The organism is uncultured Wocania sp., from assembly GCF_964021735.1.
Taxonomy (GTDB): Bacteria; Bacteroidota; Bacteroidia; order Flavobacteriales; family Flavobacteriaceae; genus Wocania_A.
Window position 1 is genome coordinate 1 of sequence record NZ_CAXIBN010000002.1, and the last position, 53,467, is coordinate 53,467.

Genomic DNA, 53,467 nt, shown 5'->3' on the forward strand with positions numbered 1-53,467 from the left:
GGCATTGGTTTTTGCTGGTATTCTTTTATAATAAACGCACGTCCCATTTCTATAGACTGGCTCATCATCTTGTACAACTCGGGTTCAAATCGAAATAAGTCTTGTAAATAAAAACCATCAATTCCATAACGCTCAAAGATTTGAGAACCCAATCCCATTCTATAGGCACCGGCTATTAAATTGTTTTCGTTATCCCATAAAAACATGTGGTGGTAATAGGTGTCAAAACCATCTAAATCGATAGATTCATTGGTGCCCTCACCCACTTCTCGAAAGGTGATTTCTCGTAAACGCCCAATTTCTCTTAATATGTTAGGTATACTTTTAGCAGGCGCTAAATACACTTCGTAATTTTTACTTGTAAGTAGCTTACAATCTTCTTTTTTTAGTATTTCAATCTCAGAAATCATAATTTCTGAATTAACAGGAGTTACAATTTTTTTAGGTGCTTTTGGGACTTTAAGTGTTGACGAAATATTATCTAATATTTTTGATTTATCCTCAAAAGCATTAGATAGCATATAGGTTTTTCGTCTTAAAAAATCCGTAAATTCATTAAGTGTTGTGTGTTCTTTTTGATCGTTTACAGAAATAGGTTTTCCTATTCTAACTTTAATAACACGTCTTTTCTGTGTTAAAACTTCCGATGGTAATTTAGCGGTTCTAAACGTATCGCTAATTTTAGAAAGCTTATAAAATAACTTGCTGTTTTTGGCATGAAAATAAATGGGAACTACAGGGACTTCAGCTTTTTTAATAAGTTTCATAGCAGCTTCTTCCCAAGGTTTATCAACCACTAATTTGCCGTCTCGATAAGTTGAAACCTCTCCTGCAGGAAACACCCCAAGCGGATGCCCATCTCTTAAATGAAGAATAGAATTTTTAAAACCAGCAATACTAGATTTTGCATCTTTCCTATCTTCAAAAGGATTTACAGGCATAATGTATGGTTTCATCGGCTCAATTCGATGTAGTAAAAAGTTGGCTATAATTTTAAAATCTTTGCGTTGCTCTAGCATCAATTTTAAAAGTAAAATTCCATCAATACCTCCAAGCGGGTGATTAGAAATTGTGATATAAGCACCATCTTTTGGAAGTCGTTTTAAGTCTTCTTCTGGGATTTCAAACTTTATTTGAAATTCATCTAATATGCTATCCAAAAACTCGATGTCTTTTAGGTGCTTATTTCTATTGTAAAATTTATTAAGTGTAGATATTTTAAGAACTTTCATTAAAAGCCAACCAATAAAAGTGCCTATAAAACCATATTTGTCTAATTGTATGGCTTTGGCTACTTCTTTTGCGGTTACAAGTCCTGTATCTTGTTGTTTGGTCATGAGTGTAAATGTACTAAATAAACTATTTAGTTACTACTTGAACTGTTTCTTGTGTTAATTGTTTTAATAACACGGTTTTACCAGTTTCAATTTGTTTAATGGCATTTTTATTATAATGTCTAATAGTATAAAGAGAAACATTTTCGGTACATGTTACTTTAAATTTTGCTTTTAAATGATGCAATAATTTATTGAGGTTGTTATAAATATTATCAACACAAACTGAAAAACTTATAGCTGAATTTTGAATAACATCTACCTTCATTTTATATTGGTGTAATAACTTAAAAATGGTACTAATATTGTCTTCTACGATATATGAAAAATCTAAAGATGATAAAGAAATAAGGACTTGGTTTTTCTTAACAATAAAGCAAGGAATCATAGGTTCTAAAGTTGTGTTTTTACCAACCATTGTACCTATTTTATCAGGATTTAAAAAGGATTTAACATAAAGCGGAATTTCTTTTCCTTGTAGAGGTTGTAATGTTTTTGGGTGAATTACAGAAGCACCGTAAAAAGCCAGTTCTATAGCCTCTCGATACGATATTTTATTAAGTAATTGTGCATTTTCAAAATAACGTGGATCTGCATTTAAAACCCCCGGAACATCTTTCCAAATGGTAACGCTTTCGGCATTTAAACAATAAGCATAAATGGCTGCAGTATAATCGCTCCCTTCTCTCCCAAGTGTGGTTGTAAAGTTATTAGAATCACTACCTAAAAAACCTTGTGTAATATTTAAAACATTTTTGTTGAATTGTGAGGTTATTAAGCGTTGTGTGTCGTCCCAATTCACATTCGCTCGTCTGTAATAATTATCTGTTTTTATTTGATTGCGTACATCTATCCAATTGTTTTTTATGCCAATTGTGTTTAAGTATTCGCTTATAATAGTGGTCGAAATGAGTTCGCCAAAACCAATGGTTTGATCGTAAACAAAGTTGTAATCAGGTGATTTATTGGTTTTAAAAAAACTAGTTAATTCACCAAAAAGTGTTGTTATTTTTTTAAAGACTGGATGATTTTCATTATCAAATAAATCTAATAAAATTTCATTATGAAATTTTTTAACCTCCTGTAGCGAACTTTGTAATTCAGCTTTATTTTCAAAATAATTTTTTAAAACAAGCTCGATAGCGTTGGTGGTTTTTCCCATTGCCGAAACTACAATTAAAGTATTTTTATACCCCACTTTTTGTAACACCGTCGCTAAGTTTTTTACACCATTTGCGTCCTTAACCGATGCACCGCCAAATTTGAATACTTGCATATTATAGGTTTGCTACATAATTTTTAATCCCCATTTCATTTAAATGCACCACATCCCAATCGCGTTTTACATCAGCACCTTTTTTTTCGTAGAGAGTAATGGCTGGTTCGTTCCAATCTAACACTTCCCAATTAATACGTTTTACACCCAAATGGTACCCATATTTAACAACTTCATCTAAAAGAGCAGTACCTATGCCAGCACCTCTCATTTTTTTGCTTACCACTAAATCTTCAAGGTGTAAAACCCTTCCCTTCCATGTGGAGTAGCGGTTGTATACTAAAGCAATGCCTTCTATTTTTGAATCTACTTCTGCAACAAAGCAATGAAATCTGGGATTTTCTCCATAACCATCTCTTTGTAAATCTTCAACAGTAACTTCAACAGCATCAGCTTCTTTTTCGAAATGAGCTAGTTCTTTTATTAATTCAAGAACTTGTGCCATATCATTCTTGTTAGCGTTTCTTATATTATATTTCATATTTTTAAAATAATATCAAATATAGTTTAAAGTTAAATATTTAAACACATTAATCTTTTACGAAAACGTTGTAGTTAGTTAAAAATTAACAGATATTTGCACAAACAAAAAAACGTTTTCATGTCTAGAAAAAATCAAACTTTAGGTGAGTTTATTATTGAAAATCAAACGTCGTTTAAGTATAGTTCGGGCGAATTATCTCGACTTATTAATTCTATTCGATTGGCAGCAAAGGTTGTAAACCATGAAGTTAATAAAGCAGGATTGGTTGATATAATTGGTGCTGCAGGCGATACAAATATTCAAGGTGAAGATCAACAAAAACTAGATGTTTATGCGAATGAAAAATTTATACAAACACTAACTAAAAGAAATATTGTTTGTGGGATTGCAAGTGAGGAGGAAGATGACTTTATTTCGATTAATAGTCAAGATGAAAATAATCAGAATAAATATATTGTTTTAATTGACCCATTAGATGGATCGTCGAATATCGATGTTAATGTTTCTGTAGGAACTATCTTTTCTGTTTATAGACGGGTAACTCCAGTTGGAACTCCAGTTACTTTAGCAGATTTCCTTCAAAAAGGAAGCCAACAAGTAGCAGCAGGTTATGTGGTTTATGGGACATCTACGATGCTTGTTTATACCACTGGTGACGGTGTAAATGGATTTACATTAAACCCAGCTATAGGATCATTTTATTTATCACATCCGGATATGCAATTTCCCGAAGATGGCAATATTTATTCTGTAAATGAAGGGAACTATATTCACTTCCCTCAGGGTATAAAAAATTATATTAAATATTGTCAACAAGAAGAAGAAGACAGACCGTATACATCGAGATATATAGGATCTTTGGTTTCTGATTTTCACAGAAATATGATTAAAGGCGGTATTTATTTATATCCACAAAGCTCAAAAAATCCTAATGGAAAACTACGTTTGTTATATGAATGTAATCCTATGGCTTTTTTAGCAGAGCAAGCTAATGGAAAATCTAGTGATGGGTTTACACGAACTATGGATGTGGTGCCAACCGAGTTGCACCAACGTGTACCATTTGTTTGTGGCAGTAAAAACATGGTAGAAAAATGTGAGGAGTTTATGCGTAAGGCGGAACAGTAATTTTTTATATTATTGAATACTGGTAGTCATTCACGTTTTTTTAAATTGGAATAATAAACCCCTTGATGATTCATAAAAGCACCATCTTTTTTATTTAAATCTAATAGTTCACCTTTAAAGTTTGTTGCCAGTAACCCCAGTTCGTGGTAAATACAAGCTGTGGCTGCAAAGTCCCAAATACTGCCTCCTCCTAGGTCATCTTTAGGTAGTTTTAAAAAACATGCAGGCCCGTTTTCTAAAACTAAAATGGCATTTAGTACTGCTCCTGCTCCTGAAATTTCTTTAATGTCTTTTAATTCTAAATTGGTTTTATGTGTGTTAAGTATGCTTTGTATTTTAGAAGACTTAGGAGTGTCTTTTAATTTTTTATCGGTCACGTAAGTTAAATAGTCATTCGTGTTTTTAATATGCCAAGGACTTCTATTTTTATAAGCGCCCTTTCCTTTTATAGCATGATATAGTGTTTCAGTGCTAGGATTAAGCACAACGCCAATTACAGGCGTTCCATCTTTAGCAACTAAAGCAATAGATACAGAAAATCCAGGTTGTTTATTAATAAATGCTAGTGTACCATCTAAAGGGTCTATACACCAAAAGAAATTTTTTTCAAATCGGCTTTTATCATCTTCTGTTTCTTCTGATAATAAGCTTATATCATACACTTTACAAGTGGGTATTAAATGCGATAAAATAATATGTTCACATTCACGATCTACTTTTGTGACTACCTGAGAAGCATAATTAGAACCACCTTCTTTTTGCTCTACAATAAGGTTATCATTTAGGTACTTCTGAATAATTTTTCCAGCAGAAAGGGCTGCTTCAATGGCTATATTTGCTAAATGATTTAAATCCATTACTACAGGTTTTTAATGACTTTAGCCGTTATGCGTTCGCTATAACTATTAATTTTCCAATGCCCAGGGCTCCAGCCTTTTAAAAACCGATGAAAATCTGCCCAAGCCACATAATATAAAGATCGCCATTCTTTTTCAAGTGCTTCATTTTTTTTGCCAAGGGCTTTTTCTAAGTGTGTAAAATAGGTGTCTAATAGTTTTGATTCTAAACGTTCACAATCACTTTCATTAAGGCAACTTCCAATAAAATAGGCAACATCTTTTATGCCACAGCCACCGCCTACATATTGAAAATCTACGCCGGCAACTTGTCCGTTTTCAGAAAAACAAAAGTTTGCCAATTTTGCATCGCCATGTACAAAGGTTTTAAAGCTACAATGGTTCAGTTTGTTGTTAATGGCAGCAGCAGCGTTTTTTAATTGAGTGTCTTCTAAAGCTTCTAGTTCTTGAGGTCTAGTTTCCAAATGCCAATAGGTGCCAACCTCCCAAAGTCCGTAAGGAACTTTTTTCAAATAACTCGCATGAAATTTTGCCAACCACTCTAAACAAGTACTTATATCGTTCCAATCTACATTTTGTTTTCGCAATGAAAAACCAGCTTTATTTAAATCTTCGAGTACTATAAGTGTTTCATCATCTTTATTTTCAATAGCAAAACATTTTGGTAAACGTGCCATACTATGTTTGCTATATTTTTCATACCACGTAGTTTCTACTTGATACGATTTTAATTTTCTTTGATGCCCAATATCTGTATTCCATCCTCTTGGGTGATTATGGTTTCTAGGCAATTGCACATGTTTAACAACAACACTTTCTGTAGGAGTGTTTTCTAATGCAACACGAATAATTTTACCATAGCCACTCCATAATTCCTGAATGACTTCTTTTTCAGATAAAGATGATGCGTCAGTGCTTTGTAGAATTCTTGATTTGAAATGGTTGTTCATAAGGTGGCAAAGGTAGGGAAATGTGGTTTTTATTTTTTAATCTTAATTATCTCGAAGAAAATATCACCTCCACATGAGCATTCTTTAATCAGACCATCTTCATGAAAATTGATTTTGAAGATTAAAAGATAGAGTTTAGTTTTTTCTAACATTCAAAAAAATAATGCATTAGCTTTTGCAGTTTAAGAAGACGAATGATTCAAAAATTAAATAAGTCAATTAAAATTTATTCTCAAATAAAAGCTAAAAATCCCTTTGCAATATTACTGCAAAGGGATTTTTAATATAAATACACTACTATTACTTTAAACCCCAACCAAATCTCCATCTGCATTTTTAGTAGGTAAATCAGATTTTCCCATTAAATAAATATCAACTTGTCGAGCAGCTTCTCTACCTTCAGAAATAGCCCAAACAATTAAGGATTGTCCTCGACGCATATCACCAGCAGTAAATATGTTTGGTATATTTGTTTGGTATTTTCCGTATTCTGCTTTGTAATTAGAACGCGCATCAGTCTTAATTCCAAGCTTATCAGCTAAAGTGCTTTCTGGTCCTGTAAAACCTAAGGCTAGTAATGCTAAATCACATGGCCATGTTTTTTCTGTGCCTTCAATTTCTATTAATTTAGGGCGTTCTCCTGGAGTCATTTCCCATTCTACATTAACAGTTTTTAGAGCAGTAAGTTTTCCGTTTTTATCTGTCAAAAATTCTTTGGTGTTTATTAACCAGTTACGCTCTACACCTTCTTTATGAGAAGACGATGTTTTTAACTGTAATGGCCAATAAGGCCAAGGTGTAGTTGGTGAACGATGCCCTGGAGGTTTTGGCATAATCTCGAAATTTACTACCGATTTTGCACCTTGACGATTTGATGTTCCAACACAATCTGATCCTGTATCTCCACCACCTATAACAATCACATGTTTATCGGTTGCTAAAACTTGATTTTCAACTTTTTTGCCAAAAACCACTTTAGTTTGTTGGGTTAAAAAATCCATGGCTTGCACTACACCATCGGCATCAATACCTGGAGTAGGTAAGCTACGTCTTTCAGTAGCACCACCACAAAGTACAACGGCATCAAAGGCTTTTAGTTCGTCCACATCATAGTTAACACCAACATTTACATTGGTTTTAAATGTGATGCCTTCGGCTTCTAAAATGGCAAGACGACGATCGATAATTTCTTTTTCCATTTTAAAATTAGGGATGCCGTAACGCAATAATCCACCTATTTCATCGTCACGTTCAAAAACAGTAACGGTGTGTCCTGCTCTATTTAGTTGCTGTGCGGTTGCTAATCCTGCAGGACCAGAGCCTACAACAGCAATAGTTTTTCCTGTTCTCGTTTTTGGTGGTTGTGGTTTAATCCAGCCTTCTTTAAAAGCACGCTCTACAATATTTTTTTCGATATTTTCTATAGAAATAGGGTCTTCTATAATACCTAAAACACAAGCTTGTTCGCATGGTGCAGGACATAAGCGACCTGTGAATTCTGGAAAATTATTTGTTGAATGCAATATCCAAGAAGCTTTTTGCCATTCACCTTGGTGCACCATGTGGTTAAAATCTGGGATTAAATTCCCTAATGGGCAACCACTATGGCAAAAAGGAATCCCACAATCCATACAGCGAGAACCTTGTTTTCTCTGTTCATCTTCAGAAAGTGGCACTGTAAATTCTTTATAATGTTTTACACGGTCTTTTACAGGCGTGTATGCTTCATCTTGTCTTTCAAACTCTTTAAAACCTGTTACTTTTCCCATTGTATTATGCTATTTCTAATTCTTCAACAATAACTTCTCCTTTTGCTAAACGCTCTAATGCTTTCTTATATTCTGTAGGCATTACACGAACAAAATCGTTTAAGCTGCTATCCCAATTGGCTAATAATTTCTTACCAAGTTGACTTTCTGTATACAACACATGTTTTTCAATAATACTTTTTAAATCTTTAGCATCTTCATCTAAAATATTTTCAAATTCAATCGTTTCGGTATTGCATAATCCATTTGTAAATTTGTTTTCAGGATCGTAAACATACGCAATTCCACCACTCATTCCTGCCGCAAAATTTCTTCCTGTTTTACCTAAAACAATTACTTTTCCACCTGTCATATACTCACAACAATGGTCTCCAACACCTTCAACTACGGCAGTTGCACCAGAGTTACGTACTGCAAAACGTTCACCAGCAATACCATTGATGTAGGCTTGACCTTCGACAGCTCCAAACAAACAAACATTACCAACAATGATGTTGTTTTCTGCAATAAAATCTGCTTTCGCAGGTTTCTTAACAATAAGTTTAGCTCCAGAAAGCCCTTTTCCTAAATAATCGTTAGTATTTCCTTCTAATTTAAAAGTTAATCCGTGTGCTCCAAAAGCTCCGAAACTTTGTCCTGCGGAACCATTAAAATTGATATTTAATGTATCTTCAGGTAACCCAAGGTGTCCGTATTTTTTAGAAATTTCGTTACTAACTATAGCGCCAACCGTTCTATTAGTATTATTGATTGGGTAGGCTAATGTCATTTTTTCTTTTCTGTAAAGCGCACGATGAGAATCTTTCAAAATTTGAAAATCCATAACGCAATTTATACCGTGATCTTGTTTTTCTGAGTTTTTAACTTCCATTTCACTATAAATCGCAGGTCTGTGTAAGATTGAAGATAAATCTAAGCCTTTTGCTTTATAATGTGTTATGGCTTTATTGGCATTTATTTTATGTGTTTGACCAATCATTTCGTCCATAGTTCTAAACCCTAATTGAGCCATGATACCACGTAATTCTTCAGCGATATAATAGAAGAAATTAATAACGTGTTCTGGCGTACCTTTAAAGTTTTTACGCAACTCTTTATCTTGAGTAGCGATACCAACAGGACAGGTATTTAAGTGGCATTTACGCATCATAATACAACCTGATGCTACTAATGGTGCTGTGGCAAAACCAAATTCTTCGGCGCCTAATAATGTTGCAATAGCAACATCGCGTCCGGTTTTTAATTGTCCGTCACATTCTACAACAATTCTGCTTCTTAGTTTATTTAAAACTAGTGTTTGTTGGGCTTCGGCTAAACCAAGTTCCCAAGGAAGGCCTGCATGTTTTAAAGAGGTAAGTGGTGATGCTCCAGTGCCACCATCGTAACCAGCTATTAAAACCACATCTGCTTTTGCTTTTGCAACACCTGCTGCAATAGTACCAACTCCAACTTCCGACACTAACTTTACATTAATTCGTGCTTCGCGATTGGCATTTTTTAAATCGTAAATTAATTGCGCTAAATCTTCAATGGAATAAATATCGTGGTGTGGTGGTGGAGAAATTAACCCTACAAATGGTGTTGAGTTACGTGCTGCGGCAATCCATGGTAATACTTTTTCTCCAGGTAATTGACCACCTTCTCCAGGTTTTGCACCTTGAGCCATTTTAATTTGAATCTCTTTAGCATTGGTTAAGTAATGCGAAGTCACTCCAAAACGACCAGAGGCGACTTGCTTTATTGCAGAGTTTCGGCTATCACCATTTACATCTGGTTGAAAACGTTTCCTATCTTCGCCACCTTCGCCAGAATTAGATTTGCCTCCAATACGATTCATGGCAATGGCTAAATTTTCGTGTGCCTCTCTAGAAATAGACCCGTAAGACATGGCTCCTGTTTTAAATCGTTTTACGATTTCTGTCCAAGGTTCAACTTCATCTAAAGGAATCGGATCTAAATTATCAAATTCAAATAAACCACGAATGGTCATTAAATTTTCAGACTGCTCATTGATGGCTTTTGCGTAAACATTATAACTTGCTTGATCGCTCAGCCTCACCGCTTGTTGCAGTTTTGCAACGGTTGTTGGGTTAAACATGTGGCGTTCGCCATTGCGTCTCCATCTATAATCGCCACCTATATTTAAGCCTAAACGCTTATCTATTAATTTATCTGGATAGGCGTATTTGTAGCGTTCGTTAATTTCTTTTTCAATTTCATATAAACCAATGCCTTCAATTCTTGAAGCAGTGTAAGGGAAATATTTTTCAACAAATTGAGAATTGAAACCTACAATTTCAAAAATTTGAGAACCTCTGTACGAATGCAGTGTTGAGATTCCTATTTTGTTCATTATTTTTAAGATGCCTTTTCCAATGGCTTTGTTGAAATTATCAACGGCTTTTTGCTCGTCCATACCTTCAATAAAACCTTCTTTTACTTGCATTCTAATAATTTCGTTCACCATATATGGATTAATAGCACTTGCGCCATAACCAAATAAAGTGGCAAAATGATGAGGTTCGCGAGGTTCTGCCGATTCGATAATGATATCGAAATAAGAACGTTTACGTAAACGATTCATTTGATGGTTTACATACGAACATGCTAGTAAACATGGAATAGGAGCTAACTCTTTATTAACACCTCTATCTGATAAAATGATAATATTTGTTTTTCTGTCGAGTGCCTTTTCAATTTGAACGATAATATTATCTAAAGCATCCTCAAGTCCGTTAAGCCCTTTTGCTTTTGGATATAGCATTTCTATGGTTTCGGCTTTAAAACTTTCAACCGAAATGCATCTTATCTTTTCTAAATCGGCATTAGAAATTACAGGATTTTGAATTTTTAACTTTCTACATTGTCTTTCGGTAATGCTGAATATGTTTCGGTCTTTACCAAGAGATAAACTTATGTCTGTTACAATTTCTTCGCGAATACCATCTAAAGGCGGATTGGTAACTTGTGCAAATAGTTGCTTGAAATAATTTGAAATAAGCTGAGGTTTATCTGATAAAACCGCTAAAGGAGTATCTATACCCATAGACCCTAAAGCTTCTTTACCAGCAATGGCCATTGGCGTAATAACTTCTTGAATATCTTCAAATGTATAGTTAAATAAACGCTGTCTTGTTTTAATGTCTATGGTTTCTATCGGACATGTTTCATTGTTATATGGAATGTCTTTTAAGTGTAATCTGGTTTTATCTAACCAATCTTGATATGGTCTTTCTGAAACAATTTTGCTTTTAATTTCTTCATCGTTAATAATGCGTCCTTCGTTCATGTCAACCAAAAACATTTTTCCAGGTTCTAAACGGCCGTGGCTTTCAACGTCTTCTGGAGCAATATCAACTACGCCAATTTCAGACGACATGATAAGTTTTCCGCTTTTAGTAACGGTGTACCTTGAAGGTCTCAAGCCGTTTCTATCTAATAAGGCGCCAATGTAATTACCATCTGTAAATGGTACCGATGCGGGACCATCCCAAGGCTCCATAATACAAGCATTATACTCGTAAAATGCTTTACGTTCAGGCGACATGGTTTTGTGTTTTTCCCAAGCTTCAGGAATCATCATCATCATCACTTCTGGTAAAGATCTACCTGTATGTGTTAATAATTCAACTACCATATCCATGGATGCAGAATCTGATTTCCCTGGTAAAATAATTGGAAATAATTTATCAATTTGAGGGCCAAAAACCTCACTTTTCATGATTTCTTCGCGAACACGCATTCTACTCACATTACCACGAAGTGTATTTATTTCTCCATTTTGACACATAAACCTAAAAGGTTGTGCTAATTCCCATGTTGGCATGGTATTAGTAGAAAAACGCTGGTGTACTAATGCAAGTCGTGTTACTAAATCTGTTTCTTGTAAATCCTTATAATATGGACCAATATCTTCAGGCATAATAATGCCCTTGTAAATTAACGTGGTTGTTGATAAACTTGATACGTAGAAATAAGAAACTTGAGACATTTTAGAGCCTGCAATAGTATGTTCGGTTATTTTACGTGCTGCATATAGTTTTGCTTTGAAAACATCTTCAGAAACATCATCTGTTTTTTCAACAAAAAGTTGCTCAATGTTAGGTTCTGATGCTAATGCGATTTCGCCTAAATGAGAAGAATCTACAGGAACTTCTCTCCAGCCTAAAACTGAAAGCCCTTGTGCAACTATTTCTTTTTCGAAAGTATCTTTACAAAATTTATATTGGTTGACGTTTTTTGGTAAAAATACCATGCCTACTGCATATTTTCCTTGAACTGGTATTTTAAAATCGCAAACTCTTTGAAAATAGGCGTGCGGTATATCAATTAAAAGTCCAGCGCCGTCACCTGTTTTTCCATCGGCACTTACACCACCTCTGTGCTCTAGTTTTACTAGAATTTCTAGAGCATCGTGTATAATTTGATTGGTTTTTTCTCCTTTAAGATTGCATATAAAACCTGCGCCACAATTTTCATGTTCAAATTCAGGTAAATAGAGTCCTTGTTTCTTCAGCATAATCAGCAAATTTTAAGTTAAAAAACGTGAGTTAATAAGCTAAGATATGCACTAGAGTTTGAATAACAATATAGGGTGAATCATTATTCCGATTTTGAAAATTTAGCCAATGGAAAACTAACTATATATCAATCAAACAAAAATATTTTATTAAATATTCAATCCATAATATTTAATAATAAATATAGACGTATGAATTAATGATAATAAATTTTCATTTTAACAAAAATAAAATCAATTAAAAATGAAAAAAGCTAATAATAACTCAAAAAATAGATTATGAAAATATTAAAAATATAGTTTAAAAACATAATACCCATAAAAAAATAGGGTTAAAATATAAAAATAAACAAAAATGATATAATTAACCCTATTTTTTATAGGGTTAAAATATTTTTTATATAGTTTTGAATTGTTCTAAGATAAAAAATAAGGGACTAATAACTAAAAATTGAACATTATGAAAAAAATTACAACACTTTCAATGCTTTTTTTTGCAACTGTATTATTTGCTCAAGAAGAAGCTAATAAAAAGAAGTTTGACTTTAGTGGTAGTGTAGATGCGTTTTATAGCGCAAATTTAAATGCTCCTAATGATGATAATTATGTGCCTCCAGGAACATCGTTTGCAGATTCTCCAGGGTTTTCATTAGGTATGGCAAATCTTATTGCTTCTTATGAGGGGAAAAAAGTTGGTTTTGTTGCCGATTTAGTTTTTGGCCCACGAGGTGAGGCAGCAAGTGCAACAGTGCTTAATCAAATTTATGCTTATTTGAATTTAAGTGAGTCTGTAAAATTAACCATGGGTAAGTTTAATACTTTTTTAGGTTACGAAGTTATTGCGCCTGCTGTAAATTTTAACTACAGCACGTCGTATCTATTTTCTAATGGTCCTTTTTCGCATACAGGAATTAAAGTAGATTTTACATTTAGCGATGATATTAGCTTAATGTTAGGATTAATGAATCAAACCGATGTTACTGAATTTAATCCTGATGGTAGTTACGCTGTTGGGGCGCAATTAGGAGTTTCAGGTCAGTTTCTTAATTTATTATATGACAAGGCTGGATTAGGTTTTGAGATAGATTATACAGGAGGTCTAAATTTTTCAGAGTCATTTTTTGTAGGTCTTAATGGTGCTTATGCTAGTAACGATGGTAATGGGTTTTATGGCGCTGCTCTCTATCCACAATTAACAACTTCTGATGATTTCTCTATTGGTTTAAGAGGCGAGTATTTTAATTGGTTGAATGACGGTGTTTCGGTTAATGAGCCTAGCGTTTTTGCTGTAACACTTACAGGTAGCTATACCGTTGAAGATTTAATAATTAAGCCTGAATTAAGATTAGACGACCATTCTGATGATGTGTATTGGAACACAGATTTAGAATCTACTAGCAGTTTAGCGTCATTTACAGTAGCAGCTATCTATACATTTTAATATAATAAATAATATGAGATTTCCTCCTACGAGGAAATGAAAAAAGCAAATATTTAATCATGAAAAAAATTGAAGCAATTATTAGAAAATCCAAATATAGTGCAGTTAGAGATGCATTGCACGAAGTTGGTGTGAATTTTTTCTCTTACTGGGATGTAACGGGGTTAGGGAATGAAAAAGAAGGGCATGTGTACAGAGGCGTGTCTTATAGTACAAGTGATATACAACGAAGGCATTTAGCGATTGTTGTAAATGATGATTTTGAAGAAATAACCATCCAAACCATTTTAAAAGCCGCAAGAACCGGTGATGTTGGAGACGGAAAAATATTTGTTTCCGATATCAAGGAATGTTACAGAATACGAACAGGAGAAAAAGGTGGAGACACTTTAAGATAATCATCATCATTTAAACATTAATAAAATATTATGGAATTACTTACAATAAATAATGTATGGATGATGATCTGTACAGCACTCGTTTTCTTTATGCATTTAGGTTTTGCATTTTTAGAAATTGGGTTAACAAGACAAAAAAACACTTTAAATATACTTTTTAAAAATATTTTTATCATTACTGTTGGGTTACTATTATACTGTTTAGTTGGATTTAACTTAATGTATCCAGGGTTTGAATCTGGCGATATTGGAATATTTGGTTTTGCAGGATTAGGGTTAGATTCTCCTCTCACTGCAGAAGGCACTTTAGATTTAGCATATAATGAAGGTTATACTTATTGGACAGACTTTTTGTTTCAAGGTATGTTTGCAGCAACAGCAGCAACCATAGTTTCTGGAGCAGTAGCAGAGCGCATGAAAATTGTACCATTCATGATTTTTACAATCGTATACGTTGGTTTTATTTACCCAATTGCTGGGTCATGGAAATGGGGCGGTGGTTTTTTACAAACATTAGAGACACCGTTTTACGATTTTGCAGGATCTACATTAGTGCACTCTGTTGGTGGTTGGGCAGCATTAGTGGCTGTTTGGTTGTTAGGTTCTAGAATTGGTAAATTTAAAAACGGAAAACCACAAGCTATACCAGGACATAATATTCCTTTAGCAACTGCTGGTGTAATAATACTTTGGTTAGGTTGGTTTGGATTTAACGGTGGTTCTGTACTCTCTGCAGATCCTAGTTTAACATCTTTAACATTAGTAACAACTTGTTTAGCAGCAGCGGCTGGAGGTGTAGTAGCTATGTTAGTATCAACAATTTGCCATAAAAATTTAGATTTAACCATGTTTTTAAACGGTATTCTAGGTGGACTAGTTGCTATTACTGCAGGTGCAGACCAAATGAGTCCGACCAATGCTATTTTAATTGGTGCTATTGCGGGAGCTATTATTGTATTTGCTGTGAGCTTTATTGATAGATTAAAATTAGATGACCCAGTTGGAGCCATTGCAGTACACTTAATTTGTGGTATTTGGGGAACATTAGCAGTTGGAATATTTGGAGCATTAGCAGGTTGGAGTCAATTTGTTAGCCAATTAATTGGTGTGGTTTCTTATGCTGCTATTTGTATCATTTCCTCTTTTATAATCTTTATAGTATTGAAGAAAACAATGGGAATAAGAGTTTCTGAAAGAGAAGAATTAGAAGGTTTAGATGCACATGAACATGGCATGGATGCTTATCCTGATTTTAGATTGAATGAGCATTAATTAGTTTTAGTTAGTTTAAAATGCCTTACGAATTTTGTGAGGCATTTCTTCTTTCTCTTCAAAAAGGATGAAGTTTTTTCGTGTGATCATAGCTATTGGAATCCTAAATGTATCTACTAGGTTGCTAGTTTAAAGTTTTTAGGAAGGGTTCTATTTATTAGACTCAGTATTATTGGGTAAAAATCACTATATGTTTTTAATAAAAAAGACTTTAATAAAGTTGATAAATTTTTATTGAAATTCTTTTTTCTTGAACAGCTAACCAAAACATTTCGGGGTCATTTAATGGTAGAAACAAGAATCGTAAACTACCTTCAAATAGTTCATAATAGGTATGCTTTAAATCAGCATCAATCTCAAATTTTGTAATTCCTCTCCAAATGACCTGATGTGTAGGCCTTATCTTAATTTAGGGAAAAACGTACTTTATAATGGTAGAATTAATTACGCCAGAAGCAATTAAAGTATCAAATTCTGAAACTGTATTGTCTGGAAATTTAATTTTTACATTTTCTTGATTTTCAATACTTTCTACTTCTTTGTTCAGATCATAAGAGTTTGAATTTTTGATTGTTCCTTTTTAAGGTTAAAGCGATAGTTATACATCCGATTCCTCCTCCTATGATTACAGTCTTATCTGTTATTACTATTTATGTTTCTTTTGAATATTGAAGTGCTCTTCAATTAAGTCTATTAGCTACTCTTAATTCTACTATAGCGAGTGTAATTACAATCAAAATTTCAAGTATCAAGTAAGACCATCCCAAATTTGTTAAAGTTGCTGAATGATAAAATGCAAAACCAATTGATAAACAGCAATAAAGCAAATTCATAACTGCAATTCCTTTTAAAAATTTGCTTAGTTCAGTTTTCACTTTTCTAAAACTGTAAAAATCATAAACTGCAAAAAATATTGGCAGAATTGCAAGAATATAAAGAGTTGAGGAAGGAATTCCAAAAAATCGCTCTAATTTGACCAACACTATTCCCAATAAAAAAGCCGACATTATTGCTCCCAATCCGTCTATTAAGAAGAGTTTTTTTGGATTCGTTTTAATCGATTTTATAATTTGACTGAACATTCTATTTGATATGTTTTCTATATTGCCGCTAATGTTAATCGGATATAAACTATCTGCTAATATGATTTATATCCGCCCTTAAACTAAGTTATCGTTTTTTTCTAACAAAGTCAAATACTATAAATGTTAAAGTGCTTTTAAGCCGAATTTCTACTAGCATTAATATTGCCAAAAAGCGAACGCGTTACTATTTTTTCAAAAATCTTCTTTTCTTCATTATCATCGCCAACACCAGCTTTTTCAAGTTCTTGAATGTTTTATCGCTGATAACTTAAGCGTATTTATTTGCTATAAATACGTTTTTCATGTTTCTAAGATATTTGTTGCAAAACAAATTGTCTTAAGTTTCTTTCTGAATAAAGTTAGCAACTCCAGATTAATTAAAGCTTTTGAACCAACAACTATTATTTTATTAAATAATATTTTGTTTCCATATTAATTAAATTATATAGTAAGGGTAAATAAAGAAATTAGCGTATTACTTAAAACATATATTTATGAAAAAGCTAATTGTAATACTTTTTATTATAACCCAATTTTCGTGTAAAAATGAAGCGCCAATTGATTATGCCTTAATATCTGGCAATATTTCAAACCCCGAAGGAAAGGAACTGGCTATATTTAGTGATGATCGTAAAATTGATATAAAAATCGAAATTGATAGTTTGGGTTACTTTAATGACACATTAAGGGTTGCTCCTCAAATTTTAAGCTTTTATGATGGCAAAAATTACGATAGGTTTTACGTTGACTACGGAACAAATCTTCAAATTAATTATGACACTAAAGATTTTAATAACACATTAAGTTTTAATGGCTTTGGAAGTGAGGCAAGTAAATATTTAAGATTAAAAAGAATAAAGTTACAGGAGTTAAAGGGCAACCGTACAGATTTCTTTAAGCTAGATGAGACCTCTTTTAAAAATAAAAGTCAAGAAATAAAGACTACAGCTGTAAGTTTATTAGATTCTTTCAATGATATTTCTGAGATGTTTAAGGAAATGGAGAAAAATGATGTTCATTATGAATACTTGAACAACCTAAACAGCTATGAAAGAAGTCATCGTTATTATACTAAAAAACCAGATTTTGTTGTGTCAACGGAGTTCTTATCTGATTTTAATGAATTTGATTATGCAAATGAAAAAGATTATAAATCGTCTATAAATTATAAATCTCTTGTAGAAAACTATTACAGAAAAGAATCCCATGAATTAACTAAGAAAGATTCTTTAGATAGAAATATTGCTTATCTAAAAGTTATAAGTGATATACCAAATCAAACAATAAAGAATGATCTGTTATTTAAGGAAGCAATCTTTGGAATTAAATATGCAGATGATGTGGAAAGTTATTATAATATATACAAGAGCAATTCCACTGATGAAGAAAACAATAACAAAATTGAAGAAATATATAATAATCTTAAACACTTAGCTAAAGGAAAACCTTCTCCAGAATTTATTAATTATGAAAATTATGATGGTTCAACAACTTCTTTGAGTGAATTAAAAGGAAAGTATGTTTACATTGATGTTTGGGCAACTTGGTGTGGACCGTGCAAAGCTGAAATACCTTACCTAAAAAAGGTTGAGAGCAAATACCATAATAAAAACATTCATTTTGTGAGTATCTCTGTTGATAAATTAAAGGATCGAGACAAATGGAAAGAGATGATTAAAAACCGACAGCTAACAGGTGTACAATTACTGGCTGATAAGGATTTTAGTTCAGATTTTGTGAAAGGCTATATGATTAATGGTATCCCACAGTTTATACTATTGGATCCAAGCGGGAATATTGTAGAGCGAAATGCTCCAAGACCTTCAAACCCTGAGTTAATTGATTTATTTAACAGTTTTAGTATATAATTCGAAATAAAAAGATTTTAAATAAGGGTTTTTTTAAAAAGTCACGTACATTATTTATAAATAATGATGAGTAATTAAAACTAACTAATAATATTATTATGAAAAAAGGAACATTCTTTAAATACCTATTCCTGTTTGGTCTAGTTATTTTATTTCAATCTTGTACTGAAACTAATGACGAAGTATTAGTAGAAGACCTAAATGCTGATTGGCAATTACAAACCAGATTAGCTGTAATACCTCAAGAAGACAAAGACACTTTTGTTTGGTATAGAGACCTATTGACCAATGAAGAATACTGGGGTAACGAAACGGTTGAAGTAGATTTAACATTAAAGTCTCCTTTGTCTGCAGATAAATTTTCAAAAATTGATTTTTATGTTGTTGCAGAAGAAAAAGATGGTTATAACTATACTGCACCATTTAATACTTCTGGTAAGCAAATAGCTTCAATGAATGTTCCAGAATCGGGAGAGTTATCATTATCTCTGGAAGCAGATGATGTTTATAACCTCTTTATGAGTGATTTTAAGAGTGACAGGTCCACCAAACTAGCTAAGGAAGGTGATATATTCTTACTTTATTGGGTAATTACAGCTAATGATGGATCAACATTTGATTCAAGAAAATCACTTCGTGAAGGAAACAGGTACGGAATGAAGGTAAAGGTTGAGGACTATGCGCCACCTGTTTGGGAAGGCACCTTTGATTTTGAATGGATAGAAACAAGTGGTGGTGCAGTAAGTTGGGGAGGTGTCTTTGTTGGTAAAACAGGGTCTGTAAATATAACTCACTTGGGCAATCAGGTTTATAGTATGTCAAATCTTTTATGGGACTATAAGTATGGTACTTCAGGAAAAATATACTTTAACTTCTTATCTGGAGAGACATACGTAGAAGGTAACTCTTCGGAACATTGGACTATTTCTAACATCAATGGTTCTTCTATGGATATTGAGTTTTGGTATTCATATTCTGATGCTTATGACGAAACAGGCACAGTAAGATTTACAAGAACGGATGGTGCAGATTGGCCTACTAATATATATTCTAGAGAAAGGTAATAAAACATTAATTCAATAAAAAAACTCCTAATTATTTTTAGGAGTTTTTTTATTTGTCAAACAGAATTAATACTTAAAACATAAAATTTAAGCAATAGTTACTATATCAAAAGTTTAAAAATAAATCTTAAGTATTCATAAAAAGTTTTAGGTATTAGATTTTGCTTAATTAAACCCTTCAACAGCTATTTAATAAATCTGCTATATGTATAAAATAACTTCTAAAAAATCCAATAAGCTTTATATTTTAGGAATAATATTTTCTTTACTCTATTTGCCTATTAAAGCTCAAGATTCATTAAAATTAGTATCTCCCGAAGATTATGATAAATGGGAGAATTTATCCAATTATGCCATATCTAATGATGGTAACTGGATAAAATACCAAATTAATACCAACAATAGGGATAAAACAACTTTTCTTTACAATACTATTACAAAAAACACCAGAAAATTTATTAATACCTCAAGCAGTATGTTTTCAGATACAGAAAGCAATAAATGGTTTTCATATAGTCATGTTCCAACTGGAAAAGAAGCTAAACGTTTAGAAAAAGAAAAGAAAAAGAAAAAAAAGCTCAATAAAACAACGCTAATTAATCTGCATACTAACGATTCAATTTTATTAGAAGATTTCGTTAACTTTAAATTTAGTAACTCTGGTAAATTCCTTGCAATAAAAAGTGAAAAAGACAAAATACAAACTTTAATTCTAAAAAATCTAAGCACGCAAAAGGACGTTGTATTTGGAAATGTAAAAGACTTTCAATGGCATCCAGAAACCGAAATATTAGCAATAAATATTACAACTACAGATAAAAAGGGTAACAGTATTCAATTGTATAATGCTATCAACAAGACTTTAAATGTAATAGATCAACAAGAAGTTGAGTATTCTAATTTAATGTGGTTTGAAAAGAACAACAATTTATTTGTTAGAAGAAAATTAGAAAACAAAGATTATGAAGAGCATTCTTTTGAATTAATGATTTGGAAAGATTTAGAAACTAAGAAAAGTTCTTTAAAGATCTTCAGTCAAAATAATTTTGAAAACTTCCCTACAGAAACTAGAATTCTATCCGATAGAATCTCTATTTCAGATAATGGAAATCATATTTTCTTCAAAACCTTTAGCTGGAATAAAAAGAAAGTGCTTGATGATGTAAAAGAAAGGGATTCAACACTAAAAGATATAAATAAAATTGAGTCACCAGACCTTGAAATATGGAATAGTAAGGATGTTGTAATTATTCCAGCACAAAAGAGGAGCAGAATGAAAGATATTGAAAGCCCTCGAAATGCGGTTTGGCATGTAAACAAAAATACATTTGTTCAGCTTAGCGATTCTTTAGTTGAAGCTGTGAAAATTCAACAAAACAATCAAGTTATGGTAGGTTTAGATGGGACGCCTTACGACTTTGATGCTATGTTTGGAAGGCCTGCTTTTGATGCCTACACAGTAAATGCTATTACTGGTTCGAAAACTAAAGTACTTAAAAATATTTCCAAAACATGGGATGTTAGTCCCAATAATAGGTTTTTTGTTTATTTAAAAGATAACCATTTACACTTATTTGATATTAACTCTAAAAGCACCAAAAATTTAACCGAAAAAGTCAATGCTAATTTTATAAATTTTGAGGACGATCATCCATTGCCTCAAAAGGCAGCATATGGTTTTGCTGGTTGGAGTAAGGACAGTAAATCGTTCTTTATCTATTCGGAGTTTGATTTGTGGCAGGTATTTATAGCTAATGCTAATATAAGGAGAATAACAAACGGTAAAGAAGAGAATATTGTTTATAGACTTCTGGTTTTAGATCAGGATCAACAATTTATAGATACTAAAAAAGCAGTTTACTTTTCGTTATTTGGCAAGTACACAAAAAAAACGGGGTTTGCTTCTGGAATTATAGGAAAAGACATAAAAACATTGTTATTTGAAGATGCTTCATTTTCTAGGTTAACAAAAGCTAAAGATGCAAATAAAATGATTTTTGTGAAACAATCGTTTGAGCAATCTCCAAACATCTTTGTAACCAATGGTTCTTTTACAAATACTTTGCAAATAAGTAGTACAAATTCTTTTCAAAAAAATTATGCTTGGGGTAAGGCAGAATTAATCTCTTATAAAAATGCATTAGGAAAAGAAGCTCAGGGAGTCTTATACTATCCAGCAAATTATATTGAAGGGAACAAATATCCAATGATAACTTATATCTATGAGAAATTATCAAGAGGGTTGCATAGGTATAAAATACCATCTAAAACCGATTATTATAATACCACTGTTTGGACACAAAATGGATATTTTGTACTTAATCCAGATATTGATTTTATTGCAGGCAATCCAGGGGTTTCTTCCACAAAGACACTAGAAAATGCTGTAGAAGCAGTTGTTAATTTAGGTGATGTAGACCCCGTTAGAGTGGGTTTAATTGGGCACTCTTGGGGTGGCTATCAGGCGGGTTACGTCCCTACACAAACCAATATTTTTGCAGCTAGTGTAGCAGGAGCGGGATTGACCGATTTGATTAGCATGAATTTAGCCATAACTCCTGCTTTTGGTGGCAGACCTGAAAATGATCATTTTGAAGTAGGACAAGAACGAATGGATACTGCACCTTGGGTATCTCCAGAGAATTACATTAAAAACTCTTCTGTCATGCAAATAGAAAAGTTGAACACGCCTATTCTTTTTGAAGTAGGAGATAATGACCAAAACGTAAATTGGGCACAAGGCATTGAATATTATAATGCTGCTAGAAGGGCTAATAAGCCTTTTGTTTTATTAGTATATGCTAAAGAAGGACATGGTTTAAGAGCTGATAAAAATAGAATGGATTATCAACAACGCATTTTAAAATGGTTTGGGCATTATCTTAAAGGAGAAGAAGCTGAAGATTGGATTATTAAAGGCATTCCTTATGCCGAGCAACAAAGGCGATTAAAAAATTAAACATAATAGATTTTTACCAGACAAAAAAATAGTTTTTAAAAAACAAAGCCAATTAAGTTTCACTCCTGGCTTTGTTTTTTAGTTTATACACGTTTAAATAGATCTTTTCGTGTAAACATAATATTAATAAAAAACATAAATACATTAGATTTCTTTACCTTCTCTCTAATAATAGAAAAGGCCTTTCCCATTTGAGCTTCAACGGTTTTAACAGAAATACTTAAAGTATCAGCTATTTCTGCATATTTAATTCCTTGCATTTTACTCATCTTGAAAATTTCTTTACATCTTGGAGGAAGGCTTTCTATAGCTAACATCATTTGTTCAATTCTTGCCTCTTTAACATCTTCGTTGTTATCTGCCAATAGCAATACTTTCTTATAAGCTAAAGTATCAAGCATTTTATATTCTTGTTTGCCTTTCCTGCAAACATCTATAAAAATATTATATGCAATTTTGTACAATAACCCCACAACAGATTTTCCTTCAACTAAAGTGTTTTTTACTGTCCATAATTTTATAAAGGACTCTTGAACAATATCTTGAGTTAATTCAGCATTATTTGTATATCCATTAATATACCCAAATAATCTATCATAATAAATATTAAAAAAATCTTTAAAAGCAGACTCGTCTCCATTTCTAAGATTTGTCTCCATTAATTTTATATCTTTTACTGATTTATTCATTTATTAAAATAATGTTAAATGTAAATCTAAAAAAAAATTCTAATTAATATAAGGGTATTTATTAATAATTGCGTAATGCTTATAAGATTAAAAAAATGATTGATAAACAAACAGAGGAATTAATTTCTAAATTTTTTGCAAATCAGATAACAAAAGTAGAATTGCAAAGGCTTAGTTTATGGCTTGAACATGACAGAAATAAAATTCTATTTCAAGAATATGTGGATATTAATTATGTTTTAGAGCAATCTAAACGTGTTAATTTAATTAATAAAGAAGTTGTTTGGCGCTCTATAAATGCTAAAACTAGAAGAGGTAAAGTCGTACCCACTTATTTTAAATATGCTATTGCGGCATCTATTGTGCTTTTACTCTCACTTCCTATTATCTTCAACAATAAAAACAATACTGCCAATACCACTATTGTTAATAATAATATTAAGATAGGAACAAAAAAGGCAACGCTTACCTTAGAAGATGGGTCAAATATAGCCCTTGAAAAAGGACAAAGCTTTACAACAGAAGACTTAACCAGTAATGGAGAAGAAGTAATTTATAAAGACAATTCAAAAAACACATCAAAATCCGAAACAATATACAACTATTTAACGGTACCACGGGGAGGCTTACATTCTATTGTATTAAGCGATGGCACTAAGGTCTGGTTAAACTCAGATTCTAAAATCAAATACCCAGTGGCATTTGCGAAAGGCAAAACAAGAACAGTCGATTTAATTTATGGTGAAGTGTACTTTGATGTATCACCAAGCACAAATCATAATGGAGCTAAATTTGTTGTAAACACACAATTTCAAGAAATAGAAGTTCTAGGAACCGAATTTAATATTAAAGCTTACAGCGATGATGATGCTATTTATAGTACATTAATAGAAGGAAAGGTTTTGGTAAGTAATGGTGTGGACAAAGTAAGGCTAGATCCTGGACAACAATCTATAATACAATTAGATTCTAAAGAAAAAGCTATTAATGTATTTGAAGCAGATATAAACTCTGAAACTGCTTGGATGAGAGGAGTATTTTCTTTTAAGTACAATTCCTTAAAAGATATTTCTAAGGTGTTATCTAGATGGTATAATGTAAATATTACTATTGAAAACCAAGATATTAATGATGTCAGGTTTAAGGCACAACTAAGTAAAAAGCAAAATATTGAAGAAATTCTTAGATTAATAAAAAACCAAAATTATATTAATGATTATATTATAAAAGAAAATCAAATTATAATTAAGTAAATAAAAAAAGGGATAGTCTAAACCGTCCAAAGTATAAGACTTAAATCCCTTTAATAAGAAATTATTAATTAATCAAACTTTAACTAACTAATAATATACAAATTTATGAAAATTAAACTAACTAGGTTTTTTTTCTGTAAAAGAAAAAAAATACTCCAAAACATTATGAGATCTTTTATCTTCTTATTTTGTGCCACTGTTTTTGCCTTTTCATCTAATAACGTCATTTCACAAAACGTGAAAGTTATAATACATGAAAATAAAGAGGTAAGTATCGATGAAGTGTTTGATATTATCATGGATCAAACTGATATTACGTTTATCTATAAGGCAGGTATGTTCAAAGACTTTCCAAAAGTTAACCTGAAGAAAGGATCCATACGCATCAATAATTTACTCTCACAAAGTTTAACTCTAGGTGATTTTAATTTCAATGTAAAAAATGAAAACACTATTGTCATCAGAAAAAACAGTATCCCGTTAAGTGCCCAAGAGTTTGTTGTAAGTGGTACTATTGTTGACAAAAATGGTATTCCTATTGCAGGATTGAGCGTATATACAACTAAAAACCCTACTGCAGATAATAGTAATATTATTAGAGGAACCACTACTGATTTCGATGGTAAATATAACTTAAGCGTTAGTGTAGGTGATTTTATTGTAGTTACGGGTATTGGTTACGAGACTAGACAAACATTAGTTCAAGACAATAAAAACATATATGATTTTATACTTAATGATAGTATTAACGAACTTGATGAAGTAATAGTTTCCACAGGTTACCAAACCATTCCTAAAGAGCGTGCCACTGGGTTGTTCAATACGGTACCTACCAGAGAAATAAGTAACACTGTTACTCAAAACATAGGTTCTGTACTTCAGGGTATAGCGCCCGGTATTCAAATTGTGGAAGATGCCGATGGAAATATAGATATTTCTGATGTTGTTATTAGAGGTAGAGGAACAATTGTATCCAGTTCCACACCATTAGTAGTAGTTGATGGGTTTCCAATCGATGGCGGTTTTGATACAATTAACCCAAATGATATTGAAAGTGTAACTATTTTAAAAGACGCTGCTGCAGCTTCTATATGGGGAGCAAGGGCTAGTAATGGTGTTATTGTTATAGTAACTAAAAAAGGAAATCGTAAAGGATTAAATGTAGAATTTAATTCTTTTATAAAAGTTCGTTCTAAAGTAAATTTAGACAGAAATGTTACTAGAGCAAGTACAGCTACTACTTTAGCTTTAGAAAGCACAATATGGGATGGTCCTAACAGTCAAGGACTTAACAACTTCTTTATAGCTAATTATCCTCCACCATCAACATTGTTTGATAGAGATGCTGTAAATAGAAGTGGAAACACCAGTTATAGTTTAGGTGCTAGAGCTTATTTTGATGCTTTTCAAGGAAATATTACACGTGCAGAATTAGCCACTAAAATTAATTATTTGTCTGGCATTAATAGCTTTGATGATGTTGAACGTTATCTGTTAACTAATCCTATTTCAAAACAATCTAATATTGCTATTTCTTCTAAAGGCGAAAAAAGCAACATCCGTTTATCTGCTGTCTACAATGACAATACGAACGCTTTTATAGGAGATGAAAACGATCAAGTGTTAGTTAATTTAACTACCCAGTACAATTTTAATAATTGGTTAAGTGCTAATATTAATGGAATGCTTGATAATTCCAAATCACAAAACCGTGGTATTTCACTTAGAACTATTCAGGGTATGTCACCTTATGAGAATCTTATTAATTCAGATGGGTCTTACGCCTCGCAAAGGCATAATCTTTATGATGCAAAGTATATGGAGTATTTTGCAAACACAATAACCAATCTTCCATATAATAACATAAATTATAATGTGCTTCGAGATGCTAGAGAGAACACATTTAGAACAAAAAACATTAATTATAGAATTAATGGTGGGCTTAATATTAAACTTATGGATGGTTTAGAGCTTAAACCAGGTCTTATTTACGAGCGTTTTCAGTCTAGTTCTAATAATTTCTGGGGTCCAGAAAGTTCTTTTGTTAAATATCAAGTGCTAAATAGCACTACTCAAGATGATTATGATCCTGTTAATGCAACTATAGGAAATTCTAATATTCCTCCAGGAGCAATTTTTAGAGACACACAAACAGAAAGAATTGGCTTAACTTATAGAACCACACTTAACTATTCTGGTTCTTGGGATAAACATGCAGTTATTGCATTTGCTGGTTATGAAAGAGCATCATTTAAAACTAATAGATCAGCAGAGCCTTATACTTATGGTTTTGATCCTGAGACATATACTTATACAGTGCCTTTAAACAGAGATAGTGGTACACCACTATGGGCTGGTTTTTTTGATACAGGTATATTAAATGATGGAAGATTTTTTGATAAGAGCGAGTTACGTTTTGCTTCCTATTTTGGTAATTTAGCATATACATACGACAATAAGTATACTGTTTCGGGAAGTACGCGTTCAGACGGTGCTAATTATATTGTTGAAGATAAAAAACAACGTTACAACCCTATGTGGTCTGTTGGTTTTAGTTGGAATGCTAAAAATGAATCTTTTTTGCAAGATGTTGACGCTATTAGATCTTTAAAGTTTAGAGTAACTAATGGTGAGAATGGAAATATTGTAGGCACACAATCTACTACAGCTACCATTGGATTAAGTTCAACACCTAATCCATTTACAGGGGTGTTTTCAGCAAACTTAAATTCTTTAGGTAATCCAGACTTAAGATGGGAGCGTGTAAGAACTTTTAACGTAGGAACCGATTTTAACATATTTGATAGCACTCTATATGGTAGTGTAGATGTATATAACAAGAAAAGTTTTGATCTTATTGCTACCATCGATTTACCTAGTACACTTGGTGTTTCTAGAGGAACTTTTAATGTAGGTGAAATGGTTAATAAAGGGGTGGAATTAAATCTTTCTTCTAACATAAAATTTAGCGATAATTTCAATTTTATCACAAATGTTGTTTATAGCCATAATAACAGTGAAGTAACCAGTTTAAAAGACATACAAATATTCCCGAGAACTATTCCCGATTTCCCTTATATTGAAGGAAGACCTTACCAACCTATATATGCCTTTGAGTATGGTGGTTTAAGAACTATTGATTCTCAACCAGAACCTTACCCAACTATAGTAGGACAAAATGGTACCATTTATGGTATGGATGAAAATATTGGTCAAAATGGTGAAGACGGAAGAGAAGTTTTAAAATATATGGGTACCCGAGTAGCACCTACAATTTTAGGTTGGAACAATACTTTTACCTATAAAGGTTTTACTTTAAGCACTAGATTTGTAGGTAAATTTGGACATAAATTTACGAGACCAACTTATGATTATAGTGGCTTAATGCAAGATGGGAATCATCATGAAGACCTCGATATATTGCTTGCAGGCGGGCATGAAGCCCTTGGTTTACCTCCTTTCCCACAAGAATTTGAACAATGGCAATACCGCTGGAGTTGGTATGTGCCTTATTTAGATAGTGTTGTTGAAGATGCAGCGCATATAAGGCTTAGACAAATTTATCTTGGTTACGACCTCCCTAGCGACGTAACGACTAAACTTGGAATTTCGAAATTTAGACTTTTTGCGTCTGCTGAAAATTTAGGCAATGTTTGGACTGCAAATGACTATAACATTGATCCAGAATACATTAATGGTGTAGTAAGAGCACCAGAGGCAACGTTTTCATTAGGTGTTAATGTTCAATTTTAAAAAAAAATATTATGAAAAATATATATTTAATTGTTTTAGCAATCATATTTTCAGGATGTTCTTCAAATGATGAGTTTTTAGATAAAGAACCTGAAGTAAATAGTAATATAGAAATTACAAGAGTAGAAGATCTTGACAAGCTTTTTAATAGCTTTGGCATGCCAACAATAGACAATCAGGTAGGTTACTGGTGCACAGACAATAGTAGTATGCCTCAAAGTATATTGGACGAGTCATCAACATTTCGCCAAGATCAAATAAATCAATATTTGTTTCAAACACAAATTGATCGAGATAGTGACCGAACTTGGAGTAGTTTTTATAACTATATTTTAAGAGCAAATTTAGTGTCAGACTATATTAATAGCGGAGAACTTATTGATAGCGACAATCCTGATTTAAAAGATATACTAATAGCAGAAAGTCATTTTTATCGTGCCTATCTTTATTTTGAAATGGCAATTATATATAACCTTTATCCAAGTGAAGCTAATGCTAACGAGTTAGGCATGGTATTGAGAAAAACATCTTCTTTAACAGAAAATCAATCTCGAGCTACATTGCAGGAAACCTTTGATTTCATTTTGGAAGAATTAGAAGCTGCTTTAAAATACCCTTCAGATACGAAACGATCTATTTATCGTATTAACAAGGCAACTATTAACGCATTAGCTGCTCGTATACACCTATACCTTGGTAACTATGAAAAAGCTATGGAACATGCAAATGCTGCTTTAGCTGGAAATAGCCAAATGATTAATTATGCTACAGAAGTTTATGAATTAGGTTTTACGTTTTGGTACGGCGATTTTGTTTATCCTAATGTGGCTCAACAAGCTCCTTTTGGAGGGACTTCAATTGCAGACTTCTATGTAGATAAATATTATTACATTAACTATACTAATGGGAGCTGGAACACTAGCCCTAGTCAAGAATTATTGGATTTATATGATGAGGATGATATAAGAAACCTTTTCTACATTGAAGGATGGTTTAGTCGTTATGGAGCAACTACTGATACGTGGTACTATTACATGAACTCTTATGTTGGGTATAATCCTGCAGGTCCAGGAGTGCCAGAAATGTATTTAACTCGAGCAGAATCTAAAGCACGTAATAATGATATTGCTGGTGCTATGGCAGATGTTGAAATGGTGCGTTCTAATAGATTTCATCCAGAGGATTATGTAGCACTACCAATTCCAGGTTCTGCTAAAGAAGCAGTTGAGATAATTATTGATGAAAGAAGACGAGAAGATCCTTTTGAGTATCGATTTATGGATATAAAACGATTAAATAATGACCCTTTAACAGACCCTATTATTTTAACAAGATCTGCAAATGGAGAAAGTGTATCTATTCAGCCAGACGACAGAAAGTATGCTAGACCAATAGGTGATGAAATTTTGATTTTAAGTGATGGAGCCACAGAGCAAAATAGATACTAAAACCTAATATATAGTTATAAAAAAGGGTTCATAAAATACTTAGTATATGGACCCCTTTTTATAACAATAAAATATAATAGTTTAATACAAATTTAATACAAAGACTCGATGAATAAAGCAGTAGAAAATATAGCCCTTATTGTTCTTTTGGTTTTCTTTACTTCTTGCCAAAATAAAGCAAAGGAAGTTATTACACCTAAAACCTTTACTATAGAAGGTAATATTGAAGGTTTAGCGAACAACACCCTATATTACAGGATGCCAAACAAAAATTATGATGCTTTGGGTTATAGAAATGATTCAATTGTTGTGACAGAGGGTGCCTTTAAATTAACCGACTCAATTGAAGGTTATCATTTTGTGACTTTCTACACAAGAATGAAAGAATTAATTAAGGGAACACCTAGAGGCTACTATCCAGCTAAATCGGGTTATTTAAGTGCTATTTTATACCCAGGAGCAAACATAAAAGTAAGCGGCAAGGTTTCTGATTTTATGGATGCATATCCCGAAAATAGTGATAGCGTTAATAATGAACTAGGAGACTTTCATAAAAAGATTTACCCTTTAATGAACGAAAGCGTAAATTATATGGTTAAATCCTCATTTGAAGAAAATGAAGACATCCAAAAAGTATTAAATAAAAAAGCAGATTCTGTGGGTAATATTGTTAATGAACTTAAAAATAAATTTGTTACAAATAACCCATCTTCAATTACAGCGTTATATTACTTAAGTGATATGATGATGCGAAGCCAAATAGATAACGAAATTGCCATTGAGACCTTTAACAACCTTGATAGTACTTTGACAGATATAGCTTATTATAAAGATATATCCTATCGTGTTAGTGCCATTAACAGCACAAAAGAAGGAGCTACTGCTCCAGCAATTAAAACAACATCGACTCTAGATGGTAATACATTCGATTTAGCTTCTTATAGAGGTAAATATGTAATGATTGACTTTTGGGGTATTTGGTGTGGGCCTTGTGTTTCTGAAATGCCAACAGTTAAAGCATTTTATGAAAAATATAACGACCGTTTAGAAATTTTAGGTGTAAATTCTGGGGATAAAAAACAAAGAATAATAGATTTTGTTAACAAAAACGGATACAATTGGCAACAAGTTATGGATGTAAGAGATAGTGAAGTTGATAATTTTGTGCTTCGCTATAACGTTAATGCATTTCCAACTAAATTTATAATAGATCCAGAAGGTAAAATAGTAAAAAAGTTTGTAGGGTCTGGTGAAGAAGCTTTTACGCTACTCGAGGAGCTTTTAAAGTAATTGACATTTCTGGCTTATTGGGACTTTATAAAATAATTTAAAATTTAACATTTGTTTTATAGGGGAAATTAATAACAAGCCCGTCTTTATATCATAGGAACGTATATTTAGTTATTTAGAGTTAGTCACTTATCAATAAAGAGATTTAGGTTCTATTTTAATCACTTTAACAAAAAAATAAGGTTGTTTTTTCAACAACCTTATTTTATTCATCAAAACAATCTTATAATGAGAACACTATTCTTTAAAAGTATTTTATTAGCCGCTATGTTTCTTTCCTTGATAAGTGTAGCACAACAAAAGCTAGATTTAAAAGTACTGTATGTTGGTTTTCATCCCGAAAAGCCAATGCCTGAATCATTAGGCGTCTTAACAACAGGCTCCTTATCAACCGAACGCTTTAAGGAAGAATATAAACACAGATATCCTGCGTTTATGGATTACTTTAATACACACTTTAATACGGTTAAAGGTGTTGATGCCAGAGATTATACTTCTATACTCTCTGCTGATTACGATGTAACTATTTTTGATCATATACCTAACCCCATTTCAGAATATAAAGAATTAACAGACGAAAATGGACAAAGGATAGGTTATGTCTCTCCAAAATACATTGAAGACGATTTTGACCATGCCGCCATTTTTATAGGACATGCAGCACCCAAAATGACTTCTCCCTTAGGCTCTAAATTAGATTGGTATTGTTTGTGTTTGGACGCCCACGCCCATAGCATAAACTCTAAACACCCTATTTTTAAAGGCCCTCTGGACGTTTCCTTAACTATGGAAGATAAGCCAACACCCAGTACCGCCTTCCATTATGCCTCAGGAAGAAATCTTCCAGAAAATATGCCCATGTGGCGGGTACAGACTGAAGGGTATTTAGAAGGCAAAGGCTATAGAATTGGGCAAGTATCTTCTTTTGATGGCTTTTTGGATTCTCCCGAAACTGAATTTATATCCAGTGGTGTTTGTACCAAAGACATTAATGCCGTAGCCATTGGAAGACATGGTAACTTTTTGCTTTGGGGCTTTAGTGCTTCTCCAGACTATATGACAGAAGAAAGTAAAAAAGTGTTTGCCAATGCCATCTACTACATGAAACAGTTTAAAGGGCATAAAATAATTGCCAAAAAAACGGAGGATATAATATTTACAAGACAATACATCGATCAAATAAAATATGGTCTAACAGATGAAGGCTATCAGGGTTATTTGGAATTGATTAGGAAGTGGCATGATGAAAGTGAAAAAGGAAGAATGGATGCCATACAAAAAAGAGAAAGAGGCGAAAAGCTAACCGAAGAAGAAGCGGAAATGGCAGATAGACCAAGCAGACCAAGGCAGCCGGATATGCCTTGGGAAGATTATGTAAAAAGATATATGGGCGGTTTTTTTGAAGAATTTGGAACAAATGCCAACGCTTACATTACTTATTTGGATGAGAATATGGAGTATTTAAGTTATGAAAAGGACAAGGGGTACTACGGACTTATAGTTGATGAGGATGTAAAATCTCTAGGAGTTTCCAATAGACAGCTGGAATTATTGACGACCTGCATCAATATGCTAGAAAAAGATGAAAACACAGAATTGGCCAATAAAATTTTAAAACGATATACCAATGTAAATTTTGAATCGGCCAATGAATGGAGAAATTGGTATAAAAATAATAAAAGCAATTTATTCTTTACTGAAGCAGGAGGCTATAAATGGCTTGTAAATACTTTACCAAACAATGAGAATTAAGGGCTTAATATTACTCTCAATATTATTGATTTTGCAGTTTGGCTGGTCTCAAAATCCTGTAATATCATCAGAGTTAAAACAGAAGGTCGCAGTTACTGCCACAAAACTCAAAGCCATAGATTGCCATGATTTAGATCCTTTATCATTAAATGCTACCATAGTATGGTCTCAGGATAAAACCCAACTTGCAGTTATTATGAAAGTAAATTTATTACATGGTTGGCATATTTATTCTTATGTTCCAAAATCCCAGCCATATATTACTTCTGAATTACAGCTAAATTTACCCGATGGCATCAGCAAAATAGGAGACTGGATTAAACCATTGGATGAGCCTTATAATGATGGTGTATACATTTACCACGGTGAACTTGTATTTATCCAATATTGTAAAGTTAATAGTCTTAACCACGATATTTTAACCTGTGGTATTTATTATCAAACTTGCGACCTTAACAAATGCTACCCTCCTGAAGAAAAACAAAAAAACTTAAAATTAAAAAAACACCTTTAATTTTTTTTGTTAAATCTAGTATAATCTTACTTTATCAATTTAACATTTTATTAGTAAGGGTAAAAGTCTATAAGATCGTCATTAACAAAATTATTATACATATATAAAATGAAAAACACAATCACCTTATTAAGCTTCATCCTTTTTATTAATTTCATAAGTGCTCAAAACTTAGACAGTAGTTTGCCAATTGACACAAGTATTAAAAAGGGTGTTTTACCAAATGGCTTGACTTACTATTTACACAGTACCGATGTAACAAAAAATGTAGCTTCCTATTATATTATCCAAAATGTAGGATCAATTTTAGAAAATGAAAACCAGCAAGGATTAGCTCATTTTTTAGAGCACATGGCTTTTAATGGAACAAAACATTTTCCAGGAAAAGGTATTTTAGAAACGCTTCAAAAAGAAGGTATTGTTTTTGGTAAAGATATAAATGCATATACTTCTTTTGATGAAACGGTATATAATATAAATAATGTGCCAACAACACCAAAACTTATTGAAACGGGTTTACAAATACTTCACGACTGGTCTAACTATTTATTGTTAACAGAAGAAGAAATTGATGCAGAGCGTGGTGTTATAAAAGAAGAATGGCGTACTAGACAAAATGGAAGAATGCGTATTTTTCAGCAGTCAGTTGCAACAACATACGGAAACTCAAAATATGCAGAGCGCTTACCAATAGGTAAAATGGATATCGTTGAAAACTTCGATTACAAAGCATTAAGAGATTTTTATCACGATTGGTATAGAACAGACTTACAAGCCATTGCTATTGTTGGAGATTTTAATGTAGATGAGATGGAAGCTAAAATTATAGAAAAATTCGCTTCCATTCCTGCGGTTAAGGATGGTCCAGAACGTTATATAGTTAAAATTAAGGATAACGAGTCATTGGCATATACTATTGCTATGGATAGTGAAGTTTCTACAGCAGGGATACAGTTTAGTATTCGTCATGATAAGCCTTTAGTAAAAAACACAGTTAATTATTTAATGGAAAGTTTATTAAATAATACCATTACCAATATTTTAGCTGAGCGATTTAACGAAATATCGCAACAACCAGACGCACCATTTATTGGCGCATATATTACCTATAGAGGTTTGTCAAGAGCACATAATACTTTTAGTGTAGGAATTATGCCAAAAGAAGGAAGGCAACAAGAGGCCTTTAAGCATACAATGTCTGAAATTAATAGAGCTGTAAAGTTTGGGTTTACTAAAGCAGAAATTAATAGGGCAATTATTCAATCTAAAAATTATTATGAAAATCAAATTGCCAGGTTAGACGATAGAAAACATGGTGAAATTATTAGTAGTATGCAGGTTAATTATTTAGATAATAATCATCTAACAGATTTGCCAAAAGAATATGAACTTGCAAAAGATATATTTAACCAAATAGACCAAAAAGGTTTACTAAAACAGATACAAAAACTATATAAAAAGAATAATAGAAGTATTGTAGTTACTGGTGTTGAAGGAAAAAACAACTTAACAGAATCTCAAGCAATTCAAATTTTAAATGAAGTAGAGAATGATGCCACACTTAAACCTTACCAAGAGGAAGATGAGACTAAATCGTTAATTTCTGGTATTAATATTACACCAGGAAAAATCACTAAAACTGAAAAAAATGAGGAATTAGGCTTTACAACATACACATTAAGTAATGGTATTAAAATACACTACCAATTTGTTGATAAAAATAAAAATAGTGTTGTACTTGGGGGTCATAGCGATGGCGGATTGTCTTTAGTGAATATTAAGGACTTGCCTTCTGCTAATTCAATGAGTCAGGTTGTGGGTCAATCTGGATTACATGAATTTTCAAGTATAGAACTTTCTAAAGTGTTAACAGGAAAAACAGCAAGTTTAAATTTTAGTTTAGGGAGTCTGTCTGAATCTATCTCGGGACGTTCTAATACAAAAGATGTAGAAACAATGTTGCAAATATTACACTTACGCTTTACAAAACCTCGTTTTGATGAAACTGCATATAATGTTTATTTACAAAATGTAGAAAATAATTTGATTAGAAAAAGTTCTGATTTAAGGTCTAAAATGAGCGATAGTTTAACCGTAACACTATATGGTAAAAACAACCCTAAAAGACGTTTATTTAATAAACAATATGTTGCAGATATTAGTTTTAAAAAAATAGAGGATATTTATAAATCTAGGTTTGCCAATGCAGCAGATTTTCAATATTTCATAGTTGGAGATGTGCAAGAAGATAATTTAAAGCCTCTGTTAGAAAGATATGTAGCTAGTATACCTACAAATAATAAAAAAGAAGAATGGAAAGATAATTCTGTAGAATGGTTAAATAATGATGTAGATAAAGATATTTACTTACCTATGGAAGATGCTAAAACATCTGTTAAAATAGGAATCAAAAATGATATGCCGTACACTATTAAAAATTCTTTATTAATGAGGGCTTTAGGTAATATTTTACAATTACGATATACAGAGTCTTTAAGAGAACAAGAGGGAGGTACATATGGAGCCAGTAGTTATGGGATGTTGTATAAAAAACCAACCCCAGAAGCTTACCTTTCAATAAGTTTTGATTGCAATCCTGATTTAGCTGAGAAATTAATTGATATAGTTTATAAAGAAATAGAAACTATAAAAAAAGGTAATGTGCAACAGAAAGATTTAGACAAGGTACTCACAAACTTTTTAAAGGAAAAAGAAGAAAGTAAAAGTTCCAATAATTATGAAATATCTGCTCTAAGAACTTGGATTATTGATGGATATAATGAAAATGCTCCTGAAAATTTTGAAAATATAATTCAAAATATAACAATTCAAGATATACAAGATATAACTATCAAGCTTTTAGAGAATCATAAATCATTCGAAGTCATCTTCAAGCCAGAAAAGAATACTAAACTTTAATTTTTACTGCATTATACAGTGTTCTAAATAATTTTCAGACAACTGTTAAGACAATATTTAAATAATGATTAAAAAGTAGAATTCATGAAAAAAATTATTTTTTTATTCACCTTATTGTGTTTTACAATTTCAAATGCTCAAATATTTGAGCCAGTAAAATGGGCAACTTCGGTTGAGAAGGTATCTGATACAGAATATAAATTAATTTCAAAAGCAAGTATTGAAACAGGTTGGCACTTATACTCTCAAAGTGTCCCTGAAGGCGGACCAATTCCAACAACTTTTATATTTATTAATGATAATAATTCCTTAGAATTTATTGGCAAAACCATAGAAGAAGAAGGGCATACAGTAGATGATCCAGTTTTTGGAATGAAAATTAAATTTTTCGAAAATCATGCTACTTTTGTTCAGCATGTAAAAGTACCTGAAAACACTAATAAAGTAAGTGGAACAGTTGAGTTTATGGTTTGTGATGATGAAAGATGTTTGCCGCCAACCGAAGTAGATTTAGTTTTTAATCTTAATAGTCTGGGTGTAGACAATACAGAAGAATCAAACGTTGATACTTCCAACAATACAACAACCCCTATTGTAAATAATAAAATGGTAAACAATTTGCTTTACGGTATGTCAACTGAAGACTTAAGCAAATCAAGTATTAAATGCGAAAACGAAGTTACAAGTAATGCTTCTGAAATAAAAAAGACAGGTAAATCTCTATGGAGTATTTTTGGCTTAGGATTCTTAGGTGGGTTATTGGCACTTTTAACGCCATGTGTGTTTCCTATGATTCCATTAACAGTAAGTTTTTTTACTAAGAAAAGTGGACAAAGTAAAGGTTCAGGGATTTCTAAAGCTTTACTTTATGGGTTTTTTATTTTCGCGGTTTATATATTATTAAGTGTTCCTTTTCATTTGTTAGATTCAGTAAATCCTGATATTTTAAATGAAATATCAACTAATGTATGGCTTAATGTAATATTCTTTGCTATATTTTTATTCTTTGCTTTTTCTTTTTTTGGATATTATGAATTAACATTACCATCTAGTTGGACTAATAAGACTACTCAAGGAGAAAGTTCAGGAGGCCTTATCGGTATATTTTTTATGGCATTAACATTGGCTATTGTTTCTTTTTCATGCACAGGTCCAATTTTAGGTTCTTTATTAGCAGGTTCATTAACAGCAGATGGTGGCGCATGGCAGCTAACTGCGGGTATGGCCGGATTTGGTGTGTCGCTTGGATTACCATTTGCATTATTTGCAATGTTTCCAAACATGATGAATGCATTACCAAAATCTGGAGGTTGGTTAAATACAACTAAAGTTATTTTAGGCTTTTTAGAATTAGCATTGGCCTTTAAATTTTTATCAAATGCCGATTTAGTAAAACATTGGGGTATTTTAAAGATAGAACCATTTCTAATTATTTGGATTGTAATTTTTGGAGGGTTAGCACTGTATTTATTTGGAAAAATAAAGTTCCCACATGATTCACCTATCAAAAAGTTGTCATTTTCAAGAATATCAGGAGGCATCTTGGTAGCTGCATTTACCATTTATTTGGTTTCAGGGTTTAGAGTTAATAAAGACACCAAAACTTTTACACCTCTTACATTACTTAGTGGATTAGCTCCTCCTGTTGGTTATAGTTTTATATATCCGAATGATTGTCCTAATAATTTAGAATGTTTTAAAGATTTACAAACAGGTATTGCCTATGCAAAAAAGGTCAATAAGCCTATAATGTTAGACTTTACGGGGTATGCTTGTGTAAATTGCAGAAAGATGGAAGAACATGTATGGCCTCTAAAAAAAATTGATAATTATTTAAGAAATGATTATGTGTTGATTTCTTTATATGTTGATGATAAAAAAGTTTTGCCTGAAGACCAACAAGTTGAAGTTAATCGTATAAATGGAGGTACAAGAAAACTTGAAACATATGCACATAAATGGGCAAACTTTCAAACTCAGTTTTTTCAAACTAATTCGCAACCTTACTATGTATTGTTAAATTCGGATGCAACGCAGATTTTGAATCAGCCAGTAGGTTATACACCCAATGAAGATGAATATATACAATTTCTAGAATGTGGTTTAGAGGTCTTTAAAAAAACATCAAATTAAATTTAAAAAATAAAAGCATTAGACTGTAAAATCAAGAATAAAATAAAAATTTGTTTTAGTGAAAAGGGTCACTTTGGTCTTTGATTGAGCCAAGGTGATTCTTTGTTAAAATTTATAGATTATGAATGCATTAACCAAAGGGATGAAAAAAGTGTTGGGTTCAAGTCCAAAAAAAGGTTCTAATCTTGAAGAATATTTTAAGCCATTTAGAGAAAGTATTATTGGTGTAAACCAAGAATTTGAATCGCCCTATGGTAGAAAAAAAATAATTTATGCCGACTGGACAGCAAGCGGAAGACTGTACAGGCCCATTGAAGAAAAATTATTAAATGATATAGGGCCTTATGTAGCCAATACGCATACAGAAACATCTATTACGGGGTCTACCATGACTTTGGCTTATCACGATGCCAGAAACATTATTAAAAACCATGTAAATGCTTCTAAAGAAGATGTTTTGATTACGGTTGGTACTGGCATGACAGGAGCTATTAATAAGTTTCAAAGGATACTTGGATTAAAGGTGAATGAAAGCTTAAAAGATTATACCACAGTTCCAGAAGAAAAGAGACCCATTATTTTTGTGTCTCATATGGAACATCATTCCAACCAAACATCTTGGTTAGAAACTATAGCTAAGGTAAAAGTAATTCCTTCAAATGAAGCAGGTTTACCCTGTATTAATGAGTTACAAGAATTAATAAAAGAGTATAAAGATTGTCCGATAAAAATAGCCGCTATTACTGGGTGTTCTAATGTTACAGGTATCAGAACAAATTACCATGACGTTGCAAGTGTGATGCACCAAAACAATGGTTTGTGTTTTGTAGATTTTGCGTGTTCTGCCCCCTATGTAAACATCAATATGCATCCAGAAAATGAGGATGAATATTTAGATGCTATTACATTTTCACCTCATAAGTTTTTAGGAGGTCCAGGATCTTCAGGAGTTTTAATTTTTAACAAAAAACTTTATAAAAATTTAATACCAGATAATCCAGGAGGAGGTACTGTAAGTTACACGAATCCTTGGGGAGATCACGATTATATTGATGATATTGAAACCAGAGAAGACGGTGGTACACCAGGTTTTTTACAGGCTATTAAAATAGCGATGTCTATCCAGCTTAAAGAAAAAATGGGTGTACAAAACATTTTAGATAGAGAGCATGAACTAAATGATATTATTTTTAGAAAACTTTCTAAAATTGATAATTTACAAATATTGGCACCCAAGCATACCGAAAGACTAGGCGTGTTTTCATTTTATATTGATGATGCACACTATAATTTAATAGTAAAACTTTTAAATGACCGCTTCGGTGTTCAAACACGTGGAGGTTGTTCTTGTGCTGGTACATATGGGCATTACTTATTAAATGTAAACGAGTCAACATCAAAATCAATAGAAAAAAAGATACTCGATGGCTGTTTAATAGAGCGTCCAGGTTGGATACGCATGTCCATACATCCAACCATGACAAATGAAGAGGTTAACTTTATTTGTGATTCAGTTAAACAAGTTGCTGAAAAATTTAAGGAGTGGAGAGATGATTATAAATATGATGCGGTTAAGAATGAGTTTGTTCATAGAGGTAATGAAGTTATCGAAAAAGAGATTACTAAAAATTGGTTTAAAATTTAATACAAAAAATAATGTCAGATACAATAGAAAAAGTAAAATGCTTAATTATAGGGTCTGGACCAGCAGGTTATACTGCTGCTATTTATGCTGCAAGGGCCAATATGAAACCAGTTTTATATCAAGGGACACAGCCAGGGGGTCAATTGACAACTACAAATGAAGTGGAAAATTTCCCAGGTTATCCGGAAGGAGTTACTGGACCAGAAATGATGATTCAATTACAAAAACAAGCGGAGCGGTTTGAAACTGATGTGCGCGATGGTTGGATTACTAAAGTAGATTTTTCTGGAGATGTTCATAAAGTATGGGTTAATGATGAAAAAGAAATTCATTGTGACACCGTAATTATATCAACAGGGGCGTCAGCCAAATATTTAGGTTTAGAATCTGAGCAGAAATATTTAAAACTTGGTGGAGGTGTTTCGGCTTGCGCGGTTTGTGATGGATTTTTCTACAGAAATCAAGAAGTAGTCATTGTTGGTGCTGGAGATTCAGCTTGCGAAGAGGCACATTATTTATCTAAACTATGTACAAAAGTTACAATGTTGGTTAGACGTGATGAATTTAGAGCCTCTAAAATTATGGCAGCTAGAGTGAAAAACACTGAGAACATTGAAATATTATTCAATACCGAAACCGATGAGGTTTTAGGTGACGGACAAGTAGTTACTGGTGTGCGCGTATTTAATAATAAAACAAATGAGAAACATGAAATCCCAGCCACAGGATTTTTTGTAGCTATTGGGCACAAACCAAATACTGATATTTTTAAGGGCTTTTTAAATTTAGATGAAACGGGGTACATTATTAATGATACACCTGGAACTTCAAAAACAAATATAGAAGGTGTTTTTGTGTCTGGAGATGCAGCAGATCATGTATACAGGCAAGCCGTAACAGCAGCAGGAACAGGTTGTATGGCAGCCTTAGATGCAGAACGTTACTTGGCTGCAAAAGAATGAAAAAAATAATATAAAGTATAATATATCATGTGTAATTTTAAAAGAAGAGAGTTCATCAAATTAAATGCTTTGGGGTTTGCTGCGATAGCTTTACAATTATCAACAGTATCGTCGTATGCACAACAAGCCAATGGCTATTTAGGGAAATTGGGCACAAATACAAAGCTTAATTGGGATGCTTTTTTAGAAAAAATTACCCAATTGTCCCAATCTCAACACCAGTTGCCATGGGATCAAAAAATGTATACCCAGAAAGTAAAACAGCTTTTGCTACAATGCAATTTTCCTGAATTTGAAAATGTAAAAAGAGAAATGGACAACTACGAAAACAAAAACCTGAAATGGTTTGAAGCATCAAGCCTCCATCATGAAGTAGATTTTCAAATATCTTTGTTTCAGTTTGAAAAAGGAGAGTACATACCTCATCATGATCACCCTGACATGACGGGAGTTATTAACGTCGTTTCAGGAAGCGCACATTTAAGAAATTACAACCGAATTGAAGAGCTTGGATCTAGAACTGTTACTACCAATGGCCAAAAGATCATTAAACAATCCTGTATTCTAAAGGAAGTCAGCAATCAAATAGCAAAAACTGGAGATGTTAGTATATTAACATCAAATGATGGCAATATTCACTCTGTAATGCCTAATGAATTTACCCAGCTTGTAGATGTATTTACTCCCGCCTATACAGAAAATACAAATCCGAAATGGTATAAAGTGGATGAAGAAGAATTCTATAAACAACAAGAAAAGTTGTTTGTTGCTGAATATTATTAGATTTGCCCCAGAATAAAGGCCATATAATTACAAAACCCCATTATCAGCAAAAATCTTTTTATAATGACAATTCCAAAAATCATGGAAAAATAAGGGAGCAATATTTCAAGACAGTGTAACAAATGATTTCATTCAGAAAGTATCGAAAATTGACTTTAACTTTTTTATTTATAGTATTATTTAGCTCATTATTTTCTTTTTCACAATCAAAACCATTTAAAATTTCAGGAACTTTAATTGATAAAGACACCAAAACTCCTGTTGAGTCTGCCACTGTTTATTTAGAACAGGTTAAGGACAGTAGCTTAATAACCTATACCATTAGCAACAAAATTGGGAAGTTTACTTTAGAAGGAAGCGCACACAACAAACAAGCCATATTAAATATTTCTTATTTAGGCTATAAATCAATTACGAAACAACTCAACTTTACAGGAAATCCCATACTGTTAGACTCTATTTTTTTAGAAGAAAATCATAATCTTTTAAATGAGGTGCTTGTTAAGTCCAGAGCACCGATAACCATAAAAAAAGACACGATAGAGTTTAATGTAAAATCGTTTAGAACAAAAATGGATGCCAATGTTGAAGATTTATTAAAAGTGCTTCCAGGAGTTGAAGTGGATGTTGATGGAGGTATAAAAGTAAATGGAAAAGTGGTAAATAAAATACTGGTAAATGGAAAACCTTTTTTTAGTAACGACCTCACAATTGCTACCCGAAATTTAAATAAAGATATGATTGAAAAGGTACAGATTTCTGATACAAAAACAGATATTGAAGCTTTTACAGGAGAAAAAGCAAAGTCAGATGCTAAAACAATTAACTTAACCGTTAAAAAGGAAAATAGTAGAAGTGTCTTTGGAAGATTGTCTCTTGGTGGCGGTACAGATGAACGTTATGAACTTGCTGGAATGCTTAATGTTTTTAATGACAAACAACGTATTAGCGTTTTAGGAGGAGGTAATAATATTAACTCGCCTGGATTTAGTTTTGGAAGTGTCGGTAGAATGGCAAGGGGTGGCTCTCAAGGTATTCTTACATCTAAAAATGCGGGGATTAATTATGCAGATAAATATGGAAAAGCTACCGATGTTTCAAGCGATTATTTTTATTCTAGTAGCGATTCAGAAAATAAAACAACCGCTAATACAGAATATATATTACCAGATACACGCTTTTTTACCGAGTCCAGTTCAAGTTCAATAAATTATAATGACAACCATCGGGTTAACTCAGAATTTAAATTAGAAACAGATAACAATATATTGGTAACGGTAAAGCCATCATACAATGTTAGTAATTCTAACGCCATCTATAATAGCAAAGAAAAATCGAGAGACGACAATAATGTACTGACAAATGAAGCGAATGCATCATCCTTTGGAGATACCAAAACAACTAATTTCAGTAATAATTTTACTTTTATAAAACGCTTAAAAAAAGAAGGGCGTTTTATTATGATTCGTTTAAACAACGATATTGGAACCTCATCATCTAATACTTTATTTAATTCTAACACACTATTTTATGATGAAAATCCTTCAGATCCAGCCAATCCTGTTATATCTGATGAAATTGTTAGAGACCAATTAAGAGTTGGAGATTCAAAAACAAATAATGCATATATGAGTATTGGTTACAGTCGTATTCCTATTAGCAAGCATTTAGGTTTTAATATAGTTTACAATTATTTAAATAATAAAAGCGAGAATAAATTGAGTTCTTTTAATAAAGACACCAATAACAGCTATACAGTTCTTGATGCCGATTTAAGTACAAATTTTAAGTATAAAGATGAAAGTAATAAACTTACTTTGCATTTTGAGTATCAAAAGGATAAGTTATACTTTTCTTTTGATCCTATTTATACTTTAAGAACTTTAAGTAGCACTGATGCACTACGACCAGTATTAAATAATAAATTTAATTTTAATAATTTTGAATATTATAATCAATTCAGGTATACCTTTAGTAAACAGTCAAGATTGGATATAAGTTATATATTACTTAATAGTGCACCAGAGCCATCACAGTTGCAAGCTTTTGATAATATTTTAAACCCATTAAATAGGGTGATAGGAAACCCCTATTTAAAATTAACCAATAACCATGAAGTAAAGCTTTCTTTTAATAATAATATTGTACAAAAACAAGCTAATATAAATGCAGGTATTACAGCAAATTTTAAAAACAACCAAATAATTTCTAAATCTACTATAGATGATGATTTGATAAGAACCACAACTTTTGAAAATGTAAAAGGTAATTATAATGTTAATGCCCATGTTGGTTACCATAAAAGCATTAGGCTAGATAGCTTAAAATCGCTTGCTTTACAATTAGGTATGGGGTCGAGCATTAATAGAAATGTAAATTTTAACAATGATGTTAAATATTCAAGTATGGTAAAAACTATCTTTCCAACTATAGGCTTAAATTTTTACTGGAGAGATGTAGTGATGTTTAATCCTAGTTATAGTTTATCATTTACCAATAATTCATACAATTTACAAGGGTTTAATGATGAAGCGTTTGCCTTTCATTCATTTAACTTACATACGCAAACTACTTTTTATAAAAAACTTCAATTTAGCAACAATGTGTCTTACAGTTATAACCCAAATATTGCTGATGGTTTTCAAAAAAGTGCTTGGTTTTGGAATGCTACTTTAGGATATTCTGTTTTTAAAGATAAGGGTATTATATCTATTAAAGCTAACGATATACTTAAGCAAAATACCAATGCACGTCGTATAGCAACAGCTAATTATATTCAAGATTCGCAAAGCACTGTCTTACAACAATATTTTATGTTAAGCTTTAGTTGGAAGTTTAATTCGGCTAAAGCCAAAAGTGATCACGGTGTACCCCCACCCCCACCTACTGCTTATTAATTTTATATACAATACTTATAATATATTTTTATTAGAAGTAGTTTGGTATTAGTTTTTAAATTAACAATTTAAACTACTTAATTTGAAACACACTGTTGTTTTTAATATTTTATACTCCGCTAATTATGAGCGTTTTATATCTAAAAGTAAAACAAATTTCGACAATTTTTCTGATAAATTTAAATAGTATTAAAGATTAAACATATACTATCTATGCAGAGTTTCTACTGGCATTAATATTACCAAAAAGCGAGCGCGTTACTATTTTTTCAAATATTTTCTTTTCTTCATTATCATCACCAACACCAGCTTTTTCAAGTTCTTGAATTTTTTTAAGCGCATATTGTTGTATGGTTAGTAATGGTAAAACAATCGATTCTCTAACTTCAATGGATGCCTTCCCAGAAGGCTCATTCTCCATTAGGGCTTTATAACCTGTAAGTTTTAAAAGGAGTCTTTTAGTTGTGATATATTCATCGTAAATAATATTCCAGAAATTGCCAAATTCTTCATCTTTAGACATGTATTTTGTTAAATCGAAGAATGATTTCGTTAAAGACATCATACTATTTTCTAATAGCGTTTTAAAGAATTTTGAGTTGTTATAAAGGGCTTCAACTTTATTGAAATCACCAGCATCTTCGTACTTTTTAAGGGCCGTACCAACACCAAAAAAACCAGGGACATTTTGTTTTAATTGGCTCCAAGAACCCACAAAAGGGATCGCTCTTAAATCTGAAAACACTAACTTATCTGAGGTTCCTCTTTTTGATGGTCTACTCCCAATATTTGTTTTTGCGTAGTATTTTAAAGTACTCATACGCTCTAAATAAGGAATAAACATGGGATGACTTTTAAAGTCTTTGTATGTTTTATAGCTGATTTCTGCTAAATCGGTCATAACCACTCTGTCATCATCAGATAATTTATTGTGATTTCCAGAAATCCTATTATCAATACCAGAGCTAATAAGTTGTTCTAAGTTGTATTGTGACGAATCTAACGTGCCAAAATTAGAGCTAATGGTTTGTCCTTGTATAGTAAGCTGCACTTCTTTATCTTCAATAGTAGAACCTAAAGATGAGTAAAATTGATGTGTTTTTCCACCTCCTCTAGCAGGTGGACCACCTCGACCATCAAAAAATATAGCTGTAATGTCATATTTTCTAGACATTTCGGTTAGCAATTCTTTAGCTTTAAAAATACCCCAATTTGCCATTAAATAACCACCATCTTTTGTGCCATCTGAAAACCCAAGCATAATAGTTTGTTTATTTCCTCTGCTTTTTAAATGCGCCTTATAAACAGGGTTTGTATAAAGTTGCTCCATAACCGCTGGCGCATTTTCTAAATCGGTAATAGTCTCAAAAAGAGGCACAACATCAACAGTTAATTTATCTTTAAAAGCTACTATTTTAAGCATTGCAAAGAGTTGCATAACATTTAAAGCGGTTTGGTTGTTGCTTATAATATATCGATTTGCTCCTTGTTCGCCATTGGTGGTTTGAATGTCTTTTATAGCTTCAATAGTTTTTAAAGTATTACTTACCATTTCATCTTCAAAAGCATCAATATTTATAGATTCATTTTTTACTTCAGATAATATTTTAATTTGTTCTGCTTCAGATAATTCATTGTAATTTTTTGGAAAAGATTGGCTTCCGTTTTCAATTAAATGATCTATTACTGTTGTAAATACAGAATGATGAATTCTACTATCTTGTCTAATATCTAAGGTTGCAAAATAATACCCAAATAGGTGAATTCTGTTTATTAAATTATTTATTTCACCAACGTATAACGATTGGTGTTCTTTAACAATAAGGTTTCTTATACTTAATAATTCTTTTATAAGTTCTTTTGAAGAAATGGTTTTTTTGGTTTTTAAATTGATGCTATAATTATATAAGATAGTTTCTAACTTGATAATCCGTTCTTCAACACCTTTAAAGGTAAGTTTACGTCTTAAATCTTTAAGATCCCCATAGTATTTTTTAAGAATCGCTTTTTTTAATTTATTAGCAACTTTTATAGTAGTTTTTGGTTTAACAAATGGGTTTCCGTCTCGGTCTCCACCAGGCCAAAAGCCAATATTTATAATTTCGTTGTGTTTTTTACCATCATCGTAAATGTTTTGTTGGATGTAATTATAAATTTCTCCAAACGATGTATAAAACACATTTTCTAAATACCATATTAAACTTTTTGCTTCGTCGTATGGTGTTGGTTTTTCGCGTTTAAAAAAGGGTGTTTTTCCTAATTGCGCGAATAAATTATTAATTTCAGAAAGATTATTATCTTTTATGGCTTCAGTTAAATCGGTTATAATTCCTAAAACCGAACCCGGGTAAAATTGCGTAGGATGCGCTGTTAAAACGATACGAACTTTAAATTCTTCTAAGTAAGTTTGTAAATCTTCTAGCCTGTTTTCTGCAATAGCAGTTTCTTTAAGGTTTCTTAAAGTACCAATACCTTCCATATTATTTACAATAGGGAATGCGGCATCTTCAATAGCATCAAACAAAACCACTTGTCTTTCAATATATTGTATAAAACGAAATAATAGATTTATTTGACTTTGTTTGTTTCGACGCGCTTGGTATTTTTTGAAAAAAGTATCTACAATGGTTGTAGGGTCGTCTTCATTTGCAAAACCTTTTTTACAGGTTTCATGAAATAAAGGTAGCAACACTCCTGTTTTTGTAATTGTATCGAAGGGTAATGTCATAAATATACTATTGTATATTTGGTATTTAGACAATACGTTTTGCTTAAATCGTGTTAATTTTGGCTCTACAGACATAATATCAATCTAATGAAAATTAACTGTAAAAATACTAAAGCTTAAATGAAACAGCATAGGTGCGTGTAAGTTTTATCAATTTTTATAGTTTGATAGATTCTAATTAAGAATAATTAAAAAAAACAGACACGATCCATGTATCTTTCTAATGGTATTAAAAAGACGATTTTGATTTATTCATTATTTAGAATATGATATATGTCATGTTCTATACTGGTTGAACAGAATATATTTGACGCTTAACAAAACAAGTATGAAAAAAGCACATTCGTTTCATATTCCTGTAATGGGAATTGGTTTTACAATAGATACACCCTTAAAAGTGGCACAGTACGGTATGGATTCGGTAATTTCTTTAGTAGACGATATTTTACTCGAGAAATTAAGGAAAATGTACAGTGAAAAATTTAAAATACCTTATATTGAGATTACAGATAAAATAGACGATTTTAGAGCAAAAAGAATTACTTCATATCTAAATTTAATAAGCGATTTAGCAGATAAAAAGTTTGAATCATTAAAACAGTTAACCACTGAAAAAAGTGATGATTTATCAGCCTATATTAATATGTTACCCGACAGTTCTAAAATAAAGGCTGAATTTAAAAAAATAACGTCTAAAGAATTTCATTTTTCAGACATTAAAAATTGGGTAACTAGCAATTTATCAATGGGCAGTATAGATGTGAATATAATGACCAAAGTAGATAAGGACAATTATAAAAATAGCGAAAAACTACCCACAGAATATAACGATGCCCATGCTGCTTTAAGGGGTTTTGCTAACAGTAAATTAAGTTCTTCTGTAGTGCTTTCCGCAGGAATGAATCCTAGATTGTATAGCTATATGTCTCAATTTAATGATTTTTTCCCTAATGAAAATGGGGTGTTTAAGAAGAAAATTATTTTAAAAGTTAGCGATTATAGGTCAGCATTAATACAAGGTAAATTTTTAGCAAAAAAAGGGTTATGGGTTTCTGAGTATAGAATAGAATCTGGATTGAATTGTGGTGGACATGCTTTTGCTACAGATGGTTATCTTTTAGGACCTGTTTTAGCTGAGTTTAAAGAAAAACGCGAAGATTTAAAAATATCAATTCAAGAATTACTAAATCAGGAATTACAAAATCAAGGACGAATTGTTCCTAAAGCACCATTGCAATTACAAATTTCGGCTCAAGGAGGTGTTGGAACAGAAGAAGAGCATGAGTTTTTGTTAGATCATTATAATTTAGATTCCATAGGTTGGGGCTCACCTTTTTTGTTAGTGCCAGAAGCCACAACAGTAGATGATAAAACTTTAATAAAATTAGCAAAAGCAGAAGAAACAGATTTGTATTTAAGTGATATTTCGCCTCTAGGAGTACCATTTAACAACCTTAAAGATAATACAAAAGATGCTGAAAAGCAGGTTTTAATTGACAAAGGAAGACCAGGAAGTTCGTGCCCAAAAAAGTTTGTAGCGCTTAACAAAGAATTTAAGGAAACGGGTATTTGTACAGCATCTAGAGAGTATCAACATTTAAAAATAAAAGCTTTAAAAGAACAACAGCTTTCTGAAGAAGCCTATGAAAATCAGTATCATAAAATTATCGAAAAATCTTGTACCTGTGTTGGTTTAGGCACATCTGCTTTATTAAAATATAACTTAGATACTAAAGTAGAAGGCGAAGGTGTTTCCATTTGCCCGGGGCCAAATATGGCATACTATTCTAAAGTTATGAGTTTAAAAGATATAACCGATCATATTTATGGAAGAGCTAATATGATAAGCAGAAACGATCGTCCTAACTTATTTGTTAAGGAGTTACACATTTATATTGATTTCTTAAAAAAGAAATTAGACGAAGCTAAAGTGTCTTTTAATAAAAAAGAAGAAAAATATCTTTTAACTTTTACTAATAATATGAAAACAGGTGTTTTATATTATCAAAATTTATTTAAAAGCTTAAAGGATGTATTTGAAGATATTAAAACAACCGCTTTAAATGAATTAGAAAAAAGCGAATTAACTTTAAATGAGATTTATTTAGAAATTAAAAAGTTGTCAGTTGTTTAAGTTTAATAAAAGTTAATTAAGATATTTGTAGAATATTGAAAATTAATAGAATTAAATGGACTTAGTAAAAGAAATAAACCGTTTAAAAAAAGAAAAGAATGCAGTAATTCTTGCACATTATTATCAAGTTCCAGAAATACAGGATATAGCAGACTATGTGGGAGACAGTCTAGGCTTGTCGCAAAAAGCAGCAGAAACCGATGCCGATATTATTGTTTTTGCTGGTGTACATTTTATGGCAGAAACAGCTAAAATTTTAAGCCCAACTAAAACAGTAGTTTTACCCGATTTAAATGCAGGTTGTTCGTTGGCAGATTCTTGTCCGCCAGATGCTTTTAAGGCGTTTACAGAAGCACATCCAGACCATGTGGTAATTACCTATGTAAATTGTTCTGCAGAAATAAAAGCCTTAAGCGATATTGTTTGTACCTCTTCAAACGCATTAAAAATTGTAAAATCTATTCCTAAGGAAACTCCAATTATTTTTGCTCCCGATAAAAATCTAGGAGCTTATATCATTAAAGAAACAGGTAGAGATATGTTGCTTTGGGATGGCAGTTGTATTGTGCACGAAGCTTTTTCAATGGATAAATTAATAGAGCTTCATAAAAAATATCCCGATTATAAAATTATTGCACACCCAGAGTCCGAAGAGCATATTTTAAATACGGCAACCTATATAGGGTCTACTTCTGGTATGATTAATTATGTAAAAGAACACCAAGATCAAAAATTTATTGTAGCTACAGAGGCAGGTATTTTACATAAAATGAAAGAAGAAATGCCTAATACCGAATTAGTGCCAGCTCCTGCCAAAGAAGATAATACCTGTGCTTGTAGTGAATGCCACTTTATGAAAATGAATACGCTTCAAAAATTGTACGATTGTTTGCTTAATGAGTCGCCGCAAATTGAAGTAGATAAAGCTATTATTGAACGCGCTTTATTGCCTATAGAGCGTATGTTAGAGTTATCAAAATAATTTAGAATGATTACCAACTATTTAGTTATTGGTTCGGGCATTGCGGGTTTAACATTTGCAGTTAAGATTGCTGAGAAATTTTCCAATAAAAAAGTTGTTATTGTTACAAAAGCAACCGAAGACGAATCAAATACTAAATATGCCCAAGGAGGTGTTGCTATTGTTTTAGATGAAGAAAAAGATTCATTTAAAAAGCATATTCAAGATACTTTAATTGCTGGCGACGGACTTTGTGATGAGGCTGTTGTTGAAATGGTAATTAAAGAAGGTCCCGAACGATTAAACGAATTACTACATTGGGGAGCGAATTTTGATAAGGATTCTAGTGGAGAATTTAATTTAGGGAAAGAAGGAGGGCACTCCGAATACCGTGTGGTACATTACAAAGACATTACAGGATACGAGATAGAAAGAGCCTTGTTAAATCGCGTACATCAATTACCCAATATTACTTTATTGCCTTATCATTTTGCCATTGATTTAATTACAAATCATCATTTAAAAAAGAATAAGCCAAAACATGATGCATGCTATGGGGCTTATGTCTTTAACCAGAAAGCAGGAACTATTTTTAAAATAAAAGCAGATAGCACATTATTAGCTTCGGGAGGAATAGGTCGTGTGTATGGACATACAACAAACCCTGTAATTGCTACAGGCGATGGTATTGCAATGGCTTATAGAGCTAAAGCAAAAATTACCGACATGGAGTTTGTGCAGTTTCATCCAACAGCGTTGTATGATATTAGAGGAGGGGGCTCCTCTTTTTTAATATCCGAAGCTGTTAGAGGGTTTGGTGCTGTTTTAAGAAATAAAGAGGGGTACAGATTTATGCTAGATTACGATGAGCGCGGAGAATTAGCCTCTAGAGATATTGTATCTCAAAGTATTGATAATGAATTGAAGAAATCTGGAGACACCCATGTTTTTTTAGACTGTACACATTTAGATATCGAAGAGTTTAAATTGCACTTTCCAAATATTTATCAAAAATGTTTAGATCAGCATATTAATATAAAAACAGATTGGATTCCAGTAGTCCCTGCATCTCATTACTTATGTGGAGGTATTAATGTTGATAAAAATGGCAAAACAACTTTAGCTAATTTGTTTGCTTGTGGCGAGTGTAGCAGAACGGGTTTACATGGTGCTAATAGGTTGGCTTCAAATTCATTGTTAGAAGCATTGGTTTATGCTCATAATATTTTTATGTATCATAGTAAACATTCAAGCCAAACTTTAAATTTAGAGATTCCCGAATGGAATGATGAAGGTACCAGTTTCCCCGACGAGCACATCACAATTCAGCATAATCTAAAACAGTTGCAAGCTTTAATGCGAGATTATGTTGGCATTGTTAGAAGTAATAAACGTTTAACCAAAGCCATTAAGCATTTAGATTTAATTTATAATGAGGTTGAAGATTTTTATAAAGAATCTAAAATAACCACTTCTCTTTGCGAATTAAGAAATATGGTTAATGTGGCTCACTTAATTATAACGCAATCTTTAAATAGAAAAGAAAATAAAGGAGGGTATTTTAATTTAAACAATGTAAAAAAATAAAGAGGTGCTAATAAAAAACACCTCTTTTAAAAAATAATATCTTAGTTGTTATTTACCAAGCATTAATAATTCGCTACACACCACTTCTGTTATATAGCGTTTGTTACCATCTTTATCATCATAACTACGCGATGTTAGTTTTCCTTCAATAGCAACTTCTTTACCTTTAGTTACATATTTTTCAATTATTTGAGCCGTTTTTCCCCAAGCAACTACATTATGCCATTGCGTGTCTGTAATTTTTTCACCTTTATTATTGGTGTAACTTTCGTTAGTTGCAATATTAAATTTTGCTAAAATTTTGCCTGATTCTAAATTGATGATTTCTGGATTGTTTCCTAAGTTACCAATCAACTGTACTTTGTTTCTAAGTGTGTTCATAATTTTAAATTTACGTGTTAAACAGTTAATACTATCGAGTTCTTATATTTCGACAGGGCAAATATGCGATGGCTTCCAAAAGTTATTCGGTAATTACTTATTTAAAATCGTTTGTAAATATTTGTAGTCGTTTGTAAACGAATAAATTTTCCTTATATTGGCATCTATATACAACAAAATTCAATTAAAAATGAAATTCAATATTGAAACTGAAAGACTCATCTTAAGGGAATTAAGACAAACCGATTTAGATGAGATGTTTGAGTTAGATTCCAATCCAGAAGTACATAAATATTTAGGAAATAAACCAGTTAAAACTATTGAAGAATCTCAAAAAATATTAGATAGTGTTTTCAATCAATATAAAGAACGCGGTATAGGCAGATTTGCAGCTATTGAAAAGTCTTCAGGCAATTTTATTGGCTGGTCTGGAATACGATTAAACACCGAATATAACATGAATGGTTTTACCAAATATTACGATGTGGGTTACAGGCTTTTACCAAAATACTGGGGAAAAGGCTATGCAACAGAATCTGGTAAAGCTGCAGTTAATTATGCTTTTAATGTTTTAAAATTATCAGAATTATATGCAACAACTGAAATAGGAAATCAAGCGTCGCACCATGCACTTTTAAAAATTGGATTGCATTATATTGAAGATTTTTATTTTGAACAAGAGCAACTAAATTTACGTTGGTATAAAATTGAAAGCCCATAATGGGCATTAATTAAGAAATATTATAAATTTGAATTGATGGAAAAGAAATGTCTGGAATGTGGCGATAAAATTGTTGGCAGAATTGATAAAAAATTCTGTAGTGATGGGTGTAGAAATGCCTATAACAATAATATTAATAAAGACCACAAAAATTTAATTAGAAACACAAATAATAGACTTCGGAAAAATTATAGAATTTTAGAAGCCCTAAATCCAGATCAAAAAACAAAGACCTCGCGAGCAAAACTTATTGAAAAAGGATTTGATTTTAATTACTTTACAAGTATATATACTACAAAAGCAGGGGTTATTTATTATTTTGTATACAACCAAGGTTATTTACCTCTTGAAGGTGATTATTATGCTTTGGTGAAAAGGGAAAATTAAACTGTAACTTTTTTTAAAACAGAGGCACTAATTAAGTGTAAACTAACTTTTAATGAATCTTTAATTTTACCTATGCTGCCCATTATAATTATTCTAGTTATTATAATCATCGCGTTTTGTGTGTAT

35 protein-coding genes are annotated in these 53,467 nt (G+C 32.0%); 24 read left to right on the plus strand and 11 right to left on the minus strand.

The window, feature by feature from the left end:
- The 3 genes from AADI82_RS00340 to AADI82_RS00350 form a co-directional block, all read right to left on the minus strand.
- Nucleotides 1-1,337: lysophospholipid acyltransferase family protein (locus AADI82_RS00340; protein ID WP_341214479.1), on the minus strand; the 1,337-nt coding region annotated here is incomplete at its 3' end.
- A gap of 22 nt (nucleotides 1,338-1,359) precedes the next feature.
- Nucleotides 1,360-2,610: an aspartate kinase gene (locus tag AADI82_RS00345; RefSeq protein WP_341214480.1), complete on the minus strand. Its 1,251-nt coding sequence runs from the start codon at nucleotides 2,608-2,610 to the stop codon at nucleotides 1,360-1,362.
- A gap of 1 nt (nucleotide 2,611) precedes the next feature.
- On the minus strand, nucleotides 2,612-3,091 hold the full coding sequence (locus AADI82_RS00350) for a GNAT family N-acetyltransferase (RefSeq protein ID WP_341214481.1): 480 nt from the start codon (nucleotides 3,089-3,091) through the stop codon (nucleotides 2,612-2,614).
- Nucleotides 3,092-3,211: 120 nt separating this feature from the next.
- Between AADI82_RS00350 and fbp the strand changes: the two genes are divergently transcribed.
- Nucleotides 3,212-4,222: a class 1 fructose-bisphosphatase gene (fbp, locus tag AADI82_RS00355; RefSeq protein WP_034042112.1), complete on the plus strand. Its 1,011-nt coding sequence runs from the start codon at nucleotides 3,212-3,214 to the stop codon at nucleotides 4,220-4,222.
- A 26-nt stretch (nucleotides 4,223-4,248) separates the two neighbouring features.
- On the opposite strand, the gene AADI82_RS00360 is transcribed toward fbp, so the two are convergent.
- From AADI82_RS00360 to gltB, 4 genes are all read right to left on the minus strand, one after another.
- Nucleotides 4,249-5,079, minus strand: a complete 831-nt coding sequence (locus AADI82_RS00360; protein WP_341214482.1) for an inositol monophosphatase family protein — start codon at nucleotides 5,077-5,079, stop codon at nucleotides 4,249-4,251.
- 2 nt (nucleotides 5,080-5,081) lie between these two features.
- Nucleotides 5,082-6,029, minus strand: coding sequence for an oxidoreductase family protein (locus AADI82_RS00365; RefSeq protein WP_341214483.1), 948 nt, complete (start codon nucleotides 6,027-6,029; stop codon nucleotides 5,082-5,084).
- A gap of 305 nt (nucleotides 6,030-6,334) precedes the next feature.
- Nucleotides 6,335-7,798, minus strand: a complete 1,464-nt coding sequence (locus AADI82_RS00370; protein WP_341214484.1) for a glutamate synthase subunit beta — start codon at nucleotides 7,796-7,798, stop codon at nucleotides 6,335-6,337.
- A gap of 4 nt (nucleotides 7,799-7,802) precedes the next feature.
- Nucleotides 7,803-12,317: a glutamate synthase large subunit gene (gltB, locus tag AADI82_RS00375; protein ID WP_341214485.1), complete on the minus strand. Its 4,515-nt coding sequence runs from the start codon at nucleotides 12,315-12,317 to the stop codon at nucleotides 7,803-7,805.
- Between the two features lie 460 nt (nucleotides 12,318-12,777).
- Here gltB and AADI82_RS00380 point away from each other — a divergent pair, with 460 nt between their 5' ends.
- From AADI82_RS00380 to amt, 3 genes are read left to right on the plus strand one after another with little or no spacing between them, the layout of a single operon-like run.
- The gene (locus tag AADI82_RS00380) at nucleotides 12,778-13,758 is read left to right on the plus strand and encodes an outer membrane beta-barrel protein (RefSeq protein ID WP_341214486.1); all 981 of its coding nucleotides are present in this window, start codon (nucleotides 12,778-12,780) and stop codon (nucleotides 13,756-13,758) included.
- 59 nt (nucleotides 13,759-13,817) lie between these two features.
- The gene (locus tag AADI82_RS00385; RefSeq protein WP_341214487.1) at nucleotides 13,818-14,156 is read left to right on the plus strand and encodes a P-II family nitrogen regulator; all 339 of its coding nucleotides are present in this window, start codon (nucleotides 13,818-13,820) and stop codon (nucleotides 14,154-14,156) included.
- A 30-nt stretch (nucleotides 14,157-14,186) separates the two neighbouring features.
- A complete protein-coding gene (gene amt / locus AADI82_RS00390; protein ID WP_341214488.1) occupies nucleotides 14,187-15,428 on the plus strand; it encodes an ammonium transporter in 1,242 nt (413 codons plus the stop codon).
- A gap of 680 nt (nucleotides 15,429-16,108) precedes the next feature.
- Here the strand turns inward: amt and AADI82_RS00395 are convergent.
- Nucleotides 16,109-16,510 (minus strand): hypothetical protein, encoded by a 402-nt coding sequence (locus tag AADI82_RS00395; RefSeq protein ID WP_341214489.1) that lies wholly within the window; start codon nucleotides 16,508-16,510, stop codon nucleotides 16,109-16,111.
- A gap of 497 nt (nucleotides 16,511-17,007) precedes the next feature.
- Here AADI82_RS00395 and AADI82_RS00400 point away from each other — a divergent pair, with 497 nt between their 5' ends.
- From AADI82_RS00400 to AADI82_RS00410, 3 genes are all read left to right on the plus strand, one after another.
- On the plus strand, nucleotides 17,008-18,381 hold the full coding sequence (locus tag AADI82_RS00400; RefSeq protein WP_341214490.1) for a TlpA disulfide reductase family protein: 1,374 nt from the start codon (nucleotides 17,008-17,010) through the stop codon (nucleotides 18,379-18,381).
- A 98-nt stretch (nucleotides 18,382-18,479) separates the two neighbouring features.
- Nucleotides 18,480-19,445 (plus strand): hypothetical protein, encoded by a 966-nt coding sequence (locus tag AADI82_RS00405; protein WP_341214491.1) that lies wholly within the window; start codon nucleotides 18,480-18,482, stop codon nucleotides 19,443-19,445.
- A 205-nt stretch (nucleotides 19,446-19,650) separates the two neighbouring features.
- A complete protein-coding gene (locus AADI82_RS00410) occupies nucleotides 19,651-22,404 on the plus strand; it encodes a prolyl oligopeptidase family serine peptidase (RefSeq protein ID WP_341214492.1) in 2,754 nt (917 codons plus the stop codon).
- An 83-nt stretch (nucleotides 22,405-22,487) separates the two neighbouring features.
- On the opposite strand, the gene AADI82_RS00415 is transcribed toward AADI82_RS00410, so the two are convergent.
- On the minus strand, nucleotides 22,488-23,093 hold the full coding sequence (locus tag AADI82_RS00415) for an RNA polymerase sigma-70 factor (RefSeq protein WP_341214493.1): 606 nt from the start codon (nucleotides 23,091-23,093) through the stop codon (nucleotides 22,488-22,490).
- Between the two features lie 95 nt (nucleotides 23,094-23,188).
- Between AADI82_RS00415 and AADI82_RS00420 the strand changes: the two genes are divergently transcribed.
- From AADI82_RS00420 to AADI82_RS00475, 12 genes are all read left to right on the plus strand, one after another.
- Nucleotides 23,189-24,346 carry a FecR domain-containing protein gene (locus tag AADI82_RS00420; protein WP_341214494.1) on the plus strand — a complete coding sequence of 386 codons (1,158 nt, stop codon included), beginning with the start codon at nucleotides 23,189-23,191 and terminating at the stop codon, nucleotides 24,344-24,346.
- A 237-nt stretch (nucleotides 24,347-24,583) separates the two neighbouring features.
- Entirely contained in the window at nucleotides 24,584-28,099 is a 3,516-nt protein-coding gene (locus AADI82_RS00425; protein WP_341214495.1) for a SusC/RagA family TonB-linked outer membrane protein, read from the plus strand.
- Between the two features lie 11 nt (nucleotides 28,100-28,110).
- Nucleotides 28,111-29,547, plus strand: a complete 1,437-nt coding sequence (locus AADI82_RS00430) for a RagB/SusD family nutrient uptake outer membrane protein (protein WP_341214496.1) — start codon at nucleotides 28,111-28,113, stop codon at nucleotides 29,545-29,547.
- A 108-nt stretch (nucleotides 29,548-29,655) separates the two neighbouring features.
- On the plus strand, nucleotides 29,656-30,837 hold the full coding sequence (locus AADI82_RS00435; RefSeq protein ID WP_341214497.1) for a TlpA disulfide reductase family protein: 1,182 nt from the start codon (nucleotides 29,656-29,658) through the stop codon (nucleotides 30,835-30,837).
- 228 nt (nucleotides 30,838-31,065) lie between these two features.
- A complete protein-coding gene (locus AADI82_RS00440; RefSeq protein WP_341214498.1) occupies nucleotides 31,066-32,589 on the plus strand; it encodes a hypothetical protein in 1,524 nt (507 codons plus the stop codon).
- Nucleotides 32,579-33,103 (plus strand): protein-disulfide reductase DsbD domain-containing protein, encoded by a 525-nt coding sequence (locus AADI82_RS00445; RefSeq protein WP_341214499.1) that lies wholly within the window; start codon nucleotides 32,579-32,581, stop codon nucleotides 33,101-33,103. The genes AADI82_RS00440 and AADI82_RS00445 overlap by 11 nt, the downstream gene beginning before the upstream one ends.
- Before the next feature lie 108 nt (nucleotides 33,104-33,211).
- On the plus strand, nucleotides 33,212-36,022 hold the full coding sequence (locus AADI82_RS00450; RefSeq protein WP_341214500.1) for an insulinase family protein: 2,811 nt from the start codon (nucleotides 33,212-33,214) through the stop codon (nucleotides 36,020-36,022).
- Nucleotides 36,023-36,106: 84 nt separating this feature from the next.
- Nucleotides 36,107-38,155 carry a cytochrome c biogenesis protein CcdA gene (locus AADI82_RS00455; protein ID WP_341214501.1) on the plus strand — a complete coding sequence of 683 codons (2,049 nt, stop codon included), beginning with the start codon at nucleotides 36,107-36,109 and terminating at the stop codon, nucleotides 38,153-38,155.
- A gap of 121 nt (nucleotides 38,156-38,276) precedes the next feature.
- Nucleotides 38,277-39,800 (plus strand): aminotransferase class V-fold PLP-dependent enzyme, encoded by a 1,524-nt coding sequence (locus AADI82_RS00460; protein WP_341214502.1) that lies wholly within the window; start codon nucleotides 38,277-38,279, stop codon nucleotides 39,798-39,800.
- A gap of 11 nt (nucleotides 39,801-39,811) precedes the next feature.
- Nucleotides 39,812-40,762 carry a thioredoxin-disulfide reductase gene (trxB, locus tag AADI82_RS00465; RefSeq protein WP_341214503.1) on the plus strand — a complete coding sequence of 317 codons (951 nt, stop codon included), beginning with the start codon at nucleotides 39,812-39,814 and terminating at the stop codon, nucleotides 40,760-40,762.
- A gap of 27 nt (nucleotides 40,763-40,789) precedes the next feature.
- On the plus strand, nucleotides 40,790-41,545 hold the full coding sequence (locus tag AADI82_RS00470) for a hypothetical protein (protein ID WP_341214504.1): 756 nt from the start codon (nucleotides 40,790-40,792) through the stop codon (nucleotides 41,543-41,545).
- A 149-nt stretch (nucleotides 41,546-41,694) separates the two neighbouring features.
- Complete coding sequence (locus tag AADI82_RS00475) at nucleotides 41,695-44,442, plus strand: outer membrane beta-barrel protein (protein WP_341214505.1); 2,748 nt, start codon at nucleotides 41,695-41,697, stop codon at nucleotides 44,440-44,442.
- 211 nt (nucleotides 44,443-44,653) lie between these two features.
- Here the strand turns inward: AADI82_RS00475 and AADI82_RS00480 are convergent, their stop codons facing one another.
- Nucleotides 44,654-47,245, minus strand: coding sequence for a phosphoenolpyruvate carboxylase (locus AADI82_RS00480; RefSeq protein WP_341214506.1), 2,592 nt, complete (start codon nucleotides 47,243-47,245; stop codon nucleotides 44,654-44,656).
- A gap of 253 nt (nucleotides 47,246-47,498) precedes the next feature.
- On the opposite strand from AADI82_RS00480, the gene AADI82_RS00485 reads away from it, so the two are divergent.
- Genes AADI82_RS00485 through nadB form a run of 3 tightly spaced genes read left to right on the plus strand, consistent with a single transcriptional unit; the run spans nucleotide 47,499 to nucleotide 51,852 of the window.
- The gene (locus tag AADI82_RS00485) at nucleotides 47,499-49,304 is read left to right on the plus strand and encodes a hypothetical protein (protein WP_341214507.1); all 1,806 of its coding nucleotides are present in this window, start codon (nucleotides 47,499-47,501) and stop codon (nucleotides 49,302-49,304) included.
- Between the two features lie 55 nt (nucleotides 49,305-49,359).
- Nucleotides 49,360-50,286: a quinolinate synthase NadA gene (nadA, locus tag AADI82_RS00490; protein ID WP_341214508.1), complete on the plus strand. Its 927-nt coding sequence runs from the start codon at nucleotides 49,360-49,362 to the stop codon at nucleotides 50,284-50,286.
- A gap of 6 nt (nucleotides 50,287-50,292) precedes the next feature.
- Entirely contained in the window at nucleotides 50,293-51,852 is a 1,560-nt protein-coding gene (gene nadB / locus AADI82_RS00495; protein WP_341214509.1) for an L-aspartate oxidase, read from the plus strand.
- Between the two features lie 48 nt (nucleotides 51,853-51,900).
- On the opposite strand, the gene ssb is transcribed toward nadB, so the two are convergent.
- Nucleotides 51,901-52,233, minus strand: a complete 333-nt coding sequence (gene ssb, locus AADI82_RS00500; protein WP_341214510.1) for a single-stranded DNA-binding protein — start codon at nucleotides 52,231-52,233, stop codon at nucleotides 51,901-51,903.
- Between the two features lie 190 nt (nucleotides 52,234-52,423).
- On the opposite strand from ssb, the gene AADI82_RS00505 reads away from it, so the two are divergent.
- Together AADI82_RS00505 and AADI82_RS00510 are read left to right on the plus strand one after the other, a co-directional pair.
- Entirely contained in the window at nucleotides 52,424-52,954 is a 531-nt protein-coding gene (locus AADI82_RS00505) for a GNAT family N-acetyltransferase (RefSeq protein WP_341214511.1), read from the plus strand.
- 36 nt (nucleotides 52,955-52,990) lie between these two features.
- Nucleotides 52,991-53,341: a hypothetical protein gene (locus tag AADI82_RS00510; RefSeq protein WP_341214512.1), complete on the plus strand. Its 351-nt coding sequence runs from the start codon at nucleotides 52,991-52,993 to the stop codon at nucleotides 53,339-53,341.
- Nucleotides 53,342-53,467: the final 126 nt, after the last annotated feature.

What these genes read in the sequence shown, in the direction of transcription:
- AADI82_RS00345 (WP_341214480.1), bottom strand. Translation starts at nt 2,610, where the DNA reads ATGCAAGTATTCAAATTTGGCGGTGCATCGGTTAAGGACGCAAATGGT.
- AADI82_RS00350 (WP_341214481.1), bottom strand. Translation starts at nt 3,091, where the DNA reads ATGAAATATAATATAAGAAACGCTAACAAGAATGATATGGCACAAGTT.
- fbp (WP_034042112.1), top strand. Translation starts at nt 3,212, where the DNA reads ATGTCTAGAAAAAATCAAACTTTAGGTGAGTTTATTATTGAAAATCAA.
- AADI82_RS00360 (WP_341214482.1), bottom strand. Translation starts at nt 5,079, where the DNA reads ATGGATTTAAATCATTTAGCAAATATAGCCATTGAAGCAGCCCTTTCT.
- AADI82_RS00365 (WP_341214483.1), bottom strand. Translation starts at nt 6,029, where the DNA reads ATGAACAACCATTTCAAATCAAGAATTCTACAAAGCACTGACGCATCA.
- AADI82_RS00370 (WP_341214484.1), bottom strand. Translation starts at nt 7,798, where the DNA reads ATGGGAAAAGTAACAGGTTTTAAAGAGTTTGAAAGACAAGATGAAGCA.
- gltB (WP_341214485.1), bottom strand. Translation starts at nt 12,317, where the DNA reads ATGCTGAAGAAACAAGGACTCTATTTACCTGAATTTGAACATGAAAAT.
- AADI82_RS00380 (WP_341214486.1), top strand. Translation starts at nt 12,778, where the DNA reads ATGAAAAAAATTACAACACTTTCAATGCTTTTTTTTGCAACTGTATTA.
- AADI82_RS00385 (WP_341214487.1), top strand. Translation starts at nt 13,818, where the DNA reads ATGAAAAAAATTGAAGCAATTATTAGAAAATCCAAATATAGTGCAGTT.
- amt (WP_341214488.1), top strand. Translation starts at nt 14,187, where the DNA reads ATGGAATTACTTACAATAAATAATGTATGGATGATGATCTGTACAGCA.
- AADI82_RS00395 (WP_341214489.1), bottom strand. Translation starts at nt 16,510, where the DNA reads ATGTTCAGTCAAATTATAAAATCGATTAAAACGAATCCAAAAAAACTC.
- AADI82_RS00400 (WP_341214490.1), top strand. Translation starts at nt 17,008, where the DNA reads ATGAAAAAGCTAATTGTAATACTTTTTATTATAACCCAATTTTCGTGT.
- AADI82_RS00405 (WP_341214491.1), top strand. Translation starts at nt 18,480, where the DNA reads ATGAAAAAAGGAACATTCTTTAAATACCTATTCCTGTTTGGTCTAGTT.
- AADI82_RS00410 (WP_341214492.1), top strand. Translation starts at nt 19,651, where the DNA reads ATGTATAAAATAACTTCTAAAAAATCCAATAAGCTTTATATTTTAGGA.
- AADI82_RS00415 (WP_341214493.1), bottom strand. Translation starts at nt 23,093, where the DNA reads ATGAATAAATCAGTAAAAGATATAAAATTAATGGAGACAAATCTTAGA.
- AADI82_RS00420 (WP_341214494.1), top strand. Translation starts at nt 23,189, where the DNA reads ATGATTGATAAACAAACAGAGGAATTAATTTCTAAATTTTTTGCAAAT.
- AADI82_RS00430 (WP_341214496.1), top strand. Translation starts at nt 28,111, where the DNA reads ATGAAAAATATATATTTAATTGTTTTAGCAATCATATTTTCAGGATGT.
- AADI82_RS00435 (WP_341214497.1), top strand. Translation starts at nt 29,656, where the DNA reads ATGAATAAAGCAGTAGAAAATATAGCCCTTATTGTTCTTTTGGTTTTC.
- AADI82_RS00440 (WP_341214498.1), top strand. Translation starts at nt 31,066, where the DNA reads ATGAGAACACTATTCTTTAAAAGTATTTTATTAGCCGCTATGTTTCTT.
- AADI82_RS00445 (WP_341214499.1), top strand. Translation starts at nt 32,579, where the DNA reads ATGAGAATTAAGGGCTTAATATTACTCTCAATATTATTGATTTTGCAG.
- AADI82_RS00450 (WP_341214500.1), top strand. Translation starts at nt 33,212, where the DNA reads ATGAAAAACACAATCACCTTATTAAGCTTCATCCTTTTTATTAATTTC.
- AADI82_RS00455 (WP_341214501.1), top strand. Translation starts at nt 36,107, where the DNA reads ATGAAAAAAATTATTTTTTTATTCACCTTATTGTGTTTTACAATTTCA.
- AADI82_RS00460 (WP_341214502.1), top strand. Translation starts at nt 38,277, where the DNA reads ATGAATGCATTAACCAAAGGGATGAAAAAAGTGTTGGGTTCAAGTCCA.
- trxB (WP_341214503.1), top strand. Translation starts at nt 39,812, where the DNA reads ATGTCAGATACAATAGAAAAAGTAAAATGCTTAATTATAGGGTCTGGA.
- AADI82_RS00470 (WP_341214504.1), top strand. Translation starts at nt 40,790, where the DNA reads ATGTGTAATTTTAAAAGAAGAGAGTTCATCAAATTAAATGCTTTGGGG.
- AADI82_RS00480 (WP_341214506.1), bottom strand. Translation starts at nt 47,245, where the DNA reads ATGTCTGTAGAGCCAAAATTAACACGATTTAAGCAAAACGTATTGTCT.
- AADI82_RS00485 (WP_341214507.1), top strand. Translation starts at nt 47,499, where the DNA reads ATGAAAAAAGCACATTCGTTTCATATTCCTGTAATGGGAATTGGTTTT.
- nadA (WP_341214508.1), top strand. Translation starts at nt 49,360, where the DNA reads ATGGACTTAGTAAAAGAAATAAACCGTTTAAAAAAAGAAAAGAATGCA.
- nadB (WP_341214509.1), top strand. Translation starts at nt 50,293, where the DNA reads ATGATTACCAACTATTTAGTTATTGGTTCGGGCATTGCGGGTTTAACA.
- ssb (WP_341214510.1), bottom strand. Translation starts at nt 52,233, where the DNA reads ATGAACACACTTAGAAACAAAGTACAGTTGATTGGTAACTTAGGAAAC.
- AADI82_RS00505 (WP_341214511.1), top strand. Translation starts at nt 52,424, where the DNA reads ATGAAATTCAATATTGAAACTGAAAGACTCATCTTAAGGGAATTAAGA.
- AADI82_RS00510 (WP_341214512.1), top strand. Translation starts at nt 52,991, where the DNA reads ATGGAAAAGAAATGTCTGGAATGTGGCGATAAAATTGTTGGCAGAATT.